This is a genomic window from Clostridioides sp. ZZV14-6153, from assembly GCF_020657855.1.
Classification (GTDB): Bacteria; Bacillota; Clostridia; order Peptostreptococcales; family Peptostreptococcaceae; genus Clostridioides.
On the sequence record NZ_JAGWCZ010000003.1, the window covers coordinates 115,343 to 173,013 of the forward strand.

58 protein-coding genes, 1 pseudogene and 2 riboswitches (2 of these 61 running past the window's edge) are annotated in these 57,671 nt (G+C 26.6%); of the genes and pseudogenes, 47 read left to right on the forward strand and 12 right to left on the reverse strand.

Going from position 1 to position 57,671, the window contains the following annotated elements; translation table 11 throughout:
• Together KGF46_RS05910 and miaB are read left to right on the forward strand one after the other, a co-directional pair.
• On the forward strand, positions 1–20 hold the end of the coding sequence (locus tag KGF46_RS05910; RefSeq protein ID WP_227827992.1) for a tryptophan transporter. 532 nt of this gene lie to the left of the window's left edge; only the last 20 of its 552 coding nucleotides appear in the window; its start codon lies off the left edge, out of view; it ends in the stop codon at positions 18–20.
• Positions 21–372: 352 nt separating this feature from the next.
• Positions 373–1,809 carry a tRNA (N6-isopentenyl adenosine(37)-C2)-methylthiotransferase MiaB gene (miaB, locus tag KGF46_RS05915; RefSeq protein WP_227827993.1) on the forward strand — a complete coding sequence of 479 codons (1,437 nt, stop codon included), beginning with the start codon at positions 373–375 and terminating at the stop codon, positions 1,807–1,809.
• A gap of 387 nt (positions 1,810–2,196) precedes the next feature.
• Here the strand turns inward: miaB and KGF46_RS05920 are convergent, their stop codons facing one another.
• The 3 genes from KGF46_RS05920 to KGF46_RS05930 all read right to left on the reverse strand — a co-directional run bounded on the left by KGF46_RS05920 (position 2,197) and on the right by KGF46_RS05930 (position 4,498).
• Positions 2,197–2,535: a DUF3784 domain-containing protein gene (locus tag KGF46_RS05920; RefSeq protein ID WP_227827994.1), complete on the reverse strand. Its 339-nt coding sequence runs from the start codon at positions 2,533–2,535 to the stop codon at positions 2,197–2,199.
• Between the two features lie 300 nt (positions 2,536–2,835).
• The gene (locus KGF46_RS05925; RefSeq protein ID WP_227841444.1) at positions 2,836–3,447 is read right to left on the reverse strand and encodes an NUDIX hydrolase; all 612 of its coding nucleotides are present in this window, start codon (positions 3,445–3,447) and stop codon (positions 2,836–2,838) included.
• Positions 3,448–3,868: 421 nt separating this feature from the next.
• On the reverse strand, positions 3,869–4,498 hold the full coding sequence (locus KGF46_RS05930; RefSeq protein ID WP_227861384.1) for an amino acid racemase: 630 nt from the start codon (positions 4,496–4,498) through the stop codon (positions 3,869–3,871).
• Between the two features lie 117 nt (positions 4,499–4,615).
• Between KGF46_RS05930 and KGF46_RS05935 the strand changes: the two genes are divergently transcribed.
• The 6 genes and pseudogenes from KGF46_RS05935 (at position 4,616) to KGF46_RS05960 (ending at position 8,211) form a co-directional block, all read left to right on the forward strand.
• Positions 4,616–5,467, forward strand: coding sequence for a M56 family metallopeptidase (locus tag KGF46_RS05935; protein WP_227827996.1), 852 nt, complete (start codon positions 4,616–4,618; stop codon positions 5,465–5,467).
• The gene (locus KGF46_RS05940; protein WP_227827997.1) at positions 5,434–5,610 is read left to right on the forward strand and encodes a hypothetical protein; all 177 of its coding nucleotides are present in this window, start codon (positions 5,434–5,436) and stop codon (positions 5,608–5,610) included. The genes KGF46_RS05935 and KGF46_RS05940 overlap by 34 nt, the downstream gene beginning before the upstream one ends.
• 105 nt (positions 5,611–5,715) lie before the next feature.
• Positions 5,716–5,814 (forward strand): annotated as a pseudogene (locus KGF46_RS05945) (XRE family transcriptional regulator); the annotation flags it as partial.
• A gap of 197 nt (positions 5,815–6,011) precedes the next feature.
• Entirely contained in the window at positions 6,012–6,320 is a 309-nt protein-coding gene (locus KGF46_RS05950; RefSeq protein ID WP_227861365.1) for a hypothetical protein, read from the forward strand.
• 108 nt (positions 6,321–6,428) lie between these two features.
• Positions 6,429–7,913, forward strand: a complete 1,485-nt coding sequence (locus tag KGF46_RS05955; protein ID WP_227861367.1) for a metallophosphoesterase — start codon at positions 6,429–6,431, stop codon at positions 7,911–7,913.
• A 151-nt stretch (positions 7,914–8,064) separates the two neighbouring features.
• Complete coding sequence (locus KGF46_RS05960; RefSeq protein WP_227828000.1) at positions 8,065–8,211, forward strand: hypothetical protein; 147 nt, start codon at positions 8,065–8,067, stop codon at positions 8,209–8,211.
• Positions 8,212–8,755: 544 nt separating this feature from the next.
• Here KGF46_RS05960 and KGF46_RS05965 read toward each other — a convergent pair.
• A complete protein-coding gene (locus KGF46_RS05965; RefSeq protein WP_227828001.1) occupies positions 8,756–8,932 on the reverse strand; it encodes a hypothetical protein in 177 nt (58 codons plus the stop codon).
• A 53-nt stretch (positions 8,933–8,985) separates the two neighbouring features.
• A riboswitch (cyclic di-GMP riboswitch) is annotated at positions 8,986–9,075 on the reverse strand.
• Between the two features lie 470 nt (positions 9,076–9,545).
• Positions 9,546–9,645: riboswitch (TPP riboswitch) on the forward strand.
• A 130-nt stretch (positions 9,646–9,775) separates the two neighbouring features.
• Here KGF46_RS05965 and KGF46_RS05970 point away from each other — a divergent pair.
• From KGF46_RS05970 to KGF46_RS06060, 19 genes are all read left to right on the forward strand, one after another.
• Positions 9,776–10,066 carry an MTH1187 family thiamine-binding protein gene (locus tag KGF46_RS05970; protein WP_227828002.1) on the forward strand — a complete coding sequence of 97 codons (291 nt, stop codon included), beginning with the start codon at positions 9,776–9,778 and terminating at the stop codon, positions 10,064–10,066.
• The gene (locus tag KGF46_RS05975; protein WP_227828003.1) at positions 10,041–10,811 is read left to right on the forward strand and encodes an ABC transporter permease; all 771 of its coding nucleotides are present in this window, start codon (positions 10,041–10,043) and stop codon (positions 10,809–10,811) included. The genes KGF46_RS05970 and KGF46_RS05975 overlap by 26 nt, the downstream gene beginning before the upstream one ends.
• Before the next feature lie 21 nt (positions 10,812–10,832).
• On the forward strand, positions 10,833–11,852 hold the full coding sequence (locus tag KGF46_RS05980; protein ID WP_227840155.1) for an ABC transporter substrate-binding protein: 1,020 nt from the start codon (positions 10,833–10,835) through the stop codon (positions 11,850–11,852).
• The gene (locus KGF46_RS05985; RefSeq protein ID WP_227828005.1) at positions 11,821–12,555 is read left to right on the forward strand and encodes an ABC transporter ATP-binding protein; all 735 of its coding nucleotides are present in this window, start codon (positions 11,821–11,823) and stop codon (positions 12,553–12,555) included. The genes KGF46_RS05980 and KGF46_RS05985 overlap by 32 nt, the downstream gene beginning before the upstream one ends.
• Before the next feature lie 162 nt (positions 12,556–12,717).
• Positions 12,718–15,561 carry a DNA mismatch repair protein MutS gene (gene mutS, locus KGF46_RS05990; protein ID WP_227828006.1) on the forward strand — a complete coding sequence of 948 codons (2,844 nt, stop codon included), beginning with the start codon at positions 12,718–12,720 and terminating at the stop codon, positions 15,559–15,561.
• A 10-nt stretch (positions 15,562–15,571) separates the two neighbouring features.
• On the forward strand, positions 15,572–17,557 hold the full coding sequence (gene mutL, locus KGF46_RS05995; protein ID WP_227828007.1) for a DNA mismatch repair endonuclease MutL: 1,986 nt from the start codon (positions 15,572–15,574) through the stop codon (positions 17,555–17,557).
• Positions 17,558–17,595: 38 nt separating this feature from the next.
• On the forward strand, positions 17,596–18,531 hold the full coding sequence (gene miaA, locus KGF46_RS06000) for a tRNA (adenosine(37)-N6)-dimethylallyltransferase MiaA (protein ID WP_227861368.1): 936 nt from the start codon (positions 17,596–17,598) through the stop codon (positions 18,529–18,531).
• A gap of 115 nt (positions 18,532–18,646) precedes the next feature.
• Positions 18,647–18,916, forward strand: coding sequence for an RNA chaperone Hfq (gene hfq / locus KGF46_RS06005; protein ID WP_169466998.1), 270 nt, complete (start codon positions 18,647–18,649; stop codon positions 18,914–18,916).
• Positions 18,917–19,039: 123 nt separating this feature from the next.
• Positions 19,040–20,320: a methionine gamma-lyase family protein gene (locus tag KGF46_RS06010; protein ID WP_227828009.1), complete on the forward strand. Its 1,281-nt coding sequence runs from the start codon at positions 19,040–19,042 to the stop codon at positions 20,318–20,320.
• Between the two features lie 69 nt (positions 20,321–20,389).
• Positions 20,390–21,736, forward strand: a complete 1,347-nt coding sequence (locus tag KGF46_RS06015) for a M20 family metallopeptidase (RefSeq protein WP_227828010.1) — start codon at positions 20,390–20,392, stop codon at positions 21,734–21,736.
• A gap of 138 nt (positions 21,737–21,874) precedes the next feature.
• A complete protein-coding gene (locus tag KGF46_RS06020; RefSeq protein WP_227828011.1) occupies positions 21,875–22,957 on the forward strand; it encodes an SIR2 family protein in 1,083 nt (360 codons plus the stop codon).
• A gap of 82 nt (positions 22,958–23,039) precedes the next feature.
• Complete coding sequence (locus KGF46_RS06025; protein WP_227861862.1) at positions 23,040–23,672, forward strand: cyclase family protein; 633 nt, start codon at positions 23,040–23,042, stop codon at positions 23,670–23,672.
• A gap of 65 nt (positions 23,673–23,737) precedes the next feature.
• Complete coding sequence (locus KGF46_RS06030) at positions 23,738–24,277, forward strand: prolyl-tRNA synthetase associated domain-containing protein (RefSeq protein ID WP_227828091.1); 540 nt, start codon at positions 23,738–23,740, stop codon at positions 24,275–24,277.
• A gap of 49 nt (positions 24,278–24,326) precedes the next feature.
• A complete protein-coding gene (locus KGF46_RS06035) occupies positions 24,327–25,013 on the forward strand; it encodes a DUF554 domain-containing protein (RefSeq protein WP_227828013.1) in 687 nt (228 codons plus the stop codon).
• Between the two features lie 182 nt (positions 25,014–25,195).
• Positions 25,196–26,071, forward strand: coding sequence for a kinase (locus tag KGF46_RS06040; protein WP_227828014.1), 876 nt, complete (start codon positions 25,196–25,198; stop codon positions 26,069–26,071).
• 445 nt (positions 26,072–26,516) lie between these two features.
• A complete protein-coding gene (locus KGF46_RS06045) occupies positions 26,517–27,815 on the forward strand; it encodes an acyl-CoA thioesterase/bile acid-CoA:amino acid N-acyltransferase family protein (RefSeq protein WP_227828015.1) in 1,299 nt (432 codons plus the stop codon).
• Between the two features lie 150 nt (positions 27,816–27,965).
• Positions 27,966–29,357 carry a hypothetical protein gene (locus KGF46_RS06050; protein WP_227828016.1) on the forward strand — a complete coding sequence of 464 codons (1,392 nt, stop codon included), beginning with the start codon at positions 27,966–27,968 and terminating at the stop codon, positions 29,355–29,357.
• A 177-nt stretch (positions 29,358–29,534) separates the two neighbouring features.
• Positions 29,535–30,122, forward strand: a complete 588-nt coding sequence (locus KGF46_RS06055; protein ID WP_227828017.1) for a TetR/AcrR family transcriptional regulator — start codon at positions 29,535–29,537, stop codon at positions 30,120–30,122.
• A 32-nt stretch (positions 30,123–30,154) separates the two neighbouring features.
• Entirely contained in the window at positions 30,155–30,946 is a 792-nt protein-coding gene (locus KGF46_RS06060; protein ID WP_227856355.1) for a class I SAM-dependent methyltransferase, read from the forward strand.
• 115 nt (positions 30,947–31,061) lie between these two features.
• Here KGF46_RS06060 and KGF46_RS06065 read toward each other — a convergent pair whose 3' ends face one another.
• The 5 genes from KGF46_RS06065 to KGF46_RS06085 all read right to left on the reverse strand — a co-directional run bounded on the left by KGF46_RS06065 (position 31,062) and on the right by KGF46_RS06085 (position 37,177).
• The gene (locus tag KGF46_RS06065) at positions 31,062–33,479 is read right to left on the reverse strand and encodes an ABC transporter permease (RefSeq protein WP_227861863.1); all 2,418 of its coding nucleotides are present in this window, start codon (positions 33,477–33,479) and stop codon (positions 31,062–31,064) included.
• Between the two features lie 12 nt (positions 33,480–33,491).
• On the reverse strand, positions 33,492–34,157 hold the full coding sequence (locus KGF46_RS06070) for an ABC transporter ATP-binding protein (protein WP_227828020.1): 666 nt from the start codon (positions 34,155–34,157) through the stop codon (positions 33,492–33,494).
• An 82-nt stretch (positions 34,158–34,239) separates the two neighbouring features.
• Positions 34,240–35,271 (reverse strand): sensor histidine kinase, encoded by a 1,032-nt coding sequence (locus KGF46_RS06075; RefSeq protein ID WP_227856353.1) that lies wholly within the window; start codon positions 35,269–35,271, stop codon positions 34,240–34,242.
• Positions 35,261–35,947, reverse strand: coding sequence for a response regulator transcription factor (locus KGF46_RS06080; RefSeq protein WP_227828022.1), 687 nt, complete (start codon positions 35,945–35,947; stop codon positions 35,261–35,263). Before KGF46_RS06080 ends, KGF46_RS06075 begins: the two co-directional genes overlap by 11 nt.
• 165 nt (positions 35,948–36,112) lie before the next feature.
• Positions 36,113–37,177: a 4Fe-4S dicluster domain-containing protein gene (locus KGF46_RS06085; protein WP_227840171.1), complete on the reverse strand. Its 1,065-nt coding sequence runs from the start codon at positions 37,175–37,177 to the stop codon at positions 36,113–36,115.
• A gap of 298 nt (positions 37,178–37,475) precedes the next feature.
• Between KGF46_RS06085 and KGF46_RS06090 the strand changes: the two genes are divergently transcribed.
• The 5 genes from KGF46_RS06090 to KGF46_RS06110 all read left to right on the forward strand — a co-directional run bounded on the left by KGF46_RS06090 (position 37,476) and on the right by KGF46_RS06110 (position 43,198).
• Entirely contained in the window at positions 37,476–38,120 is a 645-nt protein-coding gene (locus KGF46_RS06090) for a TetR/AcrR family transcriptional regulator (protein WP_227828024.1), read from the forward strand.
• A 174-nt stretch (positions 38,121–38,294) separates the two neighbouring features.
• Positions 38,295–38,966: a response regulator transcription factor gene (locus KGF46_RS06095; protein ID WP_227828025.1), complete on the forward strand. Its 672-nt coding sequence runs from the start codon at positions 38,295–38,297 to the stop codon at positions 38,964–38,966.
• Position 38,967: 1 nt separating this feature from the next.
• Positions 38,968–39,876, forward strand: coding sequence for a sensor histidine kinase (locus tag KGF46_RS06100; protein WP_227828026.1), 909 nt, complete (start codon positions 38,968–38,970; stop codon positions 39,874–39,876).
• 83 nt (positions 39,877–39,959) lie between these two features.
• Complete coding sequence (locus tag KGF46_RS06105) at positions 39,960–40,646, forward strand: ABC transporter ATP-binding protein (protein WP_227850375.1); 687 nt, start codon at positions 39,960–39,962, stop codon at positions 40,644–40,646.
• Positions 40,643–43,198, forward strand: a complete 2,556-nt coding sequence (locus KGF46_RS06110) for an ABC transporter permease (protein WP_227841640.1) — start codon at positions 40,643–40,645, stop codon at positions 43,196–43,198. The genes KGF46_RS06105 and KGF46_RS06110 overlap by 4 nt, the downstream gene beginning before the upstream one ends.
• A gap of 139 nt (positions 43,199–43,337) precedes the next feature.
• Here the strand turns inward: KGF46_RS06110 and KGF46_RS06115 are convergent, their stop codons facing one another.
• Positions 43,338–44,537 carry a coenzyme F420-0:L-glutamate ligase gene (locus KGF46_RS06115; RefSeq protein ID WP_227850373.1) on the reverse strand — a complete coding sequence of 400 codons (1,200 nt, stop codon included), beginning with the start codon at positions 44,535–44,537 and terminating at the stop codon, positions 43,338–43,340.
• Between the two features lie 118 nt (positions 44,538–44,655).
• On the opposite strand from KGF46_RS06115, the gene KGF46_RS06120 reads away from it, so the two are divergent.
• Together KGF46_RS06120 and KGF46_RS06125 are read left to right on the forward strand one after the other, a co-directional pair.
• Positions 44,656–45,543 carry a LysR family transcriptional regulator gene (locus KGF46_RS06120; RefSeq protein WP_227828030.1) on the forward strand — a complete coding sequence of 296 codons (888 nt, stop codon included), beginning with the start codon at positions 44,656–44,658 and terminating at the stop codon, positions 45,541–45,543.
• Positions 45,544–45,803: 260 nt separating this feature from the next.
• Positions 45,804–46,358: a GNAT family N-acetyltransferase gene (locus KGF46_RS06125; protein ID WP_227828031.1), complete on the forward strand. Its 555-nt coding sequence runs from the start codon at positions 45,804–45,806 to the stop codon at positions 46,356–46,358.
• Between the two features lie 168 nt (positions 46,359–46,526).
• Here the strand turns inward: KGF46_RS06125 and KGF46_RS06130 are convergent, their stop codons facing one another.
• Positions 46,527–47,387, reverse strand: coding sequence for a YitT family protein (locus tag KGF46_RS06130; protein ID WP_227828032.1), 861 nt, complete (start codon positions 47,385–47,387; stop codon positions 46,527–46,529).
• Between the two features lie 497 nt (positions 47,388–47,884).
• On the opposite strand from KGF46_RS06130, the gene KGF46_RS20295 reads away from it, so the two are divergent.
• The 9 genes from KGF46_RS20295 (at position 47,885) to KGF46_RS06160 (ending at position 54,209) form a co-directional block, all read left to right on the forward strand.
• Positions 47,885–48,238: a hypothetical protein gene (locus tag KGF46_RS20295; protein WP_413840359.1), complete on the forward strand. Its 354-nt coding sequence runs from the start codon at positions 47,885–47,887 to the stop codon at positions 48,236–48,238.
• Between the two features lie 45 nt (positions 48,239–48,283).
• A complete protein-coding gene (locus KGF46_RS20300; protein ID WP_413840357.1) occupies positions 48,284–48,691 on the forward strand; it encodes a sensor histidine kinase in 408 nt (135 codons plus the stop codon).
• Between the two features lie 195 nt (positions 48,692–48,886).
• On the forward strand, positions 48,887–49,291 hold the full coding sequence (locus KGF46_RS20305; RefSeq protein WP_413927276.1) for a hypothetical protein: 405 nt from the start codon (positions 48,887–48,889) through the stop codon (positions 49,289–49,291).
• On the forward strand, positions 49,288–50,814 hold the full coding sequence (locus tag KGF46_RS06140) for an ABC transporter permease (RefSeq protein WP_413840353.1): 1,527 nt from the start codon (positions 49,288–49,290) through the stop codon (positions 50,812–50,814). Before KGF46_RS20305 ends, KGF46_RS06140 begins: the two co-directional genes overlap by 4 nt.
• A 7-nt stretch (positions 50,815–50,821) precedes the next feature.
• Positions 50,822–51,148 carry an FtsX-like permease family protein gene (locus KGF46_RS20310; protein ID WP_413840351.1) on the forward strand — a complete coding sequence of 109 codons (327 nt, stop codon included), beginning with the start codon at positions 50,822–50,824 and terminating at the stop codon, positions 51,146–51,148.
• A 39-nt stretch (positions 51,149–51,187) separates the two neighbouring features.
• Positions 51,188–51,874 (forward strand): ABC transporter ATP-binding protein, encoded by a 687-nt coding sequence (locus tag KGF46_RS06145; protein WP_227828033.1) that lies wholly within the window; start codon positions 51,188–51,190, stop codon positions 51,872–51,874.
• Positions 51,875–52,224: 350 nt separating this feature from the next.
• Positions 52,225–52,545, forward strand: a complete 321-nt coding sequence (locus KGF46_RS06150) for a Fe-S cluster assembly protein HesB (RefSeq protein ID WP_227435162.1) — start codon at positions 52,225–52,227, stop codon at positions 52,543–52,545.
• A gap of 139 nt (positions 52,546–52,684) precedes the next feature.
• The gene (gene trmB, locus KGF46_RS06155; protein ID WP_227828034.1) at positions 52,685–53,329 is read left to right on the forward strand and encodes a tRNA (guanosine(46)-N7)-methyltransferase TrmB; all 645 of its coding nucleotides are present in this window, start codon (positions 52,685–52,687) and stop codon (positions 53,327–53,329) included.
• A 148-nt stretch (positions 53,330–53,477) separates the two neighbouring features.
• A complete protein-coding gene (locus tag KGF46_RS06160; protein WP_227828035.1) occupies positions 53,478–54,209 on the forward strand; it encodes a hypothetical protein in 732 nt (243 codons plus the stop codon).
• Positions 54,210–54,355: 146 nt separating this feature from the next.
• Here the strand turns inward: KGF46_RS06160 and KGF46_RS06165 are convergent, their stop codons facing one another.
• On the reverse strand, positions 54,356–54,634 hold the full coding sequence (locus KGF46_RS06165) for a hypothetical protein (protein WP_227828036.1): 279 nt from the start codon (positions 54,632–54,634) through the stop codon (positions 54,356–54,358).
• A 270-nt stretch (positions 54,635–54,904) separates the two neighbouring features.
• On the opposite strand from KGF46_RS06165, the gene KGF46_RS06170 reads away from it, so the two are divergent.
• The 4 genes from KGF46_RS06170 to accD all read left to right on the forward strand — a co-directional run.
• On the forward strand, positions 54,905–55,351 hold the full coding sequence (locus tag KGF46_RS06170; RefSeq protein WP_227841642.1) for a hypothetical protein: 447 nt from the start codon (positions 54,905–54,907) through the stop codon (positions 55,349–55,351).
• Between the two features lie 268 nt (positions 55,352–55,619).
• On the forward strand, positions 55,620–56,072 hold the full coding sequence (gene accB, locus KGF46_RS06175; RefSeq protein WP_227828038.1) for an acetyl-CoA carboxylase biotin carboxyl carrier protein: 453 nt from the start codon (positions 55,620–55,622) through the stop codon (positions 56,070–56,072).
• 15 nt (positions 56,073–56,087) lie between these two features.
• Complete coding sequence (accC, locus tag KGF46_RS06180) at positions 56,088–57,449, forward strand: acetyl-CoA carboxylase biotin carboxylase subunit (RefSeq protein ID WP_227828039.1); 1,362 nt, start codon at positions 56,088–56,090, stop codon at positions 57,447–57,449.
• A gap of 14 nt (positions 57,450–57,463) precedes the next feature.
• On the forward strand, positions 57,464–57,671 hold the beginning of the coding sequence (gene accD / locus KGF46_RS06185; protein ID WP_227828040.1) for an acetyl-CoA carboxylase, carboxyltransferase subunit beta. It continues 647 nt past the right edge of the window; 208 of the gene's 855 nt are visible here — the first part of the coding sequence; it begins with the start codon at positions 57,464–57,466; its stop codon lies off the right edge, out of view.

Consider the following 57,671-nt stretch of genomic DNA (forward strand, 5'->3'; position numbering starts at 1 on the left):
GGGTTAGTTACCAAAGTTAAAATTTGATTAGATATATGATTTATAATATTTTATTTAAAATCTATTTGATATGATAAAAAGTTTATTTTATAAAGACATTATAATTATTTCGTTTTCTTAAATAAGATTAATTTAATATACTTGTATAGTATAAACTGAGTACATTATTAGATATCAATAGAAATATATTTTGTAGAATTGTAAATGGATTGATTTAAAATCTATTTTTATATAAAAGTAAAGTATAATCAAGGACAGCATTGAGCTGTCTTTTATTATACTTAAAACTTTAATAATACCTTTAAAAGATTTTTCTTATTTGATATAATTAAGGTTATGTGTAATATAAGAAATTAACTAGGAGGAATAGACGTGAGTAAAAGAAAACAAGTAACAATACCTATAGAGAAAATACAAGAACAAGATAAATATATAGAACAAATACACAGACAAAATGAAGAGTACTTCAACAGAACAGGAAAGAGAAAACTCGTGTTTACTCAAACCTTTGGATGTCAAATGAATGAACATGATTCAGAAAAACTTTGTTCAATGTTAGAAGAAATGGGATACCAAATGTCAATGATAGTTGAAGAAAGTGATCTAATAATATATAACACATGTGCAGTAAGAGAAAATGCAGAGCTAAAAGTGTATGGAAATTTAGGTCAGTTAAAGCATCTAAAAGGAAAAAATCCAAACATGAAAATAGCTGTGTGTGGATGTATGATGCAACAACCACATGTTGTAGAAGAACTAAGAAAAAAATACAAACATGTAGACCTTGTATTTGGAACACATAATCTATATAAATTTCCACAATTACTTACAGAATCAATAAATTCTGACAAGATGTTAGTAGATGTATGGGATGTAGATGGAGAAGTAATAGAAGGTCTTAGAAGTAATAGAAAATTTGAATTAAAAGCATTTGTAAATATAATGTATGGATGCAATAATTTCTGTACCTATTGTATAGTTCCATATACAAGAGGAAGAGAAAGAAGTAGAATACCTGAAGATATAATTAACGAGATAAAAGAGCTTGTTTCAAATGGAACAAAAGAAATAACTTTGCTTGGACAAAATGTAGACTCGTATGGAAAAACACTTGAAAATCCAGTTGCATTCTCAGAACTTTTAAGAAAAGTTAATGATATAGAGGGAATTGAAAGAGTTAGATTTATGACATCTCATCCTAAAGACATATCTGATGAGGTGATATATGCAATTAGAGATTGTGACAAGGTGTGTGAATTTTTACATTTACCAATACAATGTGGAAGTAGTAGTCTTCTAAAAAAAATGAATCGACATTATACAAAGGAATATTATCTAGAAATAATAGAAAAGGCTAAAAAAGAAGTTCCAGATATTGCTTTTTCAACAGACTTAATGATAGGTTTTCCAGGAGAAACAGAAGAAGATTTAGAAGATACTCTAGATGTGGTTGAAAAAGTTAGATATGATTCAGCATTTACATTTATTTATTCTAAGAGACAGGGAACTCCTGCTGCTAAAATGGAAAATCAGATACCAGAAGAAATAAAACATGAAAGATTTAATAGAGTATTAGAAGCAGTAAATAGAATCTCAGCAGAGATAAATGATGAATATAAAAATAGAGTAGTTGAAGTTTTGGTCGAAGGAAGAAGCAAAAATAATGAAAATAAATTTGCTGGTAGAACTAGACAAAATAAACTTGTAAATTTTGAAGGTGGAAGTGATGATTTAATTGGAAAATTAGTTATGGTTAAAATCACTGAACCTAGAACATTTTCATTGAATGGTGTACTAGTAAATGATTAATACTGTATAAAATAATAAAATTATGTAAACCAATTGAAATAGATGTACTATAAAACAAAATATATTAAATTTTTTAATTTTAAGAACATATCATATATATTATGCTAATTTCAGTTTCTATTATAAATAAAAATAAATTTGATATAGGATGTAAATTAATTGTACATCTATTTTTTATTCTATTTTATCAAAGCTTACCTAACTATATTTAGTATTTCTTTATATATACTAAAATATTATATAATAGACTATGGGCATGCAGGAAAGGCAACTATACCATTATAAGTTTATATATGTTATTTTTTATAGAGCTTTTTAAATGCTAAAATATCTAATAGACATAAAAAAGCAGTCAATCTTTCACAATTAACTGCTACTTACTAATTTTTATTTTTTACATTTCTTATTAGAGTAATAGATGTTGAAAAGCACACTAGCAAGTATAACTATTATAAATATTACAGCAAATGGAAGCATTTTTTTTTCATCCATTTGTCCACTCTCTACTCTATATCCCAAAAATGACATGATAAATAACATTATAGATACAATAAAAGTAACAATACTAGAACTTCTACATAGTTTTTTTACATCATATCGAGCTTTTTCTTTATCACTCATAGTATTATAACCTGCTAATAACATACTTGCTTTTCCATTAAATAACAATATACTTAAAATGAAAGAGGCAATTGCAATTATAACTGTGAATCCTACTGCAAACATTATAAGCACCTCCATATACTCTGATTTATCAGTTTACTTGTTTATTAATATTTTACCATAAACATACATTAAAATCATTTATTTCATATCTTAATCTTATTAGATATATTATCATACTATAATTTATTTATAGTGTGATATTAATAAATAGTGCTTAGCTTGAAATTGTATCAAAAATTGTGTAATAATAATTGAACAATAATCAAGTATAAAATATAATTTCATATCTTTTTTAGAATTTTAAATTTAGAAAATTTTAAAAACTTCGTATATAAAAATTTGAGTATTTGAATACAAGTATTATTCTGATAAGAAATTTAAAAAATTTTCTAATATCTTTGCTGTTATTCCCCAAATTACATAATCTTTATATTTATAAAATAGAACAGGATAACTTCCACTTTCAAATTTATAATCTTTTTGATTTGGAATTGAACCATATGGAAGATTTTCATCAGGAAAAACTTTGACTGTATTATTATAGGTATTTGGAGGATTTTCTAAAAGATATTTTATAGGTACCAAAAAAGTATGGTCAACTTCACCCTTATTTATATTTAAATTATTGATGTTCTTTATATATCCTAAATAGGGATGTATTATAAATTTTACAGGCGTTATAAGTAAGTCAAGACTTGCTATAACTTCTATATTGTCATTAAAAGTTCCAAGTTCCTCACATGTCTCTCTAATAACGGCTTCATAAGGAGTTTCGTTAGACTCTATTTTTCCACCTGGAAAAGAAATTTCATTGGGTTGATGCTTTAAATTTTTTGAGCGAACTTCAAATAATATATGATGTATGTTATTTATTTCTACTATTGGAATTAATACAGATGCTCTTTTCATATTTTCATAACCGTTTATATATGGTTTGTAATCTTTAAATTTATTTTTAATATTGTTTATCATTTTTTCCTCCTAAAATAATATTATTAAAAAATATAGAATTAAATTCCGACAATAACAATATATATATAATTATATTTATCTAATTCAATATATAGTAATATCTATATTATTATATAATAAATCAATAAATATATATTAACAAGTATTAACAAATATTAAAGTATTTAATTTTAGCAATGTTTAAACTAAGTTATTATAAAATAGTTTTTTGACATTCAATTGAAAAATATATTTTTACTTTAACTGACATTCATTTTTTTATTTTTACAATCTCATTTAAGGTGAATTTTACTTTAGAATCATCATCAAAAATAAAAAATTCAGTATTCATAAAAAAGTAAAGTGGTAAGATAATCTTACCACTTTACTTTTTTATGAATACTTTATCTAAAATATTTATGAATTAAAAATAGAGTGAATTCTATTTTTCTAATTCTAAATATTTCCTAATAACTGACTCTGCTAAACATTTTGACGAATCAATAATATTAATTGATGGTTGTATCTTTTCTAAGACAACATTTAAATCAGTGCAAGCAATTACTATATTTCCAATAGATTCAAATTTTACACTTTCTAGAAGTTCATTCAAAATATTGATATTTTGTGGATTATTCTTATCTGCTTTTATATTTTGGATAAGAGCATTTATCTTTTTTTGCCATTCATCTTTAAATATAAATTTATGACCAGCATCTGTTATCCCTTTTTGATAAATTTTAGATTCAAATGTTGAACTTGTTGAAAGTAGAGTTACTTTTTGTGGAGTAGAAGGTAAATCTTTAACAGTTTCTTCTACAATATTTAATAATGGAATACTTATTGATTCTTTCAATTCTTTAAAATATATATGAGCTGAGTTGCATGGCATCGCAATAAAGTTTGCCCCAACGGATTCAAGTTTTTTTAGACCCTTAATGATAGTTTTTTTCATAAGTTCATGATTTATTGGGCGGTTAATATAAAATGGAGTAGGTAAGGAATATATCATAATTTCAGGAAACTCTTCATCGTACTTCGCTCCATATTGAGACTGACATTCATCAATAATTAAATCAACAAATGGTTCTTTGTATTAAAAGAGCCATAGTTCTGTTCATATTTTTAGAGTGTTGTTTGTTTTTCAAATATTCCGCAATTCACTCTAGAATAAGGGTGGTGAAAATTTATGCTTTCGATTCTAAACGATTTTCTTAGGACAGTTTTAGTAAGTAGTTTATTTACGGTTCTATTATTAGTTTTTAGAATGACTATTTTTAAAATTTTTAGTAGAAGATTTAACTACTATATATGGTTTATTGTTATTATTAAGCTATTGTTACCATTTACATATTATACTTTTGCATTTAATGAATTTAAATATCAAGAGAATATTAATAAGGTAAATCTAGAAGGTTTTAACAATCTTTCTACTTTGTGTACTATGATTTTAGTTTCTGTTTGGGCTACTATTACAATATTTTATTTGATTTCTACTTTATGGAAATATATTAAACTTAAAAATCTGATAGATGATTTGTCTTATGAGGTTGATGACAAATACATAAACAATCTTTATAGTAATTTATTAAAAGAACTTAATATAAACAAAAATATACAAATTAAATATTCTCATGAAGTTGAAACACCCTCATTTTTTAATTCATGTATTCTTTTACCACCATATGATTATACACTAAAAGAACTGGAATGGATATTTAGACATGAGCTGATGCATTTTAAGAGTAAAGACCTTTGTATTAAATATCTAGTATTATTTTTAAAAATAGTATATTGGTTTAATCCTTTTATGTACATTATGGATAAGATTATAGATTTAGATTGTGAACTTTATTGTGATGAAAGAGTTTTAAAAAATCGTAGTATAGAAGATAAAAAAGAGTATGCTTTGACTGTTATAAATGCAATGAAAAAAGATTTAAATTCTTCAAATAAATTTGTAGCCAGATTACATAAGAAATCAGATATAAAAAAAGAGTATCTAATATGTTTAATGAAAAAAATAGAACAGGTATTTTAATGGCAATAATTTTATGTTTATTCTCATTGATTACATATTTTAAATTTGATTCAATTGCATCAAATCCAGTTAAACATTCTTTAGAGGCTCCAATGCCAGTAAATACAGGGAAAGAAAAATCTTTTACTATAACTGTAGATTAAAAAGTTTTCAACTAATATATAAATTAATTTAATAATTTATTATAATACACTTTTTGAAAGGTTATAATGTTATAGAATACTAATAATGAAGGAGAAGTACATAGGATGAAAGAACTTGATTTCAAAGCAATAGGTCAAAGAGTAAAAATTGCAAGGATAAAGAAAAGACTAACTCAAGAAGTTGTTACAGAAAATGTAAAAATTGTTTCAATCACGCTTAGATAATGTATATTAAATAAATATTTTATTTAAAAAGCTTCTATAAGTTTAATTATTTTGGAGCTTTTTTATTGTATCAAAACAAATTTCAAATATGTCTTTAGAGATTAGTTGGATTATAACCTTTTCATTATAAAATTCACTAATATCTTTGGTACAATAGAATAAAAAGGAGACTTATTATGAAAAATTGTTTAGAGTGCAGTTATACTTTTACTATTATAGATAGATTTAAAAATATATTTACAGGAAAACTTAGATGTAAAAAATGTAATACCATATATAGAGTGAAAAGAAGTATTTATCGTTTTATATACTATTTAGTTATATATCTTTCAAGTATATTTGTTGCGCCAATTTTTACAAATTATAAAGGAATACCTTTAGGTTTTTTATCTAGATTATTAATACTTATTTTGATACTTAATTTTTTTATAATAGCATATGATTTAATTCCTCATAAATTTCAAAAATATACTAAGATAAAGTAATAAGTTTCTAGGGAACTAATAAGTCTTTTAATTGTAAGATATTTTTAATAAATTTGAAATAAATAACTGCTATACTTTATGTATATTTAGTTTTATAGGGGGGATAAAATGAATTTTAAAAATAAAGGCAAAGTATTAAGTTTATGTTTAATCTCAATTTCAATGATATTTACAGGGTGTACTAATCTTAAGGAGGAGAAAACCACTAAAATCAATATATTAGCAACTACAGACTTACATGGAGAAGTTACATATAACATAGCTGAAAAAATAAACGAAGAAAGAAAAAAAGACTCTAATATAACATTAGTAGATGCAGGAGATTTTTATGATTCAGATGGTTTAGGGGCAATGAATCAATATCTTAGTGAGGCTCGAGATGCTTACGAAAAAGATGAAGTAATTAAAAAAGAAGTACCTATAGTTAGACAAATGAGTGAAGTTAAATATGATGCAGTAGTACTTGGTAATCATGAGTTTGTTTCTAGTTCTAAAAAAAATTTAGATAAAATAATAAATGAATTTAATAGTGAAAATATAGAAGTTTTATCTGCAAATACATATAATAGTAACAGTTCAAGTTATGTTAAACCTTACACAATAAAGACAATTGAAACAAAAGATGGTGAAGTTAAGCTTGGTATACTTGGTCTTACAATCAAGGAAGTCGGAGAAGGATGGGATTTTGATGAAAACGGAAATAAAATTAAGGCTAAGTCCAGAGATTTAAAAAATATGGTTACATACCAGGATTTATATATGAATGATATAATAGAAGATGCTAAAAAATGGGTGAAGGAAATAAAAGAAAAAGAAAATCCAGATATACTATTAGCCGTAGTACATAGTGGAGAAAAACCTAAAAAGCCTAAAAATCCAGGTAATAGAATACAAGAACTAGCTAAAGAAGTTGCTGGAATTGATGCGATAGTAGCGGGCCATACTCATAAGGAAATTGAACAACATGATTATACAAATAATAAAGGTGAAAATGTAATAGTTACACAACCAGGCAGCCATAACTCTTGTATATCAAAAATAACATTTGAATTAGAAAAAGATGATAATACTTGGAAAGTACAAGATAAATATTCAAAGTTAACTAAGCTAGAAGAAGATAAAAGTTTAGAAAATTTTGGTGATTTGATAATAAATTTACATGAGTTAAATGATAAAAAGAGCGAAGTGAATTTGTCATCATTAAGTAAATTCAAATGGGACAGAGCTTATTTATTTAGCAATGATACTAGTGTTGAAAAGATGTACTATATAGTTGGCTATAAATGGAAAAATCTTATAGATATAGAAAATGATAATAGAATTAAGATGGTATTTATGAAAGATGAAAAAGTTTCCTCATATGCTTGTTTAAATGGAAAAGACTTTGGTATAGACTTAAAAGTAGATAAATCTAAGTATCAAGATGGTGTACTAGAGATACTACCTAAAAAGAATGATAAATTTGAAATAAAGAAAAATAGTGAAGGATATGATATTCAGTTAGTGTATAAAGAACAACCAGCAGTTAAATTTAGTTTTTATTGTATTTTAAATGAAAGTAATGCCCTTAAAATCCAAATAAATGGATTTTAAGGGCATTTTTACTAGATATCTTTAAATAAGTCTTTAGATGCTAGTATTCCTTGTGAGTGTATACAAAAACATCTACTTTAGTGTACGATTTGATTAATACAGGTTATTTTAATATAATATAGATAAATAGGAATTTGAAGGAGTAAAAGATATGAAAAATGAAAGTATAAGTTATTTGGGATTAGGATTATGCTTTGGTGTTATTTTAGGTTCAGTATTTAAAAATTTATCTATTGGCTTATCCCTTGGGTTACTTATTGGAGTAGTGTTAGATAGTAAGAAAAACAAAAATAAATAAAATTTCTATAGTAGAGTATATCTAAAAGTAAGAATTTGTATTGTGATATTAAATTAGGCTACAATCTATCTAAAACTATTTAAATTAGTATCCAAGCTGTACAAGAAATAAAAAATACATTTTTATATAATTTATCTGTATTAAAACAATAAGTCTTAAAATTTAGTTTATGGATTATACTTAGAAAAAAAGCCTTTAGAATCCAAATAAATACATTCTAAGGGTTTTTATTAGATATTTTTAAATAAAAATAAGTTTTTAGAAACTAGTTCAAATTTATCTTTTAAAAACGATTGAACCTTCAATTAAATGTATATGAACTAATTTCCAAAACTTCTCTACATAATTGATTGAGAAGTTCTTCTAGTGTTTCTGCTTTACCTTTACTTGCTAATTTTTTATTAATGCCATCTTGAACGTATAACTGTATAAATTTATATTCAAATTTTTTCATTTGCTATCTTCTTTTTAATCAATTTTCTATTAACAATACATTTAAAATGTAGATAAAACTAAAAAGGGTTTTCTAGAAAATAAAATCCATTTAATTATACTTACTTACCAATACCATTACTTGATGTAAACAAGATTCCACAACATTTTCACCATACTCTAGTATAAAATCGTTTAACTGCGTATCTATAAAATTACAGTAATCATATGAACTGCATATATAGGCAGTTAGTATATGTGTACATCTATCTACTTTATTCATAAACATATATTATTTATCCCCCTAAAAAACTTTCATAAAAAACAAAAAGAAAATATCTTTTTGGCAACTGGCTGACATAACTTATTTTATAAGTGTTAGTCCCTATAGCTTTGCGTCACTAAATTTCTCTAGTTTTGCCTATTTAGTTTTATTCTACGATTATAATATTACAGGAAAACGTTTTGTTTTTCAATATATAAACTAAAAAAATTAAATATAAAAGTTATTTTGTCATTTAAAAATAAAACATACAAGTAAATTATGTAATAAAGCTTATTGTGTAAAAGGAACTGTAAATTTATATTATTAATTTATTTGAATTATATTGATGAAGTAACACAAACTTAATCAATAAGAAGTGGTCAATATATTAAAAAGAGTATAGATAATCAATATATGTGTATAAAAATCTATTATATCAAAAATAATAGTATCGACAGAATAAAGTTATAGTAAGTAAAAGAGGGTTACTGAAATTTTAAAAAAATTAGTGAGGATAAAGATAATAAATCATAAACTATTATATAGTTTTGTAAATTTTAATACAGATAAAATATATAATATAAATAAAAAATTTGTTAAAATATAATAAGTGTAGTATAATCAAGTAGAAAAGATATAATATATTTCGGGGAGCTAATACGCTGAGAGGAGATTTTATCTCGACCCTTTGAACCTGTTTGGATAATGCCAGTGTAGGGAGACCAGTAAAGATAAAAATAAGTCTTATCCTATTTTGGATAAGACTTTTATTTTATTTAAATATACTATGTTTTTATCTATTAAATATTTTAATAAAAAACAAAATATACCTAGTAGGTATTAATTATTTTAAAAGGAGTGATTTAAATGGTAATTGCAGACATAGCAGTAATGCCACTAAGACCTTACAAAGGTGAAGAAGAAATGTATAAAGTAGTAGATGCTTGTATAGCAGAAATTGAAAACAGCGGTTTAAAATGTGAAATAGGAGCAATGAGTACTACTGTTGAAGGTGATTTTGATGAAGTTTTTGAACTCCTAAAAAAAGTGCATAAAATCCCTTTTAATCTTGGATGTGAAAGAGTTATAACAGTAGCTAGAGTAGATGAAAAAGCTGGGGGTTTAACTATAGATGAGAAACTTAGAAATCATAGATAAAGTCAAAAATAGTATATATCCAATAGCAACATTTTTGTTTATACTTATTTTTTGGCAATCTGTGGTAGAAGTTTTAAAGGTTCCTCAATATATACTACCTACACCAATAGATATAATTAATGTATTTTTTAAAGATTATCAAAATTTATCCATGCATGCCATGGTTACTATAGGGGAAGCAATATTTGGATTTATAGTTGCAATAATAATATCTTTAATAATTGGAATATTAATGGATTTTGTATTGATAATAAAAAAATGTCTTTATCCTATTATGTTAGTGACTCAAATGATACCTACAATAATAATAGCTCCACTTTTTATGATTTGGTTTGGCTTTGGGACAATGCCAAAAATATTGATGGTAACGCTTACTTGTTTTTTTCCTATATTAATAAGTTTTGTAGATGGTATTGAGAATATTGATAAAGATTATTTAAATTTGTTTAAGACTATGAATTCAAATAAGATTAATACTTTTATTCATCTTAAATTTCCTATGTCAATGGATAAATTTTTTTCTGGACTTAAAATATCGGCTACTTATGCTGTAATGGCAGCAACTGTTGCAGAGTGGTTAGGTGGAACTAAAGGTCTTGGTGTTTATATGCTAAGGTCAAAAAGTGCATATGCACTTGATAAAGTATTTGCATCTACTATATTAGTAGTTATATTTAGTTTAATATTTGTAGGAATTGTACAAGCTATAAAAAAAGTTGTTATAAAACATAGATTAGAAGATTAAATGTATTTGAGGGAGGATATTATGAATTTCAAAAAATTAGGAATATTAGGTTTAGTAAGTGCTCTTATATTAGCAACAATAACTGGATGTTCTTCTGGAAATAATAGTGATAAAGACAAAAAAAATAGTAAAGATACTTCTTCTAAAAAAGTGACTTTTGTACTTGATTGGACACCAAATACGAATCATACTGGATTATTTGTGGCACTTGATAAAGGTTACTATAAAGAAGAAGGCTTGAATGTTGAAATAGTACAACCACCTGAAAGTGGAGCTGAGACTTTAGTAGCAACAGGAAAAGCTGACTTTGGTATAAGTTATCAAGAGCAAGTCACTTATGCAAAAACTAGTGAAGACCCACTTCCAATAAAAGCTGTGGCGACTGTTATACAACACAATACTTCTGGATTTGCATCTCCAAAAGAAAAAAATATAACTACAGCAAAAGATTTTGAAGGAAAAACTTATGGAGGCTGGGGTTCTCCATCAGAAGAAGCTGTTTTCAAAGCAGTTATGAATAAAAATGGAGCTGACTTTAATAAATTAAAAATAGTTAATACTGGTCAAGATGATTTCTTTGCAGCTATGAAAACTGTAGATTTTGCATGGATATTTGAAGGTTGGGATGTAGTTAAAGCTAATTTAATTGATTATGATTTAAACTTTATACCAGTAAAAGACTTAGATGAAAGATTAGACTATTATACACCACTTATAATTTCTAATGATACTGTGCTTAAAGACAACCCAGAACTTGCTAAGAAATTCTTAAAAGCTACAACAAAAGGTTATGAATATGCAATAAAAAACCCTGAAGATGCTGCAAAAATTTTAGTAAAGCATGCTCCTGAAGTAGATGAAAAATTAGCAATAAAGAGTCAAGAATACTTAGCAAGTAAATATAAAGATGATGCACCAAGATGGGGAGAAATGAAAGATAGTGTATGGAATAACTATACATCATTCTTAAAAGAATATAAATTAATAGATAAGGATATGAAGGCAAGTGATGCTTACACAAATGAATTCTTACCACAATAAAAAAGCAAAAATATCTATAGAAAATGTATCAAAGACATATAAAGATGTAGATGTTTTAAAAGATATAAGTATTGATGTTTATGAAGGCGAATTTGTTTCTATATTGGGGCCAAGCGGATGTGGAAAAAGTACTATCTTTAACATCATAACTCAATTGACAGACTATAATAGTGGTATGGTAAACATAAATGGTAATTATAGTTACATGTATCAAAAAGATTTACTTTTACCATATAAAACTATAATAGATAATGTATCTCTTCCACTGGTACTAAAAAAAGAAAAAAAGGGCAAAGCTAGGTCTATGGTAAAACACTATTTTGAGGTTTTTGGTTTGGAAGGATATGAGTATAAATATCCAGCAGAACTTTCCGGAGGTATGAGACAAAGAGCTAATTTTTTGAGGACTTTTATAAATTCTAATGACATAATGCTTTTAGATGAACCTTTTGGTGCACTCGATTCATTAACTAAAACATCTATGCAAAAATGGCTTTTAGATGTTAAGAAAAAAGTAAATTCAACGATACTTCTTATAACTCATGATATTGATGAAGCTATAATGTTATCAAATAGAATCTATGTTATCTCAAAAAAACCATCAATAGTAAAAAAAGAATTTATCATAGATAATAGAAATATAAATGAAGATAATCTTGAAAATGTTATTAAACTGAAAAAAGAGATAATATCTTTATTATAAAATTCTATACGTTTTTACTTAGTGATTATTAAACCTAACAATCCAAAGTGCAATTAGCATTTTGGATTGTTTTTTAGTTATACGTCAAAATTTTATATATTATGTTAATAATAATCATCTACTATGATATAATATTTAATTAGAAAAGAAGGAGGTTTAATAATGCAAATAGATATGAATAAATTAACTCCTATGATGAAACAGTATCTTGAAGTAAAAAATAGGTATAAAGATTGTATACTGTTTTTTAGATTGGGAGATTTTTATGAAATGTTTTTTGAAGATGCATTAGTAGCTTCAAAAGCTCTTGAAATAGCATTAACAGGGAAAGCCTGTGGTTTAGAAGAACGTGCTCCTATGTGTGGAGTGCCATTTCACTCAGCCAATTCATATATATCGAAGTTAGTAGAAAATGGATATAAAGTAGCAATAGGTGAGCAAATGGAAGACCCATCTACTGCAAAAGGAATTGTTAGGAGAGAGGTCATAAGGGTTATTACTCCTGGAACAGTTCTAGATGGAAATCTACTTGAAAATAAAAAAAATAATTATTTATTATCTTTATACAAAGATGATGCCAATATAGGTTTAACTTATGTAGATATAAGTACAGGAGAAACTAATGCAACTTATCTAAATGAAGATAAAGTAATAGAAGAAATTGCAAAAATTCATCCTACAGAAATAATTGTAAATGATTTGAATTTCATAGAAAAACTTAGAGATATAGCTACTGTAAGCAACATATACATAAATGAAAGTTTTAGTGACAACTATTTAGATATAAATATATTAAAAGAATATTTTCCAGATGTTTATCTACAAAAATTAAAGTTTGATGATAAGGGTCTTATAAAATCGAGTTTATCAATTCTTCTAAATTATATATATAACACTCAAAAGCAGATAACATCCAATATTAACAATATAAATATATACAATTCATCAGAGTACATGGTATTAGATATGTTTACTAGAACTAATTTAGAACTTACTCAGACTATAAGAGGAAACAAAAAGAAAGGTTCACTATTACATGTTTTAGATAAAACATCTACTGCAATGGGAGGAAGGCTTCTAAGAAAATATGTAGAAGAGCCTCTGATAAATAAATCTAAAATTGAAAATAGATTAAATGTAATAGAAGAAATAAAAGATGATTTTATACTAAGAGAAGACTTAAACGATATACTTAAAAATATATATGATATAGAAAGAATATGTGGGAAAATAGCATTTGAAAGAGTAACACCAAAAGAATTAGTTCACTTAAAAAATTCAGTAGAAAAATTACCAAATCTAAAAGACACAATAGACTTATCAAATGCGAATAGATTAAAAGAGTATGTATCAAAAATGGACAAGTTGGATGATATATACAGTTTAATAGATGAAGCCATTTTGGAAGAACCTACAATAACTATAAAAGATGGGAATATAATTAAATCTGATTTTAGTGATGAACTTAAAGAATTGAGAGATATTTCTAAAAATGGTGCTTTTCTTGTAAAAGAAATAGAAAATAGAGAAAGAGAAAAAACAGGAGTTAAATCATTAAAAATAGGATTTAATAAAGTATTTGGATATTATATAGAAATAACAAAGGCCAACTTTAAACAAGCAAAACTAGATGAGACATATATAAGAAAGCAGACACTTAGTAATGCAGAGAGATATATAACTCCAGAGTTAAAAGAAATAGAAGAAAAGATACTACATGCTGAAGAGAAAATTAAATCTCTAGAATATGAGATATTTGTAAGTATAAGAGATACTATATATAAAAATATAGACAGAATACAAAAAGTAGCTAAGATTATAGCTAATATAGACGTTTTCGTATCTTTGGCAACCGTTGCTCACATGAACAACTATATAAAACCACAGATAAACGAAAATAATAAACTTGATATAAGAAATGGTAGACATCCAGTTGTTGAAAATATAGTAGGTGAAGAAAATTTCGTTCCAAATGATACATATTTAAATCGTGGAGAAAACATCATTAACATAATAACTGGTCCTAATATGTCTGGTAAATCAACATATATGAGACAAACTGCTATAATAGCACTTATGGCACATATAGGTTCTTTTGTTCCAGCAGAATATGCTAATGTACCAATATTAGATAGAATATTTACAAGAGTAGGGGCTAGTGATGATTTATCTCAAGGTCAGTCTACTTTTATGGTAGAGATGAATGAGGTCTCTCTTATATTAAAAAATGCTACCGAAAGAAGTTTAGTTATTTTAGATGAAATAGGACGTGGAACCAGTACTTATGATGGTATAAGTTTAGCATGGTCAATAGTAGAATATATTCAAAAGAATATTAGATGTAAGACACTATTTGCAACACATTATCATGAACTTACTGATTTAGAAGAAGAATTTAAAGAGGTTAAAAATTATTCAATAGCAGTTAAAGAAGATGGAGAGGGAATAATATTTTTAAGAAAAATAATTCCTCAAGGTGCAGATAAGAGTTATGGAATCTATGTTGCTAAATTAGCTAAATTGCCAGATGAAGTCATAGATAGAGCAAAATATATACTTAAGGATTTGGAAAAAAATCATGTTTATAACAGTGTCGCAATAAATGGAGATAAAGAAAAAACTACTGTGATTAATAATGATTTAGATGAAGAACTGCTTAAGGTAAATCAGAGCAATTTTAAAAATAAATACGAATCTCTAAAAATAGAACATGAGCTTATAGTAAAAGACTATAAACACATGAAAAAGGATTATGATAAACTAAATTCTAAGTTTAAAACATTAAACGATGAAGTTAGTTCAATGAAGAAAAAGGATAGTAAAGAAGAAATTAATAAAGAAGATTCTGTAAAGGAAGTTGCACTAACTCAAATATCTTTTGATAGTGTAAAGAGAGATGTATTGTCAGAAGAAATTTTAAACTTAGATATTTTAAATATGACTCCATTAGATGCTATAAATTCTCTTTACAGTCTTCAAAAAAAAGCAAAAGAAATAAAATCTTAGAGGTGTAAAAATGAAAAATATAATTAACATCCTAGATGATTTGACTATAAATAAAATAGCAGCTGGAGAAGTAGTAGAAAGACCATCTTCTGCATTAAAAGAATTAATTGAGAATTCTATTGATGCAGGTGCAAATAAGATTTCTATAGATATCATTGATGGAGGAAAAACTTTAATTAAAATCACAGATAATGGAATAGGAATACCTTCAAGTGAAGTTGAGAAATCCTTTTTAAGACATGCTACTAGTAAGATAAAAAAAATTGATGATTTATATGATTTGTACTCTCTTGGATTTAGAGGAGAAGCATTAGCATCTATTTCAGCTATATCAAAATTAGAAATGATTACTAAGACCAAGGATGAAATGGTTGGAACGAAAATATTTGTAGAAGGTGGAAAAATAGTCTCAAAGGAGCCAATTGGTTCTACTAATGGTACAACAATCATTATAAAAGAGATTTTCTTTAATACACCAGCAAGACAGAAATTTTTAAAATCTACTCATGCAGAAACTATAAACATAAGTGATTTGATAAATAAGCTTGCAATAGGCAATCCTAATGTCCAATTTAAATATACAAATAATAATAAACAAATGTTAAATACTCCAGGTGATGGAAAGCTTATAAATACTATTAGGAGTATATATGGAAAAGAAATAACAGAAAACCTAATAAATATAGAATTTAAATGCAATCACTTTAAAATTGATGGATATATAGGAAATAATAACATCTATCGTTCCAATAAAAATTTGCAACATATCTATATAAATAAAAGGTTTGTAAAAAGTAAAATAATTATAGATGCAATAACTGAAAGTTATAAATCTATAATTCCAATAGGTAAACATGCTGTTTGTTTCTTAAATATAGAAGTAGAACCAGCATGTATTGATGTAAATATACATCCTAATAAGCTTGAAGTTAAATTTGAAAAAGAACAAGAAGTGTATATAGAACTAAGAGATTTTTTAAAAGTTAAATTAATACATTCTAACCTTATTGGAAAGTATGCTACGTATAATGATAAGAAAACGCAGCCTCGAATTGCTATTAATAATAGAGAAAAAAGTATAGATTATGAATTTAAAAATAATAATTTCGTTGAAGCTAATTCAAAAAATAATAATACAACTAAAGAGAAAGATGAATTTATTGAAGTTGTAAGTTTATCAAGTGAAAAACTAATAGATGAATTTCCTTCTGTAAGTGAAGTTTTAAATGCAAATATAGAAAATGAATTAAAAAATACGGGTTATTTAGGAGAAGAGGTTGTAAATGACAATATACAAGAAGAATTTCAAGTTGATGGGCCTAAACAAATTGATAGTTCTAAAAATGAAGACAGTCATTATTTAGAAAAAAGTATTAAAGACAGCGAAGAGGAGTATTTAACTAATTCAAAACGTAAATTTTCCTTATATGGATATTCTGTAATTGGGGTTGTATTTAATACTTATATAATCCTAAGTAAAGATGATTCTATGTATTTGCTAGACCAACATGCTGCACATGAAAGAGTTTTGTATGAGAGATATATGGATAAGTTCTATAGACAAGATATCAATATGCAAATACTTTTAGACCCAGTAATTCTTGAAGTATCAAATGTAGACATGCTTCAAATTGAAAATAATTTAGAGTTATTTATGAAATTTGGTTTTGAATTAGAAGTTTTTGGCAACAATCATGTAATGATAAGATGTGTTCCAACTATATTTGGAATTCCAGAAACTGAAAAGTTTATACTTCAAATAATTGATAATATAGATGAGATTACAAGTAATTATGATTTAAAAGGTGAGAGATTTGCATCAATGGCATGTAGATCTGCAATAAAAGCAAACGATAAAATATATGATATTGAGATAAAAAGCTTATTGGAACAATTAGAAAATTGTGAGAATCCATTTACGTGTCCTCATGGAAGACCAATAATGGTTGAAATTTCTAAGACCGAAATAGAAAAAATGTTTAAAAGAATTATGTAAAATATTTTGGATAGTTAAAATACATGGAAAGGAATGTTATGAAAAAAATACCACTTATAATACTTACAGGTCCAACTGCTGTTGGAAAGACTGATTTGTCAATAAAGTTAGCAAAAGATATGGATGCAGAGATAATCTCAGCAGATTCTATGCAAATATATAAATATATGGATATTGGAAGTGCAAAAGTTACTTCAGAGGAAATGCAAGGAGTAAAGCATTATCTTATAGATGAGGTTAAACCTGACTATCCATTTTCAGTTTCAGAATTTCAACAAAGAGCAAAAAAATATATATCTGAAATAAATCAAAAAGGAAAGTGTGTTTTAGTGACTGGAGGAACTGGTCTTTATCTGAATTCTTTAATATACAATATGGATTTTGCAAAATCTGATGCTAACAATGAATTAAGAGAAGAACTTCAAAAACAACTTCTTGAGAATGGAATAGATTACATGCATGATAAATTAAAATCACTTGATGAAGAAGCTGCTGATAGAATTCATAAAAACAATACAAAGAGAGTTATAAGAGCGCTTGAAGTTTGTCTAAGCGGTAAGAAAATGAATGACTTTTCAAGTGACTTAAAATTTAATGACGATTATCAATCTATAATAATAGTTTTGAATAGAGATAGAGAGCATTTGTATGAAAGAATAAATATGAGAGTTGATATTATGCTAGAGAGTGGTTTGGTTGAAGAAGTTAAAAAACTCTTAAGCATGGGATTTAAAAAAGACATGATATCAATGCAAGGTATAGGATACAAAGAGATATTGAAGTATTTAGATGGAGAATATACATATAAAGAAGCCATTGAAATAATAAAAAGGGATTCTAGAAGGTATGCAAAACGTCAGATAACTTGGTTTAAAAGATATGAAACGGCAAAATGGTTTGATTTGGATAAATATGAAGATATAGATTTATTAAAAAATGAAATAATTATATATATTAAAAATTCTATAAAATAATATATATAAATTTTTAAGTATACAACTTCATATTGAAAATTTACCATAACTTATATAGAATATAAGATAGGAATATTTTAGATGTTCAATTTAATCTTGGGAGGGTACAAATCTAATGAAAAATACAGTTTTAAATTTACAAGATTTGTTTTTAAATAATGCTAGGAAAGAAAGGATACCTGTTACTATATATTTAGTCAATGGAGTGCAAGTCAAAGGGCTTGTAAAAGGATTTGACAGTTATATAATATTGATAGAAGGGGACAATAGACAACAAAACATGATTTATAAACATGCTGTTTCGACTATACAACCTGGTAAATATATTAATTTAACTAATCAAAATCAAAATAATAATAATAATAACAACAATAACAATAGATAATTAATTTAATTTAAGATAATTAAAAGGAGACTTATGCTAACTTATAAACTATAATTTATTTGTTTTAGTAAAATAGTCTCCTTTGACATGTTTAAATAAAATAACAAAGAGACAGGTGATAAAATGCTTAATGAGACAAAAGAATTACTGAAAGATTACTATGGTGTAGATGAAGATACTTTTAAACTATCACAAGAAACAATGGAAGATATAAAATATAAGTTTGAGGAAATAAAAGAAATAAGAGAATACAATCAATATAAAGTTTTAAAAGCTATGCAAGAATCTAAATTAAGTGACATGCATTTTAATTGGACCACAGGATATGGATATAATGATATTGGACGTGAAAAAATAGAGGAAATTTATTCAAAAGTTTTTAATACAGAAGATGCTCTTGTAAGACCAATAATTGTAAATGGAACACACGCACTCACTTTATGTATACAAGGAATAGTCAGACCAGGAGATGAAATTCTATCTGTTACTGGAAGACCATATGATACTTTAGAAGGTGTTATAGGTATAAGAGAAGAAAAAGGTTCTTTAAAAGAATATGGTGTTACATATGATGATGTAGATTTTTTAGAAGATGGAAATTTGGATTTAGAAGGAATTAAAAGAAAAATAAATGATAAAACTAAACTTGTTATGATACAAAGGTCAAAAGGTTATTCTTGGAGAAAATCACTTTCAATTAGTGATATAAAGGAAGCCATTGATGTAATAAAATCTGTTAAACCAGAAGTTATAGTAATGGTTGATAACTGTTATGGTGAGTTTCTAGATACTAAAGAACCAACTGATGTTGGAGCAGATGTTATGGCTGGTTCTCTAATAAAAAATCCTGGAGGTGGACTTGCATTAACAGGAGGGTATATAGCTGGTAGAAAAGATTTAATTGAACTTATATCATATAGAATGACTTCTCCTGGAATAGGTAAAGAATGTGGTCTTACCTTTGGAACTACTAGAAATGTTCTTCAAGGATTTTTTCTAGCACCATATGTAGTATCTCAAGCTGTAATGGGCGCTATATTTTGTTCAAGAGCTTTTGAAAAATTAGGATATGATGTATTGCCAAAATATGATGATTTAAGAAGTGATATTATTCAGTGTGTTAGACTTAATAGTGGTGATGAAGTCATAAGTTTTTGTCAAGGAATACAAGAAGCTGCTCCAGTTGATTCTTATGTTAAACCTGTGCCTTGGGATATGCCTGGATATGAAAGTGAAGTTATAATGGCAGCAGGAGCATTTATACAAGGTTCTTCCATAGAATTAAGTGCAGATGCTCCAATAAGACCTCCTTACAATGTTTATTTCCAAGGAGGGCTTACATTTGACCATTCTAAAATGGGTACTTTAAAAGCAATTGAATTTATAAAAAAACTAAAAAAGTAAGCATATTTTTCTTTTAAAAGGTCAAAATATTTACTAGTATATTATGATGAGAATTGAAGGGTGATAATTATGAAAGAACAAATTAAAGAAAAAGTAAGTTCCCTACAAGATGAAATGATTTCTTCAATACAAGAAAGTGTAAAAATACCTAGTGTTATATCTGAGCCAACTGAAAATTTCCCATTTGGGGAAAATATAGATAAGGCTTTAAGAGGTATTTTAGACTTATGTAAATCTTTAGGGTTTAAAACAGTATATAAAGATGGATATTATGGCTATGCAGAAATAGGACAAGGTGAAAAAATGATAGGTATACTTGGTCATGTTGATGTAGTTCCAGAAGGTGACTTAGAAAGCTGGAATTATCCTCCATTTGAAGGTGTTTTAGAAGATGGTAAATTATATGGAAGAGGAACACAAGATGATAAGGGACCTACAATATCAGCAATTTATGCAGTAAAAGCTCTTATGGATTTAAATATAGATTTAAATAAGAGAATAAGATTTATTTTTGGAGCTGATGAAGAAAATCTTTGGAGATGTATAAATAAATACAAAGAAAATAATGAAGACGTACCAGACTATGGATTTACTCCTGATTCTAGATTCCCAATAACAAATGCAGAAAAAGGTCTTTTACAAGTTCATTTAACATGTGATAGTAAAAGTGATATAGAATTATCAGTTGGGAAGGCTTTAAATGCAGTTCCAGGAAAAGCAGTTTATATTGGAAAATATTCTGATGAGTTAAAAAAAGAATTAGATAAATTAGGTTTTGAATACACTGTTGAAGGAAATAAAATATGTATAATAGGAAAAAGTGTTCATTCAGCAGCCAGTGATACTGGTATAAATGCAGTAGCTAGACTTTGTATAGCTCTTAATAATATAGGGATAGATTCTAATATAATTAAGTTTTTAGCAGAAGTTATTGGTGAAGATGCTAATGGAAACAATATAGTTCCTAATTGCAAGGATGATGTGTCAGGAAAATTAACAGTAAATATAGGTAAAGTAACTATCGATAGTAAAAAAGAATTTGCTGGAATTGATGTAAGAATTCCTGTAACATATAAAAAAGATGACTTTGTAAAAGAACTAAAGAAAATAACAGATAAATATAATTTAGATTATAAAGAATATGATTTCTTGGATTCAATTTATGTTCCAGAAGATACACTTCTTGTTAAAACATTGAGAAAAGTATATGAAGAGGAAACTGGTCTTGATGGAACACCTCTTTCATCTGGAGGAGCAACTTATGCAAGAGCTTTAGACAATTGTGTTGCCTTTGGAGCTATTTTCCCAGGGAAACCAGAAACAGAGCATCAAGCTAATGAACATTTGATAGTAGAAGATATTGTAAAAGCTGCTCAAATATATGCTCTTTCTATTTATGAATTATTAAAGATTTAAATATAAATATAAAGCTGTCTTGTAATAGGATTTTTTCTAGTAAAAGACAGCTTTATTATTGTATTATTAAATAGGTTAATAAGATAAATATTTAATAGATATAAAAAATAATAGTAATGTTTATATAGGAGGAATTATATGAAAATAGCTATATTTTTGGGAGCAGGAGCATCAGCTGCAGAAAATTTACCTATTCAAAATGAATTATTTAGTGAATACTTTAAGAAATTAAAACCTAAAAATTATGATACTGATATGAATAGAGAATTGTATGCTTTTTTTAAACAAATGTTTAATATTGATATAAGAAAAGATAATCTAGATAATGCAAATTTTCCAACATTTGAAGAAGTTTTAGGGCTTTTAGATTTAGCAGAACAAAGAAGAGAAGGATTTAGAAATTTTGGACTTGAAAATTTAAATAATAGGAGTGATAGTATACGTTTTTTAAGACAGTATTTAATACTGTTGATGGCTGAAGCAATCCATAACACACCTAGAACAGATAATAAATATCACAAACTTCTAGTTGAAAATCTTTTACAAGATGATTTACTCCTTGATACAACTTTTATTAGTGCAAATTATGATATACATATAGACAATACAGTTACTGGTTTAAGAGATAAAAATAATTTGCCTATTATGCTTGATTATGGTGTAGAATTTACTAATTTTAAGGAAGAATTAAACTGGAGAAAACCGAAAGAACCATTAATTAAACTCTATAAGATACATGGTTCATTGAACTGGCTTTACTGTCCCATTTGTAACAGTTTAACTCTTACACCACATGAAGGTGGTGTTATGAAACTAATTGAAAACAGTTCAGAGACAAAATGTCTAGAATGCAATGAATTGACAGAACCTATTATAGTTCCACCAACATATTTTAAGAATATGTCAAATATATTTTTAAGTAATGTCTGGAATGAAACAGAAAAAACTTTAAGAGATACTGACCTTTTAATATTTTGTGGATATTCATTTCCTGAAGCTGATATGCATATAAAATATATGTTAAAAAGAGTTCAGACAAATCGAAAAAAAGCCCCACTTAAAATAATGGTTTTTAACAATCATTCACAAAAACAAAGGATTACTTTAAAGAAAGAAGAAAGAAGATATAAACGTTTTTTGGGAGAAGATATTATATTTACTGATAATTCTTTTCAAGATTTTTCTATGAATCCATTAAATTTTATAAAAAGTATATATTAATTTGGCAATAATAGGATAAAATCCAATAGAAATAAAGTGAATTTAGGTATATAATAGAAAATAAAACATAGGGGGTATAAAAATGAAGGTTTTTGATTTAACTCATGTGACACATAATGATATGCCTGTATATGCAGAGCCTAATAGACCAGATATAAAAAAAGTAGCTATTATTGAAGAAAATGGATATCAAGAAACATTAATCAGTGTATTTTCTCACAATGGAACTCATATGGATTCGCCAAAACATATGTATACTAAAGGGGAATCCTTAGATACATTGGATATAGAAAATTTTGTTGGTCAGGCTTATGTATTAGAACTTGAGCAAGGAAGCAAAAATATAGAATTGGAATATCTAAAAAAATATGAAGATGAGATAAAAAGTAGTGAGTTTATAATATTTAAATCAGGCTGGTCAAAGTTTTGGGATAAAAAACAATATTATGTAGGTTATCCTACTTTAACAGAAGAGGCTGCACACTATATAGCTGATAGTAATATAAAAGGAATAGGGATTGATATGTTGTCAGTAGATAGATATGATACGTTATCGTTTGAAGTGCATCATATTTTATTTGAAAAAGGTAAAATAATAATAGAGAATCTTACCAATTTAGAAGCTGTGCCAGAAAGATTTTTATTTATAGCAGCTCCATTTAAGTATAATGATGCTGATGGTGCTCCAGTAAGAGCAATAGCCATAATAGAATAATATTTTACTATAAAATAAAGTGACATAGTTGTAATATACAAAGTATTAAAGGAGATTATAGTATGATGAGTGATTTAAAAGATAAAATGACAGAATTATCAGATGAAAATGAATTAAATTTAAATGAAACTAAAATATACAATGTATTAGATAAATTAAATATTAAATATGAGGTAGTAGAACATGAAGCTGTATATACAGCAGAACAGTTAGTAATTTTAAATGATATAACAAAAGGATGTCAGTGTAAAAATTTATTTTTAAGAAATGCTAAAGGAAATAAATACTATCTAATTGTAGTTAGAGGGGATAAACATGTTGATTTAAATTCAGTTAAAGAAAAAATAGGAAGTTCTAGGTTATCATTTGCTTCGCCTGAAAGATTATACAATGTACTTAAACTTCTTCCTGGAAGTGTAAATCCTTTTTCATTGGTAAATGATACAGAAAGAAAAGTAGAGCTTTACATAGATGAGGATGTAATTAAAGAAGAGTATTTAAATTTTCATCCGAATATAAATACTAAAACTGTAAACATATCTAGAAAGGGCTTTGAAGAATTTTTGGAATATTTAAAATATCCAATACAAAGTATTGATGTTTAAGTTTTGATAATGGGAGCAAATTTTAATTAGCTAATCGAGGGGAGAAAAAATGTTTGGAGTAATAGCAAATAGTCTAGCAATTGCAGGAGGATGTATAGTAGGTCTTATAATCAAAGGAGGATTACCTCAAAGAGTAAGTGATACTATAATGAATGGAATTGCATTATGTGTATTATATATAGGGATATCAGGAGCACTAGAAGGAAAAAATACACTAGTAACGATAATATCTATAGCTTTAGGGGCTTTAATAGGAGAATTAATAGATATTGATAAATGGGTAAATAAATTAGGGGCATTTTTACAGAGTAGATTTTCTAAAGGCAACAAAAAAGATTCTATTGCTGAAGGTTTTATATCATCTAGTTTGTTGTTTTGTATAGGGGCTATGGCAGTAGTTGGTTCATTAGAAAGTGGACTTACAGGAAGCCATGATACTCTATTTGTAAAATCAGTAATAGATGGGATAGCTTCTATTATATTTACGGCTTCTTTAGGTATAGGTGTAATGTTTTCTGCTGTATCTGTATTTTTATATGAAGGTATTATATGTTTAGGGGCATCATTCTTAAATGGATTTTTAAGTGACCCTGTAGTTACAGAAATGACAGCTGCAGGAAGTTTATTAATTATAGGTCTTGGTTTAAATGTACTTAAGCTAACAAATATAAAGGTAGCAAATCTTTTGCCAGCTATATTTATGCCAATATTATTTGGTGTGTTTGGATTAATCTAGAAATTAAAAACTTAAAGTTTGTCTAAAGTTTTTAAAAACTTTAGACAAATTTTTTATTTAGAAGGAAAATGGCTTTTATCATCAAATTAATAATTATAGTAGAAATAAGTTTAATATTATGATTATAAAGTTTATATTAAATTTATTTTATTGATGAAACTAATGGGGGAGGTTAAAACTCAATGATTACATTTGATGTAAATGGAGCTATTATCAGGTTTGATGATACAAAAAATAATTATAATAAGATAAGAAAAATTTTTAAATTGTATGCTTTAGAAATTTCTAAAAACTTTGAGAGAGATTGTTTAAATAATTTTCAAAATCTAAAACAAATATCAGATAGAGGTCTAAATCTAGGAGAAAAATATATAGAGGAATCTTTTAAGAAAGGAATCGAGACTATAGTGAGTTTTGGAATTATAACTATAGATATTGATACCTTTAAAAGTGTTTATTGTGAAAAATATTTAGATTTTAAAAGGCTTTTTAATAACTTAAATAAAACTTTTATTATACCAAATAAGAATAAAAAAAATAATTATGCAAATTTTTTAGAAATCGAATCTACAGTAAAAAAAATGAGTAATTATTTGTATAATGATTGTTTCAAAATTCATTATGCTGTTATAGATGCTCTTATAGAAAATAGAGTCAGTGAAGTCCATTCTTATATTGATGAAGAATCTATAAAAAAATCTAATGCCTTATTTAATAATTATAAAGATGGTTTTATTGGAAAAGCAGATGAGTGTAAGGTTGTAAAACAAATAATAACATTAAATCCATATAGAGAAGACGTATACGAATTTTTGGTAAAAGAGGATGGTGATTTTAGTAAAGAGATTGAAAGATTAACTGAGTTTTTAGGATATGATATAAAAGAATATAAGGCTTCCTTAATGGATCTTTATATAAATGAACTAGTAGAGAGCGATGAAAGTGATGCTGAAAATGCAAGAGAGAAGATTGAAAAGTATGCTAAGTATATTGGATGTAGTGATGAAAATCTATATATAGCAAGAGTTAATGCCATATACACTTTTGCCAATGCATAAATTTTATATAATCTGTAAATAAAAAAATATATGATTGTACTAAAATTTTAAATAAAAAATACTTGTTAAGCTTACTAAAAAATAATTTATATTTTCTAGATAAAAACCATTCCTTTAAAGGTGTGGTTTTTTATTTTTTCAGCTATATTCTATCTAACTTCTTAAAGAAAATTTCTATGGTATTTTATTAATCATAAAGATTATATTTAAATTTCACTTTTTTTATCATCCAATATAAGTAAAATTTTAAGTTAAAAATGGTTCATATTGTTAAGAGAATTTGAATTAAATAAAAAAGACAATATATTGACTAAATTGATTTGAATTGATATAATAAAATAGTCAACATAATGTCGTATATTTGAATTATTAATAGTCTACTAAAGAAATTTATTTCAAATATATATAACTCATGAACACTAATTATTATATGGAGGAATCAATTATGAAAGTAAATGTGTACGATGTAGAATCACTTGTAGATGATAAAATTAAAGTTATAGTTTCAGACTTAATTCCAAATAGTAAATTAAGAGTATCTATGAAAATGGAATTTCCATGGTGTAAAGGAGAGGAATTTTCATCTTATGGAGTATTTTATTCAAATGAAAAAGGAGAAGTGAATTTAGATTCAGTGGAACCTTTAGAAGGGTCTTATAAAACGGCTGACTGCATGGGGTTAATTTATTCCCTGAAAAAATCGAAAACTGAAGGTAAAAATTTTGCAGAAAATATATCTATTGATAAACCAATAATCATGAATATGATATTTGAATCTGATATTGAAAGAAAAGAGGTTAGGTTGAAGAGATTGTTTAAAACAGAAGATATTATCACAAAAGACATATCAGATGAATTTATAGGAAAATTATTTTATAAACAAAATTCTAGTAATAAAACAATTTTAGTTTTAGGTGGTTCTGATGGAAATTTAGATGCTTTAGAACTTTTAGCAGCTCCACTTGCATCTAGAGGATTCAATGTACTAACAGTTGCTTATTTTGATTTAGAAGGATTGCCAAGTAAATTAGAAGAAGTACCATTAGAATACTTTGAAAACGTATTTAAATGGATTAGTGAAAATGAAATCACTAATACTAAAGAACTATTTGTACATGGAACATCAAAAGGTGGCGAATTAGCACTTTTACTTGCTTCAAGATATAAGCAAATTAAAAAAGTAGTAGTATCACAGCCTCATGCGTATTGTTTTCAAGCACTTGATGGACAGATGAATGGAAAAGATACTTCATCATGGTCATATAAAGGTAAGCCACTTCCATATATCAAAGTCGACAATAATATATTTTTTGAAGACCAGAAAAAAGATATAGAAAAAGGAATCCCATTTGGATTTGCCAGTACCTATAAGAAAAGCATTGTAAGGGCAGACAATAAAGAAGAAGCTAGAATAAAAGTAGAAAATTCTGAAGCTGATATTCTTATGATTTCTGGAAAAGAAGATAATATTTGGAATAGTTATGATGGTTGTGTAGAAATCATGGAAAAACTTAAAAAAAATAACTACCAATATAATGTGGAACTATTAACATATGATAAGATGGGACATCCTTTACCAATTCCATATATTGTGCCTCTAAAGGAAACTTTATTTGTGAATATGGATGGAGGAATATTTTCTTCAGGAGGAACTGTAGAAGGTAATGCAAAAGGACAGTTTGAATCATGGAAAAGAACTATTGAATTTTATAAAGAACCTTTATCAATTGATATAAAAAAATAAAAATGACTATATTTTTCTATATATGCACAAAATCTATCAATTTTACAACTTTAATTTATTGTTTATGTAATTTGTATGTTATATACTAGTTTTAACAAGATTGATAATTTATAAACAATTATAAGAGTTATTGAAAGGTGGAGTGAAATTATGGAAAGACTCACTAGAAGTGAACAGCCTCATATAAAATTTGGAATGTTTAAGATACGAATTCCATTTATACATTACAGATTTGAGAAACCAGAAGCTATTCAAGGCATAATATCAAGTATGACAAGCTTAGGAACTATTGGACTTAGCACGCAAATATTAGGATTACCATATGAAGTCGCATGGAGTATGGCTATCATTAACTCAATATTGTACTGCTTACATGTTTTTATGGGAGACCCAGTAGTTCCTGGCTGGATTACAGCTTCTATAACTCTTACAACTGCATATTTGTTAAAGTTCAATATTGGTATTGAAAGAATACAAGCATTAACAGCTTTACAAATAGATTTAGGAATTATATTTATTTTAATGGGAATAACAGGTATAGCTGGAAAACTAGTAAATAGAATCCCAAATTCCATCAAAGGTGGGATACTTATGGGAGTTGGTATATCAACTGTAATATCAGAATTTAGTCCTAAAGGCAGATTTGAATCTTATCCAATATCTATAACAGTAGGGATTTTAGTTGCTTGTTTTGTAATGTTTTCTGAAAAATTTGATGCTCTAAAAATAAAGAATAAGTTTTTGTTTCGATTAGGTCAATATGGCGTGGTTCCAGCTATTTTAGTGAGTTTAATTATAGGAATATTTAGTAAAGAAATAGGAATTCCTAGCTTTAATTTTGAAAATATTATTTATATAATGGATTTTCAAAAACTAATAGATACAGTATCTCCTTTTGGAATAGGTTTTCCAAGTGTAATATTATTTATACAAGGATTGCCAATGGCTTTCATGATATACATAATTGCGTTTGGTGATTTTATAACAGGTGAAAATTTAGTTCTTTCTGAAAGTAAAAACAGAACAGATGAGTATATTGATTTTAATTCCAATAGGTCTAATGTTATAAGTGGAATAAGAAATATTGCTATGGCAGTTATTTCTCCATATATAGCTATGTGTGGTCCATTGGCGGCAACTCTTACTGGAAGTGTTGCTCAAAGATATAAGGTCGGAAAGGAAGCAATGCAGTCTATTTTTAGTGGTATGGGTACGTTAGTATGGGTTTCAGCTATTTTTATTTGCTTTTATCCAATTGCACAAATAGCTACTCCTCTTATACCATTAGCATTATCAGTGACACTTCTAGTTCAAGGTTATTTATGTACTAAACTATCAATGGAACTATGTGATACTGGCGTAGAGAGAGGTTTAATTGGGCTGATGGGTGGTGTAATTGCTGCTAAAGGTGGAACATGGGGTCTTGTAGTAGGCTTTATACTTTATTTTGTGCTAATAGATTCTAAAAAGAGAAGAGAAAATGATAGTAATTCATCAGAAGATTATGTATATGAAATATCAGATAAAAAGAAAACTATTTAAAATAAAAAATGAGTTGCAATTGTCTATTAATTGATTAATTGCAACTCATTTTTTATTTATTAACCCCAGGAATGACAAAAAAATGCAAAATTTTTTCTTGACATAATTTTTTTGATATATAATAATTGTTATACAACACATGTGTTTTATAAAATTTTAATGGAGAAGTGAACTTATATGCCACCTAAAGCAAAAATAACGAAAGAAATGATTTTGAATATTGTCTTGGATATTACAAGAGAAACAGGATTTGAAACTGTAAATGCAAGGAGTATTGCAAGTAAATTACAATGTTCTACTCGACCAATTTTTACTTGTTATGAAAACATGGATGAATTAAAATCTGAATTTCTTGCTTTTGCATACGAATACTATAATCAGTATGTTATTAATTATCATAACTCTGAAAATGTCAGTCACTATTTATTACTTCCACTTTCATACATTGAATTTGCTCAAGAAGAAACACATTTATTTAAGTTGCTATTTATAAACGATTTAGATTTGATGATGGAAGAGGCAAATGATTTTTATAAAGAAATTGATAATGAAAAAAAGGCAAGGCTTTTTTCGGAAAGCATTGGAATAGAGTTAGAATGTGCAAAAGTCATATTTTTAGATTTATTTCTTTATACTCATGGCATAGCTGTCTTAACAGCAACAAAAAAAATAACATTAGATAGAAATAGTGCTGAAAAAATGTTAAAAAATATATTATCAGCTTTTATAAGACAAGAAAAAACGGATTGGAATTTATCTATTTGATGTTTACTAACTAATACAGAAGGGGGTGCAATATGAAAACAAACCAATACTTAATTGATTTTTACAATAATTACGACGAAGATAGTCGGTTGGCATTAAAGCATGGAACAGTTGAATTCCTAACTACTATGCATTACATTGAGAAGTACATAAAACCTGGCGACCGTGTGCTTGAAATTGGTGCTGCAACTGGTCGCTATTCTCACACGCTGGCACGTCAGGGATATGACGTCGATGCAGTGGAATTGGTCGAACATAACATAGAAGTTTTCCGTAAAAATATTCAATCAAATGAAAATATAACTATTACTCAAGGTAATGCTATGGATTTATCTGTTTTCCCAGATAATGAATATGACATTACATTGTTGTTAGGTCCGTTGTATCATCTTTATAACAAAGAGGATAAGCAACAAGCTCTACATGAGGCTATTCGTGTAACAAAACATGGGGGTGTGATTTTTGCTGCATATGTTATATCTGATGGCTGTCTTATTGATGAAGGGTTCAACCGAGGAAATATCAATGTAGCTGAATATATTGAAAAGGGCTTGATTGACCCACAGACATTTGCTACCAAGTCAGAGCCAAATGATTTGTTTGAACTTGTCCGTAAAGAAAACATTGACGATTTGATGTCTGTCTTTCCTGTAACAAGACTGCATTACGTCGCATCAGACGGTTTAGCCCTATGTATGCATGAAGCAGTAGATGCTATGGATGATGACGCATTTGAGTTATATTTGAAGTATCACTTTGCTACTTGTGAACGCGAAGATTTAATAGGCGTTACGAGTCATTCGATTGATATATTCAGAAGATAAACAATAGAAGGTAAAAAAACAAACAGAGGGTCGTAAAATCAAAGTTTTCTGACCCTCCGAATTTTGAAAATCTATGTTGAGTGTAGTATAAAAGTAGCTATTTTTATATCTATTCTTATTGAGAGCGTAAACGTTCTGTAAGGGATTGTTTTTCTAGATTTCTTATAAGTAATTCAATTATTAATATTTGTATGCATATTAACACAAATGAAAAAATTAAAATAGAAAAGATAGAAAAATTGAAATTAATGAAGTCTAATCTAATAACATCTTTTATAAAAAAGCAGAGTAATTTTGAACCACAATAACCCAATATAATCGATACAAATATAGCTTTAATACTCAAATTCAAACCTTCTCGATAGAGCATTTTGTGCAACTGTTTTTTTGTCATTCCAACTGCCTGAAGCAAGGCAAACTCTTTTTTTCTAATTAATACACTATTTACAAGAATATTTGTCATATTAAGGATACCAAAACAGGAAATTAAGCCAACAAATACATATGCAGCTATAATCATATACTTAAAAGCTCTAGTTAGCATTTTATAATCATTATCATATGAATAAAGGATTAAATTTGAATTATTTTGAATAATATTTAATAGTTTTTCTTCAACTTCTTTTGAATACTTTTTATCAGATAAAATTGAAAAATGTAAATTTGTATTATATGGTGTTATTTTATCTAAAGCCTTATCTGAAGTAAAGAACATACATCCTGTATTGGAATTATCGATTATTCCAACTATTTTCATTTGTCTTTTGATGATGTCATTTCCACTAAATATGTTAAATGTAATTGTACTTCCAATTTTCAAATCAATTCCATAAGATTTTGTTTTATATTTATTTACAATTAAGCTGTTTGAATCCAATTGATTATAGTCAATTTTTCCATTTACAATATACTTTTGGAATGATTTTGCAAGCTCTGGTGTGATACCTTCAATCAATGTTGTAACTTTACTTCCATCTTCATCTTTAATTGAAGGGTCTATAACTTCACATTTAATTCCTTTAGATTCAATTACCTTTTGTACTCCATAAATTGAATTGATTTCATTTTTAAGAGTGTTTGTAAATGGATTATTTTGCTGAATTTGTGTAATGCGTTCATACAAATTGTCAATTTTATTTCCAATAATATAATTTTCATTATAAACGAATGTCTGAGACATCTGTTTATTAAAATCTATAGAATTAGCAAGACTAGCAATTGAAATAAATAATATTCCACTAATACTCAATGAAATTAATGCTATTAAATTTTTCTTTCTATTTACCTCAATATTTTTTAGTGCTAAATTTTTAATATTTATATGATTAAGTGTTTTAATTTTATTTCTAAATTTAATTTCTGCATATTGCATAGCTTCAATAGCAGAAGTTTTAGAAATAATTCTAGCTGGTTTATTTAAAGAAATTCTTACAGTCAAAAATATTACTATTAATAATACTACAATAATAAATAAGTCAGTAGTCATTTGCCATGCTAAAGGTTGAATTATATATGTAATTATGCAGGAAGATATAATGCCTATTGGAATAAAAATAATAGATAAAATATTTCCTTGTAGGTAAATAATCTTTCTTAATTGCAAAGAAGTCATACCAAGTGCTTTCAATTTTGCATACATTTGAACCGAATTAACAACTGAAATATAAAAAATACTATAAATAACAAATAAACTAGAAAAAAGAATAATTACTCCTACTATTAAAACTGTAATAACTTGTTCACTATCAATTAAATTTGATTCAATATAATTATCATTTAAATATATATTATGTTTTTTAATATTTAAAGAGGAACCAATTTCATTTAATTGAGTCTTAATTGAAGTAGGGGATTTTTCTAAATTTTCTTTTGATAATCTAACTAATACATCTACAGTATTTGGAGTTGCTTCATCAAAATTATTGCTTTTGATTTGTAAAGGTGTAGAAGCTACATTCTTTAGATAATCATTGGAAACAACTGTATAGTATTGCTTAGCATTATCTTGATAATAATTTTCTACAAATCCAACAATAATAAAATTACTTTGTATTTCTTTGTTAGTAATATTATCACGATATTTTAATGTAATACTATCTCCAAGGTCTTTATTTAAACCAAGTTCATGCAGATATTTTTCTGAAATAGCAATTTCATATTTATTTGTTGGGATAGTTCCTTTTAGTAGTTTAAAATTTAGAAGCTCAATTGCAGTCTTATCTGCATATATCATTGACATCCTATAATCTGATTTTATCTCATTACCAAGTAACTTATAAACTCCTACACTACTAAAGTTTTTATTTTGCTGTAATATATTTTTTGATTTTTCATTTACAGATTGATATCTCGCATGATAGGGAGATGCATTAATTAAATCCATAGAACCATTATATGAAACTAAAGCAGTCGTTAATAATAAACATGTAGAAATCATTATAATAATACCTGAAAGAAAAAATTTAAGCTTATTAATTTTTAAATCATTCAATGCTATTTTTTTAATGAAAGCACCATTATTATTTTTAAACATATATTTCACCTCCTAGTTATCAATTTTTCCATCTTCAATACGAATAATTCTATCTGCTAATTGTGCAATTTCATTATTATGGGTAATCATTACAATTGTTTGGTTAAATTTCTCACTTGTCATTTTAAGTAAACCTAATACATCTGCACTTGTTTTACTGTCAAGATTACCTGTTGGTTCATCAGCAAGTATAATAGCAGGTTTCGTTACAAGTGCCCTTGCAATAGCAACACGTTGCTGTTGTCCTCCAGAAAGATTACCTGGAACATCATATAGTTTTTCATCTAGTGCTAGTAGACTTATAATTTCATTTATAAAGTCTTTGTCTAGTGTTTCACCATCCAATCCAATTGGCAAAATGATATTTTCATATACATTAAGTAAGGGAACAAGATTATAATTTTGGAATATAAAACCTATGTTTCTACGTCGAAAAATTGTAAGTTGTTCATCATTCATAGTTGATAATTCTTTTCCTCTTATAATTACATTTCCGGATGTAGGATTGTCTAAACCGCCCATCATATTTAATAATGTAGATTTACCACTACCAGATGTACCTACAATAGAAATAAATTCACCTTTTTCAACAGATAGGCTCACACCATCAAGAGCTTTTGTAATGTTTGAATTTCTACCATAATATTTCTTTAAGTCTATTACTTGTAAAATACTCATCATAAGGACCTCCTTCGTATATTGTAAGTACAGTATATAATCAAAATGTTGCAGAATTATCACAAATAAAATATTTGAAAATTTATTTATTAGGCAAAAATATAGAAAAAGTAGAGCCTTTTCCAATTTTTGATGTAACTTTAATATATCCACCTTGAAGAGATATAATTTTTCTTGAGAGATATAGACCAATTCCAATACCATCTATATCATGTACATCTTCTTCACGATAGAATCTCTTAAAAATTTCTGCTTGGTGACTTTCCGATATGCCTTTTCCAGTATCAGTAATATCTATTTTAACATACATAACCCAGCATTCTGTAGATATATGTATTTTACCTTTAGGGCTTGTGTACTTCACTGCATTATCTAATATATTGAAAATAGCTTCAGAAGTCCATTTTTTATCATGACATATACATAAGTTTGAATCACAATCAACTGTAACTTCAATGTTCTTTTTTTCAGCATCAAATAAAATTCCACTAAGTGAAGTAGCAATTGTTTCATAAATCAAATTCTTCTTTTTAGATAATGTAATTATACCTGTTTCTAGTCTTGAAGTTTTTATCATAGACTGTATTAAAAATTCTAATTTATCTAATTGACCTTGCATATCCATCAAAAACTCATTTTGAATTTCCGTTTTAAGATTCTGATTTAATAGGGTAGTATTAATTATCTTTAAATTTGCAATAGGAGTTTTGATTTGATGAGATATATCAGAAACTAATTCTTGTAAATCAGCTTTTTCCATAGCAATATTATGACGACTTTCTTGAATGACTTCATACATTCTAATCATTCTATGATTAATACGCGACAAAAGAGTTTCTTCTTCAAAAGCAATTTCTAGATTATCTTCACTATTCATCATCTTATCTAAAGTTAAACATATCTCAGAGCAAAAGAGAGTTATTTTCTTATGAAGTAAGAGCATGATTAATAATATAAAACCACAGAATATTATTGTATATATTAATAATAGGGCAACTATTTTAAAATCATTAGTTATTATATAAATTCCTATATTGAATAGAATAGTTGTAAGAGCCATACTAACAGCAATTATTAAATAAATAGAATTAAAAGAAAATTTTTTAAAATTCATTTTTTTCACCTATCCACATGTATCCCATACCATATACTGTTTTAATATATTGAGAGTCATCTTTTTCAATTTTACTTCTAATTCTACTTATAACAGATGTCAAAGTATGTTCATCTACGAAATTAGCATCTATATCCCAAAGTTTTTCTAAAAGTATTTTTCTTGTTAGAATATTTTTGGGATTTTCAATAAATAGTTTTAAAGTACGATATTCTAGTGGCGTAAATACAATTTGATTGCCATTTATACATGCAGAGAGCTCAGAAAAGTTAATCTTGAGATGTCCATCATCATAGCAATCTTGTTTTGTTTTTGTTGTAATATGCTTTAAAAGTGCTCTTACTTTTTGTTTAAACACATTGATGTTAAATGGTTTTGTTATATAATCCAAAGCTCCAAGTTCATAACCTTTAATCATATCATAATCCATATCATTGGCAGTTAAAAAAATTATAGGGATATCATAATTTTCTTTAATTTTCTTGCATAAATCAAATCCGCTTTTATCTGGTAGATTAACATCTAAAATAATTAAATCAAATTTGTGTTTAGCAATAGATTCTAAAGCAGATATAGCTGTAAATTTTGAAATAACCATATATCTCTCTTCATTTAAGTTATATGATAGTGTTTTATTTAATATAGTATCATCTTCTACTACTAATATTTTTTCCATATATTCACTCCTTTTATTTTTAATATTCTATACAAAGTCAATTATAGACTCAAAATGTTGCTAAATTGTCATAAATAATATAAATTATTTATATAAATAAAATATTTAATAAATAATCTGCCCTAGAATTTATCATAGGACAGACTAATTATTAAATATATAAAATTATTTTAACCAAGATGGATTTCCAGGTACAAATATTCTTTTACCAAATTTTGAAGTATATTCATCCAAAGCCTTCTCAATAAGCTCATTATTGCCTTTAAAAGAGGTAGTGTTTTTTATAGTTTCAAGGTTTTGGCTAAATGGGCAAGCAGATATACACATACCACAGTCTGTGCCTAGATATCTCCATTTAATATAACATGTTTCATGTTCAATCACCCAATTATATTTTCCATCATCACCAATTTTAATATCATTAGAAAGTGAGTGAGAAGGGCAATTAAAAGAACATTTTTTACATACTTTGCAAAAGTCTTCAAGTCCAAAATCAACATATTCATCTTCTATAAGTGGAATGTCAGTAGTGACAACCCCTAGTCTAAGTCTAGAACCATAATCTTTATTTGTAAGTATTGCATTTCTCCCTATATCACCTAATCCAGCATCACGAGCTATAAAAACAGGCATTACTAGATAATTAGCATCCATATGATTTCTAGCATCATATCCTAGGTTTCTTATGTAGTAACTTAAAATCATACCGACAATAGATGCATCTACATAACATTTTGAAGTTTCTATAACTTCACATATCATTGGGGCTCTGTTTATCATTTCTTTATCCATTTCACATCCAAATACAATTGCATATTTATGAGATAGATTAACTTCTTCGCCGTAGTTTTCTTCATGCCTACCTCTATTTGTATAAATATGGTAGTCTTTTAATCTAGTTATACCAATCACAGAAGCTCCATATTGCTTTGCAAACCCTTTTATCTTTTTAGTCATTGACTTTGCATCTACATCTACTTTATTGTCACAAATTTTTCCTTCACATAGTGATTTTATATCAGATAAAAAGTCAAATGCACTACTTGCCATTGGAGAATTTATCTCATTATAAGTCATAGTTCCTTCACTACATAAATTTGGTCTACTTCTTATACTATCATCAACTTCTTTTTTTTCAGGATTTTTCTCATAATAGTCATTATAAGCAAAACCATTTTTTTTATAATTTGCTCTTGCAAACATAGTATTTCTTTCATCAACCCTTTTCAATTCTATTCCCCCTAGTAAAAGTATAATTAAATAATATAACCTTATCCTTACATAACTTAATTATATAAGAATAAGGTTATATTTTCAATTTAAGCGTCGTTAAATTAAATAATTTGTATTTATACAAGTTTTACAATATTTTTACATATAAATTATATTAATAATAAATAATAAAAAATTTAAGAATAAATATGATTTATTGTCTTTAAATGGAGTGTATTGACATATTGTAAAAAATCTTATTATAATAAATATACTAAGAATTAATACAAATTGATAAAGAAAGAAGTGAATTTATATGTCAAGAAATAAGCATTCTGATAAGATAAGAAGTCAGATATTAGAAGTTGCATGGCAAATATTTGAAGAAAGTGACTATGATGATGTAACCATGCAACAAGTCGTAGATACTCTTGATATATCTAAAGAATCTGTATACTATCATTTTAAAGATAAAGAAGTCCTGTTCGAAGAGATTATATCAAATATTTTAAAAGTAGAGATAGAAAATTTAAAGTTAATATTACATAATTCTGACTTTACGATTAGAGAAAAAATATCTGCGTTTATCTTATGTATATCTAGCTCAGAAATAAGAAAGAAATTGATTGATTATATGTGCTCTCAAAAAAAACCTACCTTCTTTATAAAGAGTATACGAGCATCTACGCTTGAAATGACTCCTTTATTATCTTGCTTAATAAAACAAGGTATTGAAGAAGGCGTTTTTAAAACTGATTATCCAGATGAAATGTCTGAAGTATTTATAATATTAATAAATATTTGGTTAGACCCAGTATTATTTAGTGAAAGTACAGAAAAACATTTCAAACGTATTGAATGTCTAGCTAATTTATTAAGTGCAAGTGGTGTACCTATTATAGCTGATAACGACTTAAAATTAATTAAAGCATTTTATAGAGAATGTTCTAAAGAAAAATAACCTATAAATAAGAAAAATAATCTATAAATAAAAAACTGTAATTAAATTTGAGAAAAAATAAATTTAATTACAGTTTTTTTAGTAAAATAAGTGTATCTATATATTTTTTAATAAGATAGAGCAAGAAAATACTATTTTACAAGTTTAAAAATAAAAATATAAGGAGGAGAAAATTTGAATTTATTAATTATTGAAGATGATACAAATTTAAATGAGGGTCTTTTTTATGCTTTTGAAAGTGAAGGATTTAATGTTTTAAAAGCTTATACAAAACAAGAAGGCTTACATGTATTTAATAATAAAAATATAGATTTTATAATTTTAGATTGTAACTTGCCAGATGGAAATGGATTTGATGTATGTAAGCAAATACGTGAAAAATCAGACATTCCAATTATAATGCTTACTGCAAGAGATTCAGAAATCGATGAGGTAACAGGATTAGAGATAGGGCTAGATGATTATATCACAAAACCATTTTCTCTATCTGTATTAAAAGCGAGAGTTAAAGTAGCAATAAGAAAAAAATCAAATAATAAAGTGATATATTCTAATGGAATAAAACTAGACCAAAATTCACTAAAAGTATATAAAAATGAAGTGGATTTGGAGCTTAGTGCTGTAGAATATAAGCTTATTAATTATTTAATTGAGAATAAAGGTCAAATATTATTAAAAGAACAAATTTTAAATCATATATGGGATAGTGAAGAAAATTATGTTGATGAGAATATTGTATCTGTAAATATAAGAAGACTTAGAATGAAGGTAGAAGATAATCCATCTAATCCAAAGTATATAAAAACAGCTTATGGAATGGGATATCTATGGAATGAGGTAGAATAATATGTTGGTCCTATTTTTTGCGATATGTATGATAATTATATCTATAATAACTATTAAAAAAAGTCAAAATACATGTGATGAATTGAGTCTAATGTTAAATCAATTATTGGAAGGTAAAGAAGTTTCTTATCCAGATACAAAAGATACAAGAGTATCAAAAATTTCTTATCAAGTAAAAAAAGTTAAAGATATGATAGAAATAGAAGTAGAGCAGTCAAAATCAGAAAAAGAAGCAATTAAAAGTTTAATTTCAAATATGTCACATCAATTAAAAACACCACTTTCAAATATTACCATTTACTGTGAACTTTTAGAAAATATGAATCTTCCTACATCAAAAAAAGTGGAGTTCTTACAAAAAATGAAAAATCAAACTTTTAAAATTGACTGGTTGTTAGAATCTCTATTTAAGATGACCAAATTAGAAGATGGAGTTATTAGATTTGAAACAGAAGAATTGATGATTAAAGATACTATTGTTCAAAGTATCAGTACTGTTTTTAATAAAGCAGAATCTAAAAACATAAAAATAAATTTAGAAACATTTTCAGATATAAAGTTATTTCATAATAAGAAATGGACTATAGAGGCAATTGTAAATGTCTTAGAAAATGCAATAAAATATTCACCATCAGATAGTATAATTACTATTTCTGTAGAAAAAATGGAACTATATACTAAAATTATAATCAAAGATGAAGGAATAGGTATTGATAGTAAAGAATTGAACAATATTTTTAAACGATTTTATAGAAGTAAAAATGTTGAAAATCAAAATGGTACAGGAATTGGTCTATATCTTACAAGATTAATTTTAGAAAAGGAAAATGGAAATATTATAGTAGAATCTAAATTAGGAAGAGGAAGTTGTTTTAGTATCTTCTTACAAAATTGTAAGAGTTTAAATTAACTTTGTAGGATGGGTGTAATTATCGTCACTTACAATATCTTATAAGAACTTATACTTTAAGTTATGTTGAAAGGAGAAATAAAATGAGTATATTAGTGACGAATCATTTAGTAAAACATTATGGAGAAGATGAAAACAAGGTCAATGCTCTAAATGGAGTAAGCATAGAAATTGAACAGGCTACATTTACTGCTATAGTTGGAACTTCTGGGTCTGGTAAAAGTACATTATTAAACATTATAGGTGGGTTGGATAACCCTTCATCAGGAGATGTAATAATTAAAGGGAAAAACATATCTAAACTAAGAAAAAAGGATTTGACTGTATTTAGAAGAAGGAATATAGGTTTTATATTTCAAAATTACAGTTTAATACCAGTATTAAATGTCTATGATAATATTGCTCTTCCTGTTGCATTAGATAAAGGAAGTTATGTGGACCATGATTATATTGAAATGTTAATGAATACATTAGGAATTTGGGATAAGCGTCTAAAATTTCCAAGTGAACTTTCTGGTGGACAACAACAGAGAGTAGCAATTGCTAGAGCCTTATCAAATAAACCTGCACTTATACTAGCTGATGAACCAACAGGAAACCTTGATAGTAAGACCACAATGGAAGTAGTATGTTTATTAAAAGAAAGTAGTGCAAAATTTCACCAAACAATACTTATGGTAACACATAATGAAAATATAGCACAAATATGCGATTCTATTATACATATTGAAGATGGAATTGTAGTAAATAATGGCGGTGAAATACTATGATATCTTTAATGAAGTTTGCAATTCAATATATTAAACATTATAAAAAACAATCTATATCTATAATTTTAAGTATCGTACTATCAGTAGCCTTATTAACAGGAATTGGTTCTCTAGTACATAGTGCAAATAAAAGTAGAATTGAGAAAATAAGAGAAGATAATGGAGATTATCATTTTTATTTTAAGGTAGATAATAAACAACTACAAAAAATTAAGAAAAACAAAAAATCAAATGAATACACTGTAAACAGACTTGGTATAACAAATACTAAAGGTTCTATAGATGAACCTTTCATTATGAAGTTTTTAAATGTGGATTCATCTTATTTAGATATGACAGGTAGAAAATTATTAAAAGGAAAGCTTCCTAGCAAAGAAGGAGAAATAGCGCTTGATACCTATTCATTAAATAATTTAAATCTAAAAGAGAAAATTGGAACGGAGATAAAATTAGACGGAAAAACTTATAAGTTATGTGGGATTTTATCTAATCTTTTAAATCCAGAAACTACTTTGGAGGGCTTTGTAGATAGTTCTACATTTTCTGAAGAAAATGGTAATTATATGGTTTATGTAAAATTTGATGAAAATAAAAATATAAAAAAACAAAGTTCTAGATTTATGAGAGAATTTAATATATCGAAAAAAAGTTCCCATGTAAACTGGAATTTATCAAGTGAATTTGGTGTAAAACCTCCAATAACTTTTGAAAGATATAGTATATTTCAATTCTTAAATTCTTTAAAGTTAAATACAAATGCAATTATTTTAATTATTGGAATATTTAGTGCAGCAGCAGTATATAGTATTTTCCATGTTTCTATACTTCAAAGAGTATCACAATATGGCGTTTTAGAAGTGTTAGGTGCTAATAATAACCAACTTTTACTACTATTGTTTTTAGAATTATTTTTACTTTTCATAGTAGGTTTTCCTATAGGGTGTATTTTAGGAATAGGAGTAGCTTCAACAATACATCAACAATTTCCTCATATATTCTTAGGTAGCGATATTATTTCAGGGTCATTTTTTATAAGTGATAAATCTATTTACTTAGGATTTTTATTCTTAGCATTATTGTTAATTTTAATCACTATACAAGTTGTATATAAACTAAACAAATATTCTAGTATTGAGTCAATGAAAAATTTTGAAGTTACTAATAAACAAAATAGAGATATAAAAAGCATAAAGTTTTCTAACATGACAGCAGTATTATCTCATAAATATATGACTCAAAAAAAAGGAATGTTTATAGGAATTTTGTGTTCATTAGCTCTTGGGGGAATTATTTTTCTATGTTCTAGCTATTCTATACAACTTACCAGAAATAATAATGAACTTACAATGAAAGCCGATGATGGTTTAAATTCTGACTATCAAATAGCTATGCAAACAACTGATTTTGATGTAGGAATACCAAAAGATAAAATTTCAAAACTAAACGAAGTAGAAGGAGTATCAAGTATTTACCCAGTAAGGTATTTTTTGGGAGGTATACACATTAGAGATGAGCAATTACTTTGGAAAAATTTCTTTAAACCTCTTGAAAAAGATTACAGAATAAAGAATTTTTTCAATGGAATTTGCACTAAACAAAGTGATGGGGGACATCTCTTAAAGACAAATATCTATGGATATAATGCTGATATGTTAAAAGGATTAAATCCTTATATTATTGATGGAAAAATTGATAATTCTGACATGGTTAAAAACAACAAAGTGATTGTTAGACTTCCTATGGATGGTACTGGTATATATGGTGCAGTTGACGTAAAGCCAGGAGATACTATCAAAGTTAAAGTACCAAAAACAATGAAACCTACAGATGAGATTATTAAGTTTAAAGAAGAAGATAAAAATAATTATACAGTAAAAGAATTTGTAGTTGCTGCTACTATAAAACGTGTAATGGCAAATAATATATACTTTATTGGCGATTATGGTATGGATATAGTTATGACAAATAAACAAATGGAAAGTAATTTTAATATCATAAATTACAATATGGCCAGTATAAAAAAGATGAAAGAAAGCAATAGCATGGAAGTAGCTAAAGAAATAAAAAATGTTATACATAATATAAAACGATGTATTGTGACAGATTATACCATTGCTATTGAAAAAAATAATATTTATTTAAACCAGAAATTATTGTTTATATATGGGATTGTATTTGTACTTCTAAGCATAAGTTTGTTTCATATTATCAATACAGTGAGTTATTTAGTTTTTTCAAGAAGACATGAATTTGGAATTTTAAGAGCTATGGGAATCACAGATAATAAGTTCTTGATTATGATGATGAGGGAAGGTTTTTTATATGGATTATATGCAAGTATTATAATGGTAATTGGAAGTATTATTGGGCAATCCATGATTTATTTTATAGTAAAACGCGTATATTTATATATAAATCCAGTCTTTAATATAAGTATGTCTCTATACATGGGTATGATTATTTTAAATATTACTATTAGCATTATTGCAGTTATCATTCCAGTAAAACAAATATTAAAGAGTGATATTATTTCAGAAATAAATAGAGATTAAAATTTTTAATAACGATTAATAAATTAAACTATGTAAATATTAAATAACCTCTTAATTGATATACAGTAAAGTTATATCAGTTAAGAGGTTTATATTAGTTTTTAATCTAAATAAATTATATAAAATGCCTTAAAATATATTATTTTGTATAGTTATCAAAATAACCTTGTATGTAAATAATAGGAGTACCTTTATCTCCACTTCCAGAAGTTAAATCTGCTAAAGAACCTATAAGGTCTGTAAGTCTTCTTGGAGTAGTACCTTGAGAAACCATATTTCCTGTTAAATCATCAGATTTATTATCTTTTTCAACTATGTATTTTGAAATTGCTTCTTTTAACTCATCTCCAGATAAGTCAGCAAAGTCATTATCAGCTAAATATTTTAATTTTACCTCATTTGGAGTACCTTCTAAGCCTTTTGTATAAGCAGGAGAAACTACTGGGTCAGCTAGCTCCCATATTTTTCCTACAGGGTCTTTGAAAGCTCCATCTCCATAAACCATTACTTCTACATTTTTACCTGTAATTTCTTTTATATTGCTTTGAATTTTATTTACGACTTCATCACAATTTATAGGGAATAATTTTACAGTTTCTTCTGTAGCTTTGTTTGAACCTAAAAGTCCATATTGGTCATTATATCCACTGCCATCTACACTTGATGTCATTATATCATCAAGAGAATATACTTTTTTAGCACCATTTTGATTTAAAATTCTCTTTGTTCTCTGTCTTGTATGTATATCACAAGTTAAAACACTTGTTGTGTAATTAAGTATAGTTTTTGGGTTATTAGCAAAAATTATTTCTACTTCTGCTCCACACTCTTTAATTAAATTTTTATAATAATCAACATAATCAACACCAGTAAATGTATGTTTATTATATCCAAATAGCTCTCTATATTTTTCTTCTGTTAACACATCTGACCAAGGGTTTATTCCTTTGTCATCAAGTTCATCAAGACTTATTAAGTGATTTCCAACCTCATCAGAAGGGTAGCTTAACATTAATACAACTTTTCTACATCCTTTTGCAATACCCTTTAGACATATTGCAAAACGATTTCTACTTAAAATTGGGAATATAACACCAACAGTATCATCCCCAAATTTATCTTTTACATCTTTTGCTATATTGTCAACATGAGCATAGTTTCCTTGTGCTCTAGCAACAACAGCTTCTGTAACAGCAATTACATCTTTGTCTCTAACTTCAAAGTTTTCATTCTTTGATGCATTTAAAACAGAATCAACAACTATTTTAACTAAGTCATCTCCTTGTCTTATAATAGGTGCTCTAACACCTCTTGAAACAGTTCCAACTAATCTATCCATTATTTAAAATCCTCCTAAAGAATTAATATTGTCATATTAGTACCATGTATATTATAATTCAAATATAATCATAAGTAAAATAAATAATACTAATATTTGATATAAGGAGTAGTTATGTATGAACGTAAAACTTGAATTATATAAAGTTTTCAATGCAGTTGTAAGTCATAAAAGCTTTTCTCTTGCTGCCAAAGAATTATTTATGTCACAGCCAGCTGTAAGCCAGTCAATTAAACAATTAGAAGAACAATTAGATACAATATTATTTTATAGAAATAATAAAGGTGTAAAGTTAACTCCAGAAGGGAAAATTTTAAGCGAACATGTTGCTACTGCATTAAACTTAATTGCATCAGGAGAAGATAGAATAAATAAATTTAAAAAATTGGAATATGGTTCATTAAAAATTGGAGTAGGAGATACAGCAGCACGTTTTTTTCTATTAAAGTATTTGGAAATTTTTCATAAGAAATACCCACATATCCATGTATCTACAATAAATAGAACTAGTAGAGAACTTATATCATTACTTAAAGATGGTAATATTGATATAGCAATCATAAATATGCCAATAGAAGATGAGACATTAAATATCGTCGAATGTATTGAGATACATGACATATTTGTATGTGCAAATGATTACATAGAATACAAAGGAAAACAAATATCTTTAGAAGAATTAAATTTGTTTCCTTTGATAATGTTAGAAAATAAAGCAAATTCAAGACTTTATGTAAATGAATATTTTTTATCAAAAGGTATAAAACTAAATCCAGATATAGAATTAGGTTCTCATGAATTACTTTTAGAATTTGCATATATAAATCTTGGAGTATCTTGTGTTATAGAAGAATTTAGCATAGATTACTTAAATAGTGGAAAATTATTTAAATTAGACATAAAAGAACCAATACCTAAGAGAAATATAGGTTATTGCCATTTAAAAAATATATCTCTATCACTAGCAACGAAAGAGTTTCTAAGTATGATATCTAATAATATGTAAATTTGTGTTTAGCAATTCTAAAATAAGTTTAATAAAAATAAATTAAAATGAGAAACACCTACATATACATGTATCTTACAATAAATAGAACTACTATAGAGCTTCTATTATTACTAACAATGTTTTAGATTTGAAAGATTTATAATAAGCTAATTATTATTAAAATTAGAAATAAGGTTAATTTGAGCACATTTATATAATTAATATCGTATTTTAAATATGAACAGTATATTAGATTAATGTATAAAGGAGGATTAGAAATGTCTGATTCTGAATATCCTCAAATGAAAACCTTAGAAACTAGAAGCTGTATACTAAGACCTGCATCATTAAATGATACTGAAGATTTTTTTGATTGTTATAAAAATAAAGTAGTAGTAAAACATTTACCATTTAGTGAGCATAAGTCTTTAGAAGATACAAGAAAATTTATAAAATCATTTTTTTTAAATCCATATAAAAAAGGAAAAATAGGTCACTTTGCAATAGTATACAAAAGAGATAATAAAGTTATTGGGAATATGGGATTTAATAATATAAATCCAAAAGCATTGGAAGCAGAAATAGGCATATGTATTAATCCAAATTATTGGGGGCATGATTTTGCTACTGAAATAACTAAAAGAGTAATACAATATGGATTTAGGGAGCTAAATCTAAATAAAATCATTGCGATAACCTATGAAGAAAATACAAATTCTACAAAATCATTAGATTTATTGGGCTTTAAATGTGTAGGAAAATATATCAAAAAAATTCATACTGGAAGCACAATAAAAAATGTCCCTTGTTATCAGTATGAATTAAAAAAATAATGAGTATTTAGTGTTCTAATAAGAGTTAGATAAAAACAATGCCAAAATCATATTATATCCACTAAAAAGGTTTAGTATATTAATATACTCACACTTTAATATAATATGATTTTGGCGTCTATAAGTTATTAAAAAATATATAAACAAAGTTATAAAATAACTTATTAATTAATTTTCTAAGTTTTTAAATCCTTCTCCAAGAACCTCATGTACATCCGTAACAATAACAAATGCAGTAGGGTCAGTCTTTTTAACTAATCTCTTAAGATAAAGTTCTTGTTTTTTAGAAACTACAACAAGTAGTACTTCTTTATTTTCTCTAGTATAACCACCTTTACCATCAAGAATAGTAAGACCTCTATCAAGTTCTTTTGTTATAGCTTGTCTTAAACTTTCAGGTTCTTCAGAAATAATAAAAAATGCTTTTGAATGATCAAATCCTTCCATTATCATGTCTGCTATTTTTATTAAGACACAAAGTGCTATCCCAGAGTAAAGGCCCGTTTCTATACTACGATTTACTATACCAGAAGATATAACGACCATTCCATCTAAACAAGACATAAATTTTGTAGCTTTTATCCCTGGAAACTTTTTACTAAGTATAAGTGCAATTAAATCTGTTCCTCCAGTAGAAGCATCTGATTTAAACATTATTCCTAAACCTATTCCAACCAAAATTCCTCCTGCAATAGCAGATAGTAGTAAGTCATCAGTTAATCTCAATTTTGACAGTGGGTCTGTCAATTGGACTATAGCAGAGAATACGACTGTCCCAAATAACGTTTTTAATGAATTTTTTGTACCCATAATTCTAAAGGCAAGTATTACTAATGGGACACCTATGATTAACATGATAGCTGATACTGGAAGTCCTGTAACTTTATTTAATACTAAAGATAGACCACTAAGCCCTCCAGGAGCAATTGTATGTGGTTTTAAAAACATATTTATACCAATACTCATTGATATACAACCAAAAAATAACCCAAGCATTTCAAGTAAAATTGGCGACTTTTGTTTTTTCATATAAACACCTCCATGAACTTGTCACAATTTAATATTATAACATATTTGACCAGTTTATATTATATAAAATTTCTTGACATAAGCAATTTCAAGTGTTTTATTATTCTTAATATTTGTAAAATATTTCTAAAATACATGATTTTCTGTCATTCTTCTAACACAATTATTTTTTAGTGGAAATTTTTTATATGTTATAATTTTTAATTCTTTTATTAAAGTATCCCCTATAAAAGTGGTTCTATGATATGCTTTTCTATTTTCATTAATATACACATATTATTTTGTATTCAGATTTAGATAGTTTGATAAGTAATTTTAAACTGTTTTATATATCGTCACTGTTTTGTATATTGTCATAGTGCTTTATTAAATAAAACAGATAACTTGATAATATGAAACTATACACATATAATTTAAGAAGTATCATATTTAAGAATATTTGCATTAAAAATAGTTAAAAAACACAAATATATAAGTTTAAGAAAAGAGTTGATTAAATGCGTAAGTCTGGATATAAGACAATATTTTACTCGTACATTATTTTTTTCTTAGTGCTTTTCTGTCTGGCTTTAACTGCAATAGGAATTTTATTATCACTTATTAATGTCCAACATCCAAATGGAAAAAGTATACGTAGTGACTGGCCTCAAAACTTTATGGAAAGTTTTACTGAGCAAATTATATTTATAAATAATAAACCACAAATAAAACAATCTGATATTCTTTCATATGAACAAGTACAGAAATATGCTTCTATCATGCTTAAGAATATAGAATATACAAATACACTTATTAACGATTTAAAGTTAACGTATCAATTAGAAAATGGTATGATTCCGTTGAATAAGTAAAATAGCAACTTGATAAGGTTTTTGAAAGAGTTAGCCATTGATATTTTGAATTATCCAGAATATGGAACTAATATAATTGAATTTGACAGTAACATTGACAATATTAAATTTACTTTTGATTCTACACTGCTAAAGCGTGCATTTAGTAATTTGATTATTAATGCTTTTGTGCATGGAAGTCAAGGTACCAAAGTTTCTTTGAATGTAATGGTAGATGATAAAATTAATATAACTGTTTTAGATAATGGAAATGGAAAAGGAATGACAGAGGAAGAAGTATCAAATTTATTTAATCGTTATTATCGTGGCACTAATACAGAACAAAAAATAGAAGGAACTGGTTTGGGGCTGGCAATAACAAAGCAAATTATTGAACTTCATGGAGGAACTATATCAGTTGAAAGTATTTTATCTTTAGGAACTACATTTCATATTTCCTTTCCTATCAATTAAGGTTAAGTAAAAGATATATTAAGGTTGATAAATTATCATATTTATATGGTAGTTATCAACCTTTTCTTATTTAGGAGGAGATTTAATGATTATCATTACATAAGTAAAAACTCTTTCAGCTGATTTTATTTATGGAATATTAATTAGCATTAATGAACTTTAGAGTTATATTAAATCAAGAAAGTAGGTGTAAATTTGAAAATTATATTAAAGTATATCTTAACAAATATTAAAGAAGGAAAAATAAGAACAGCAGTTATGTTGCTATCCATAATTTTATCAACAGTTTTACTTTTCGTTTCCTTTTCAATTGGATTGTCTTATGAAAGTGCACAGCGAAAAATGGCAAGAGGTATGGCTGGGACTGCAACAATAGCTGTTCAAAGTACAGATTCAAATAAATTAACTAGTTTAGAAGATATACCAGATTTAAGTTCCATAAAATCAAAAGTTGGAATATTAGAAAGCTCTGCTGTTTATCATGAAGATGGATATTATGAATCATTCAATATTATAGCAGAAAACTTACCACAACTAAACAAAATTAATAAGCCACTATTGGTAAATGGAAATAATATGGCGGATATACAAAAATTTTGATAGAGCCAAAAGACGATATAACAACAGAAAATTTGGTAAATAAATTATCAGAAGAAATTTCAACTGAAGAATATAAAGTATCAAATACTGTAAATGAAGCTAAGATAATTGCAGATGCTAGACAGAAAACAATGCCATTTTTTCTAATAAGTTTTTTTGCATTAACTATGAGTATTTTTATTATATATAGTAGTTACAAGGTAATTATATTAGAACGTCTTCCAATCATTGGAACATTTCGAAGTATTGGTGCTAATAAAAAAACAGTAACTAATATTTTACTGTTTGAAAGTATATTGTATGGAAGTGTTGGAGGATTACTTGGGATTCCTATTGGTATAGTTGTTTTAAATTTTATGCTTCATGGTCTTGGTAATTCTCTTGAACAAGGTATATCAATTCCAACAGTAATATCTCCCATAGTAATTATTTCTTCTTTTGCAGTAGCGATAATTGTTTCTCTACTTAGTTCATATGTACCTATAAAAAAGACTAGCCAGTTGCCAATAAAAGATGTTGTTTTGGGAACAGTGGAAGAAAAGAATATTTCAAATCGTACTATATTTTGTATAGGTATCATAGTACTTTTTTTATCTATTCTACTTCCAAGAATAACAACTGAAAATACTTTGTATTTGGCTGGAGGATTTTCGTTATTAGGGTTGATTCTATCTACTATTATTCTAATTCCTATTTTTACTGATACTATGTCTGTAGCCTTTGAATTTATTTATGAAAAGATTTTGGGAAATGAAGGTAAATTAGCTGCCAGAAATATGAAAAATAATAAAAATGTCACACAAAATATTACATTATTATTTATAAGTATTTCTGCTGTAATTGCAATAAGTGTTGTAGGAAGTTTTGTCAAGACATATATAGGCGATGTATTTCATGATGCCAAATTACAGGGGTTCGCAGATGGAAAGATGAATCAAGAATTTATTGAAGATGTTAAACATATGGATGGAATTAAAAAAGTTTTACCTATCTATGTTATGAACAATGAAATAGCTTGTGACAGTATAAAATTTTCAAGAGTAGAAGCAACCGATAATATAAAATCGTATAGTTCTATGTTTGCAATAAATTATACTAATTCTTATATGGAGGAAGTAACAATTAAATCCTTTGAAAAAGAACGCTCTATTATTTTGAATGAAGATACACTTAAAAAAACAAGTTTCTCTGTAGGGGATAAAATAAATGTATCTAATGGTGGTAAAGAGTTTTTTTACACAATAGTTGGAAGTTTTAAATCTCGTGCAAATGATGTAGAAGCTGTTATACCATCTAGTTATGCGGTTAGTGATTTCGATAAAACTACATATGGATTTTTAGCTTATACAGCAGTTAATCCAGATGCTATTATGATTCAGATAAGAGATTTGTTTGGAGATACATCTAATTGGAGTCGTACTGTTGAGGAATTCAACAATGACTCTTTAAATACTATAAATAGCTTTTTATCTCCTATGAATAATATGACCTATTTTATTACTTGCTACAGTAGGTATAGTTAATAATCTATTGATAAACTATATTCAAAAGCGACGAACTATAGCTATGTATAAATCTGTAGGACAAAGTGATAAACAGAATATTAAAATGACTTTAATTGAAGGATTTACATCAGGTTTATTTGGTGCTGTTATAGGAGTATTAATATCTATATTAGAAATTAATACTATTTTCATAGTTGCAGGTTCAAAGATTTCAATGACACCAGATTTAGATTTTAAAATATTCATTTTTACTGGAATGTTAGGTATTACAGTAACATTGATAGGTTCAGTAGTACCAATTATAAAAGGAAAGAAAATGAAATTAGTAGAAGAAATTAGTAGAAGAAATTAGTAGAAGAAATTAAATTTGAATAAAAATGGAGGCTAACACATGAAAACAAGCTATAAGAGTATAGCCATAGAAGCAAAAAACATTATTAAAGAATTTAAAGTTGGTAATATAACTACTAAAGTTTTAAAAGATATATCTTTACAGGTAATGAAAGGCGAATTCGTTTCTATTATGGGACAGTCTGGTTCTGGGAAGAGTACACTTTTATATATTTTAGGTGGGCTAGATACTCCAACAAGCGGAAATGTATATATGAATGGAACAGATATATCACATTTTAATGATGATAAAATGAGTATAATACGTCGTAGAAATATAGGGTTTGTATTTCAATTCTATAATTTAATACCTAATTTAAATGTTGAAGAAAATATTATGCGACCTCTATTACTAGATGGGAAAAAAATGAATGATTATAAAAATCAATTAAACGAAATTTTGGAAATTGTTGGATTATCAGATAGACGTAAACATATTCCACGTGAGTTGTCAGGTGGTCAACAACAACGTGTTGCAATAGCACGTGCATTAATAGGAAGACCAGAGATTTTATTTGCTGATGAACCTACTGGAAACTTAGATAGTAAGACAGGAGCAGAAATAATTCAATTACTCAGTAAAATAAATCAAGAAAGTGGTCAGACAATAATTATGGTAACTCATTCATCTAAAGCAGCTGAAAGTAGTAATCGTATTATTACAGTTCTAGATGGTGTAATAGCATAATAATTGGTAGATGCATTATGCTAATTTTTACATAATAAATTTAAAGATTTTCTTAAACATTTTCCATACTTTTCAGATTGTATAAATTTTGTATATATGAATTAGACTATGTTAAATGTGTTATAATATTAAGGCAATGAATAAAAGATTATAGTATATATGAATTATTTTATTTGCTGTTTACTAAACATATTATCAGGGTATTTATTTAAGACAGTGAAATATTTAAAAGGTTTAAGTAATAATTGATAGAAGTTTTGGCAAAATATACAAAAACTAATTGATTATATACGTTATATGGGTATATAATAGATATTGTTTTAATAAAATACTTGAAAGGGAATGATTTGATGAAAATTACTTTACCAGAAACAGCTATTGATACTTTAAAAAGTATCCTAAAAGACAATCAAGATAAACCTAACAATGTAAGAGTATACTTTGCAGGTGTTGGTTGTGGAGGTCCTTCTTTTGGATTAGCTTTAGATGAGAAAAAAGAAGATGACTTAACTTATGAAGTTGGAGAATTACAATTTGTAATGAGCTCTGATGAATACAGTCAATATGGAGATATAATTATAGAAGATACAGGGTTTGGATTTAGAGTAATTCCTGAAAACATGAAAGATCAAGGTGGAGGAGGATGCTCTGGTTGTTCAGGGTGCCACTAGAATTGATTTTTTAGTATATTGAGAACTCTCTTTGATAGAAATACTTTTCTATTTTAAGAGAGTTCTTTTTATTTTTAAGTAAGATAATGTATAATAAAAAATGTATTTTACTAATTTTTATATGTAAGGAGAATTTATTGTGAGAAGAAGACGAAAAAAAGGTGCAGATGAAAAACTTTTAAGTTATACAGAATATGTCTTAAGGGAAGATATAGACAAATTAAAGGGAAAATGGAATATAAAGTTTGGAAATGATAATCCAATACATGTGGAATTTGGAACTGGAAAAGGTCAATTTATTACAACCTTGGCCAAACAAAATCCTGATATAAACTATATTGCTATGGAATTAAAGGAAGAAGTACTCTTAAAGGCTGTTGAAAAAGCTGATGATTCTAATTTAGATAATATATTATTTTTATGGGCGGATGTAAGCGATATTCTAAATTATTTTGAATCTAAAGAACTATCTAGGATTTATATAAATTTCTGTGACCCATGGCCAAAAAATAGATGGAGTAAAAGAAGACTTACTCATTCTGGATTTTTAGAAATGTATAATAATATTTTAGAAGATAATGGAGAAATTCATTTCAAAACAGATAATGAAAAATTATTCGAGTTTAGTTTAAATGAAATTGCTGCAAATAATTGGCTCTTAAAGAATATTTCTCTTGATTTAAGCAGTAGTGAGTATAAAAATAATGTTACAACAGAGTATGAGGATAAATTTATGTCACAAGGAATGCGAATATTTAGATGTGAAGCTAAAAAACGTAACTAGTAATATGTTTATAAGTTTAATAGTAGAAATTTATGCTAATTTATATTAATAAAGTGTACGAAAGTAGGCATATATAACAAGGAAACAGAGCCCTCTCATAGAAATTAATTTACTATGTAAAAAATTTTGTTTTATGTGGGAGGGTGCTATGAATTTAGCTAATTTAATACCATTTCTTATTTCTGCGACGGCTTTAAATCCAATAAATTCAAACGATAAGATTTTAAGTGAAAACCAACTTAAAGATATTTTTCCTGATGCTAACCTGAGAGCAGTTGTAAAACGATATGTAAATCCAGATGAAATGACTATAAGTAATATAAAGGCTTTGGATGGAGAATTTTATGCAACAGGGGAAAATATTTCAAATTTAAAAGGTATATCATATCTTGAAAACATAGACAATTTTATTTTTTGGAACAATAACATAAAGGAACTTCCTAGAGAAATACTAGGTTTAAAAGATATGGACTCAATTAATCTTGCAAATAATTATTTAATTAATGATAATACAGTCAATTCTCTTTCTAATAATGGTGTAGATGTAAATTGCGACTTGAATTTTATTGATACAAAAGACAATCAATATAAATTGGATTCTAAATACCATAATGTTGACATAGCAAAAGGTGAGAGTATTGATTTGAGAAAAATAGTTACAAAGAAAATTGATAGTTATTACAAATATTGGGAAGTAACTAATAGCCTTCCAAAAGATTTAAACTTTGTGGTATCTGTAAGTGATAAGAGTATACTTTCATGTAAAGATATGATTATTAAGGGTAATAATAAAGGGCAAGCAGTTGTGAAAGTTATACTAAATGACAAAGATGATTTAAATATATCGCAAGAAGTTTTAATCACTGTAAATGTAAAATAACATAAAATAAAGTGTATATTCATATAACTTATTTAATTATTATATTTTTAATTTCAATATTAAATCAAAGCAAAGGTTGCTAGTAACAAAGCACTAATATTAATGTTTTGTTACTAGCAACCTTTAGATATCTATAAATAGATTATCTAAAAAATCCCATTTCTTTTGTTAGTAGCCCATATCCCTATTAAAATTATCAATGAATATACTATATACAAAAATATTCTTATATACTGAACATCTAGTCCAAAAAACTCAATATTACTTTGTGAGGTATGCAACATCACAAGTACTGCAGATATACCAATAAGCAAAGGATTAATTACTATTTGCTTATCAGTTCTTAAAATCATTATTTTCCCCATCCAAATTATCGATAATATAAAAAATAAAATTTTAAGACCAAACTCTAATGTATCTACCAAAGCGAAAACATCCCTTCATTTATAATAAATTTTTCAGCTTAATCAAATATAAAACCCTAATATAACTTTTTAAACTTGTACTAAATCCATATAAGATAATTTAATTAAGTTCTATAAAACTTTATCTACATTAATATATACTACACTATACTTTGCATTTCTTAAATATAAATTAATAAATTTAATAAAATTTTGTTCATGAGCATATAAAGATATATTTCATTATTTAAATGCATATCATTATATATACAGTTTTAGGAGGCGAGGTATATGGATTCTAAATTTTTTAATTGGTACACTCAATCCTTAGGAGGAACTTTTGGTATTATATCATGTATATGTGCTTATTTAAATGGATATATGTTTGTTTATACAAATAGTGCTAGTAGTTACTTTGAAAGTATAGGATTTTTAGGAATAATTTCAAGCTATGTATTACTTCCACTTTGTATGCTAACTTTGGTTTTTGGAATTATACGTTCTTATACTCCAGATACATCCGATAAAAGTATTTTTGATATACCCTTTTTTACTTTAAATAAAAGATTAATACTTGTTACAGTAGTTTTTGGATTTATTGGTGCTAGATTTTATTTTATAATTCCTGCAATTTTAATGACTTTTAACTTATATAGTAGTATTTTAATCACTAAATTAAAAGATATACTATATAAGAACAAAGAAAATGATACTAATATGAAAGAAAGTGAAGTCTAAATTGCATAATTTTGGTATTTGTCTTAAAAATCCCCGAGGTATTAATTTGTATTTTATTATATTTTGCAAAATATATTGAATTTTATTCATTTTATACTTATAATTTATATTAATAATGGAAAATTAAAACAAAAGAATTTACTGGTTGTTAATTTAAAATTAAAATATATCTGAATGTGTTGATTCTATAGTCAGCACTTTTTCTTTTATAAATTTGCTTTTTGTGATATAATATTAGCACCAGGTAATAATACAAGGGGGTAACAACATGAACATCAATGAAATTAAGGAATTATTAAAGGTCATAGACTCAACTAACTTAGAATATGTAAAGCTTGAAAGTAGCGATTTTAAATTAGAAGCATCTAAAAAAACTGAAGTTACAAGCTCACCTGTTTTAAGTGTACAACAAGAATCGGTAGTAGATCTTTCTTTAGAAAAGCCATTTGTAAACGAGGCACCTGTAGTATCTAATGAGAATTTATCAATAGTAGTAGCTCCTTTGATGGGAACATTCTATGATTCTCCAAGTCCAGATGCAGAAAGCTTTGTCAAGGTTGGCGATGTAGTTGAAGAAGGTGACACTTTATGTATATTAGAAGCAATGAAACTTATGAATGAAATAACAAGTGAAATTAAAGGTGAAATAATTGAAGTATTAGTTGATAATGAAGAACTAGTAGAATATAATCAACCTTTATTTAAGATAAAACCATTGTAGTAGGAGGTATTTAAGTTGATAAAAAAAATACTAGTTGCAAATAGAGGCGATATAGCAGTTAGAATCATCAGAACGTGTAAAGAACTAGGCATAAAAACTGTTGCTATCTATTCTGAAATAGATAAAGATTGTTTTCATAGATATATAGCTGATGAATCTATTTGCATAGGGCCAAATAATATAAGCAAGAGTTATAATAACATAGAAAATATTATATACCTTGCTCTTAAATTAAAATGTGATGCTATTCATCCAGGTTTTGGCTTTTTATCAGAAAACCCTGAATTTGCAAAACAATGTGAAGAGAATAATATTATTTTTATAGGTCCAACAAGAGAACAAATGATTTTGATGGGAGATAAATCTAGAGCAAGAGAAACTATGATGGAATTAAATATCCCTGTTGTTCCTGGTTCAGAATCTGTTTTAAAAACTAAGGAAGAAGCTTTAGAAGTTGCAAGAGAAATTGGCTATCCTGTTATTATAAAAGCCTCAAGTGGAGGCGGTGGGAAAGGTATGAGAATCGTTAGAAAGGAAGAAGAGCTTTTTTCAAATTTTGATATGGCAAGTTCAGAAGCTCTAGCAGCATTTTCTAATAGCGATTTATATATGGAAAAATTTATAGAAAATCCTAGACATATAGAAGTACAAGTATTTGGTGATAAACATTCAAATGCAATACATTTAGGTGATAGAGATTGTTCTATGCAAAGAAGAAATCAAAAAGTAATAGAAGAGTCTTTAAGCCCATACCTTTCAGATGAAGAAAGAATAAATCTTCATAAAATTGCAGTGGATATAGTAAAAGGTGTAGGTTATATCGGTGCTGGTACTATTGAATTTATAGTTGATAAAGATAAAAACTTTTATTTTATAGAGATGAATACAAGAATACAAGTTGAACATCCAGTCACAGAGATGGTAACAAATCTTGACCTTATAAAACTTCAAATATCTATAGCTAATGGAGAAGAAATACCTTTTAAACAAGAAGATGTTATTTTTAGAGGCCATGCTATTGAGTGTAGAATAAATGCTGAAGATTCATCAAATAATTTTGCTCCATCACCAGGTAAGATAGAGTCATTAAATTTACCTGGAGGTTTTGGTGTTAGATTTGATACTTTTGTATATACAGGATATACTATACCACCTTTATATGATTCTATGATAGGTAAATTAATATGTTGGGCTGAGACTAGAGAAGAATGTATAAATAGAATTTATAGAGCTCTAGATGAAATTATTGTAGAAGGTATTAATACAAATGTAGAATTCCAAAAGGCACTTGTAACAAGTGAAGAGTTTAGAAAAGATACTCATCATACCAAATTTATAGAAGATGTCTTTATGAAGAAGGAATTTGCTACATTATAAGGAGTAAATAGATTATGATAAAAAAATTTTTATCATCAAAAGAATCTAAGTATGTTACGATTTCTTTAGATGACAACTTTAAAAAGAATAGTGTAGATGATAAATTTTGGACTTATTGCAAAGGATGCGATAGTCATGTATTTAGAAAAGACATAGAAGAAAATTCATTTGTATGTCCAAAATGTTCAAGACATTATGGTTTAAGAGTACGAAATAGAATAA

What these genes read in the sequence shown, in the direction of transcription:
- KGF46_RS05920 (WP_227827994.1), bottom strand. Translation starts at nt 2,535, where the DNA reads ATGTTTGCAGTAGGATTCACAGTTATAATTGCAATTGCCTCTTTCATT.
- KGF46_RS05925 (WP_227841444.1), bottom strand. Translation starts at nt 3,447, where the DNA reads ATGATAAACAATATTAAAAATAAATTTAAAGATTACAAACCATATATA.
- KGF46_RS05935 (WP_227827996.1), top strand. Translation starts at nt 4,616, where the DNA reads ATGCTTTCGATTCTAAACGATTTTCTTAGGACAGTTTTAGTAAGTAGT.
- KGF46_RS05940 (WP_227827997.1), top strand. Translation starts at nt 5,434, where the DNA reads ATGTTTAATGAAAAAAATAGAACAGGTATTTTAATGGCAATAATTTTA.
- KGF46_RS05950 (WP_227861365.1), top strand. Translation starts at nt 6,012, where the DNA reads ATGAAAAATTGTTTAGAGTGCAGTTATACTTTTACTATTATAGATAGA.
- KGF46_RS05955 (WP_227861367.1), top strand. Translation starts at nt 6,429, where the DNA reads ATGAATTTTAAAAATAAAGGCAAAGTATTAAGTTTATGTTTAATCTCA.
- KGF46_RS05960 (WP_227828000.1), top strand. Translation starts at nt 8,065, where the DNA reads ATGAAAAATGAAAGTATAAGTTATTTGGGATTAGGATTATGCTTTGGT.
- KGF46_RS05965 (WP_227828001.1), bottom strand. Translation starts at nt 8,932, where the DNA reads ATGTTTATGAATAAAGTAGATAGATGTACACATATACTAACTGCCTAT.
- KGF46_RS05970 (WP_227828002.1), top strand. Translation starts at nt 9,776, where the DNA reads ATGGTAATTGCAGACATAGCAGTAATGCCACTAAGACCTTACAAAGGT.
- KGF46_RS05975 (WP_227828003.1), top strand. Translation starts at nt 10,041, where the DNA reads ATGAGAAACTTAGAAATCATAGATAAAGTCAAAAATAGTATATATCCA.
- KGF46_RS05980 (WP_227840155.1), top strand. Translation starts at nt 10,833, where the DNA reads ATGAATTTCAAAAAATTAGGAATATTAGGTTTAGTAAGTGCTCTTATA.
- KGF46_RS05985 (WP_227828005.1), top strand. Translation starts at nt 11,821, where the DNA reads ATGCTTACACAAATGAATTCTTACCACAATAAAAAAGCAAAAATATCT.
- mutS (WP_227828006.1), top strand. Translation starts at nt 12,718, where the DNA reads ATGCAAATAGATATGAATAAATTAACTCCTATGATGAAACAGTATCTT.
- mutL (WP_227828007.1), top strand. Translation starts at nt 15,572, where the DNA reads ATGAAAAATATAATTAACATCCTAGATGATTTGACTATAAATAAAATA.
- miaA (WP_227861368.1), top strand. Translation starts at nt 17,596, where the DNA reads ATGAAAAAAATACCACTTATAATACTTACAGGTCCAACTGCTGTTGGA.
- hfq (WP_169466998.1), top strand. Translation starts at nt 18,647, where the DNA reads ATGAAAAATACAGTTTTAAATTTACAAGATTTGTTTTTAAATAATGCT.
- KGF46_RS06010 (WP_227828009.1), top strand. Translation starts at nt 19,040, where the DNA reads ATGCTTAATGAGACAAAAGAATTACTGAAAGATTACTATGGTGTAGAT.
- KGF46_RS06015 (WP_227828010.1), top strand. Translation starts at nt 20,390, where the DNA reads ATGAAAGAACAAATTAAAGAAAAAGTAAGTTCCCTACAAGATGAAATG.
- KGF46_RS06020 (WP_227828011.1), top strand. Translation starts at nt 21,875, where the DNA reads ATGAAAATAGCTATATTTTTGGGAGCAGGAGCATCAGCTGCAGAAAAT.
- KGF46_RS06025 (WP_227861862.1), top strand. Translation starts at nt 23,040, where the DNA reads ATGAAGGTTTTTGATTTAACTCATGTGACACATAATGATATGCCTGTA.
- KGF46_RS06030 (WP_227828091.1), top strand. Translation starts at nt 23,738, where the DNA reads ATGAGTGATTTAAAAGATAAAATGACAGAATTATCAGATGAAAATGAA.
- KGF46_RS06035 (WP_227828013.1), top strand. Translation starts at nt 24,327, where the DNA reads ATGTTTGGAGTAATAGCAAATAGTCTAGCAATTGCAGGAGGATGTATA.
- KGF46_RS06040 (WP_227828014.1), top strand. Translation starts at nt 25,196, where the DNA reads ATGATTACATTTGATGTAAATGGAGCTATTATCAGGTTTGATGATACA.
- KGF46_RS06045 (WP_227828015.1), top strand. Translation starts at nt 26,517, where the DNA reads ATGAAAGTAAATGTGTACGATGTAGAATCACTTGTAGATGATAAAATT.
- KGF46_RS06050 (WP_227828016.1), top strand. Translation starts at nt 27,966, where the DNA reads ATGGAAAGACTCACTAGAAGTGAACAGCCTCATATAAAATTTGGAATG.
- KGF46_RS06055 (WP_227828017.1), top strand. Translation starts at nt 29,535, where the DNA reads ATGCCACCTAAAGCAAAAATAACGAAAGAAATGATTTTGAATATTGTC.
- KGF46_RS06060 (WP_227856355.1), top strand. Translation starts at nt 30,155, where the DNA reads ATGAAAACAAACCAATACTTAATTGATTTTTACAATAATTACGACGAA.
- KGF46_RS06065 (WP_227861863.1), bottom strand. Translation starts at nt 33,479, where the DNA reads ATGTTTAAAAATAATAATGGTGCTTTCATTAAAAAAATAGCATTGAAT.
- KGF46_RS06070 (WP_227828020.1), bottom strand. Translation starts at nt 34,157, where the DNA reads ATGAGTATTTTACAAGTAATAGACTTAAAGAAATATTATGGTAGAAAT.
- KGF46_RS06075 (WP_227856353.1), bottom strand. Translation starts at nt 35,271, where the DNA reads ATGAATTTTAAAAAATTTTCTTTTAATTCTATTTATTTAATAATTGCT.
- KGF46_RS06080 (WP_227828022.1), bottom strand. Translation starts at nt 35,947, where the DNA reads ATGGAAAAAATATTAGTAGTAGAAGATGATACTATATTAAATAAAACA.
- KGF46_RS06090 (WP_227828024.1), top strand. Translation starts at nt 37,476, where the DNA reads ATGTCAAGAAATAAGCATTCTGATAAGATAAGAAGTCAGATATTAGAA.
- KGF46_RS06100 (WP_227828026.1), top strand. Translation starts at nt 38,968, where the DNA reads ATGTTGGTCCTATTTTTTGCGATATGTATGATAATTATATCTATAATA.
- KGF46_RS06105 (WP_227850375.1), top strand. Translation starts at nt 39,960, where the DNA reads ATGAGTATATTAGTGACGAATCATTTAGTAAAACATTATGGAGAAGAT.
- KGF46_RS06110 (WP_227841640.1), top strand. Translation starts at nt 40,643, where the DNA reads ATGATATCTTTAATGAAGTTTGCAATTCAATATATTAAACATTATAAA.
- KGF46_RS06115 (WP_227850373.1), bottom strand. Translation starts at nt 44,537, where the DNA reads ATGGATAGATTAGTTGGAACTGTTTCAAGAGGTGTTAGAGCACCTATT.
- KGF46_RS06120 (WP_227828030.1), top strand. Translation starts at nt 44,656, where the DNA reads ATGAACGTAAAACTTGAATTATATAAAGTTTTCAATGCAGTTGTAAGT.
- KGF46_RS06125 (WP_227828031.1), top strand. Translation starts at nt 45,804, where the DNA reads ATGTCTGATTCTGAATATCCTCAAATGAAAACCTTAGAAACTAGAAGC.
- KGF46_RS06130 (WP_227828032.1), bottom strand. Translation starts at nt 47,387, where the DNA reads ATGAAAAAACAAAAGTCGCCAATTTTACTTGAAATGCTTGGGTTATTT.
- KGF46_RS20295 (WP_413840359.1), top strand. Translation starts at nt 47,885, where the DNA reads ATGCGTAAGTCTGGATATAAGACAATATTTTACTCGTACATTATTTTT.
- KGF46_RS06145 (WP_227828033.1), top strand. Translation starts at nt 51,188, where the DNA reads ATGAAAACAAGCTATAAGAGTATAGCCATAGAAGCAAAAAACATTATT.
- KGF46_RS06150 (WP_227435162.1), top strand. Translation starts at nt 52,225, where the DNA reads ATGAAAATTACTTTACCAGAAACAGCTATTGATACTTTAAAAAGTATC.
- KGF46_RS06160 (WP_227828035.1), top strand. Translation starts at nt 53,478, where the DNA reads ATGAATTTAGCTAATTTAATACCATTTCTTATTTCTGCGACGGCTTTA.
- KGF46_RS06170 (WP_227841642.1), top strand. Translation starts at nt 54,905, where the DNA reads ATGGATTCTAAATTTTTTAATTGGTACACTCAATCCTTAGGAGGAACT.
- accB (WP_227828038.1), top strand. Translation starts at nt 55,620, where the DNA reads ATGAACATCAATGAAATTAAGGAATTATTAAAGGTCATAGACTCAACT.